This window comes from Lentimicrobium saccharophilum (assembly GCF_001192835.1).
Taxonomy (GTDB): Bacteria; Bacteroidota; Bacteroidia; order Bacteroidales; family Lentimicrobiaceae; genus Lentimicrobium; species Lentimicrobium saccharophilum.
Genome location: NZ_DF968182.1, coordinates 655719 through 713389 on the forward strand (window position 1 = coordinate 655719; position 57671 = coordinate 713389).

At 43.6% G+C, this 57671-nt stretch carries 53 protein-coding genes (2 of these 53 cut by a window edge); 42 read left to right on the forward strand and 11 right to left on the reverse strand.

The window, feature by feature from the left end:
- The 3 genes from TBC1_RS02275 to TBC1_RS02285 form a co-directional block, all read left to right on the forward strand.
- Positions 1 to 865, forward strand: the 3' portion of a protein-coding gene (locus TBC1_RS02275) for a YfcC family protein (RefSeq protein ID WP_062037906.1). It extends 737 nt beyond the left edge of the window; 865 of the gene's 1602 nt are visible here — the last part of the coding sequence; its start codon lies beyond the left edge, outside the window; its stop codon occupies positions 863 to 865.
- 534 nt (positions 866 to 1399) lie between these two features.
- A complete protein-coding gene (locus TBC1_RS02280; RefSeq protein WP_172668807.1) occupies positions 1400 to 1954 on the forward strand; it encodes a GyrI-like domain-containing protein in 555 nt (184 codons plus the stop codon).
- A gap of 84 nt (positions 1955 to 2038) precedes the next feature.
- The gene (locus TBC1_RS02285; RefSeq protein WP_062037912.1) at positions 2039 to 2308 is read left to right on the forward strand and encodes a hypothetical protein; all 270 of its coding nucleotides are present in this window, start codon (positions 2039 to 2041) and stop codon (positions 2306 to 2308) included.
- A gap of 59 nt (positions 2309 to 2367) precedes the next feature.
- Here the strand turns inward: TBC1_RS02285 and TBC1_RS02290 are convergent, their stop codons facing one another.
- Positions 2368 to 2967 (reverse strand): hypothetical protein, encoded by a 600-nt coding sequence (locus TBC1_RS02290; protein WP_062037915.1) that lies wholly within the window; start codon positions 2965 to 2967, stop codon positions 2368 to 2370.
- A gap of 2082 nt (positions 2968 to 5049) precedes the next feature.
- On the opposite strand from TBC1_RS02290, the gene TBC1_RS02300 reads away from it, so the two are divergent.
- From TBC1_RS02300 to TBC1_RS02460, 34 genes are all read left to right on the forward strand, one after another.
- Positions 5050 to 5889: a virulence RhuM family protein gene (locus TBC1_RS02300; RefSeq protein ID WP_062037921.1), complete on the forward strand. Its 840-nt coding sequence runs from the start codon at positions 5050 to 5052 to the stop codon at positions 5887 to 5889.
- Between the two features lie 489 nt (positions 5890 to 6378).
- Positions 6379 to 6873 carry a winged helix-turn-helix transcriptional regulator gene (locus TBC1_RS02310; protein WP_062037926.1) on the forward strand — a complete coding sequence of 165 codons (495 nt, stop codon included), beginning with the start codon at positions 6379 to 6381 and terminating at the stop codon, positions 6871 to 6873.
- Positions 6874 to 7002: 129 nt separating this feature from the next.
- Positions 7003 to 8220, forward strand: coding sequence for an ATP-binding protein (locus TBC1_RS02315; protein WP_062037929.1), 1218 nt, complete (start codon positions 7003 to 7005; stop codon positions 8218 to 8220).
- Positions 8221 to 8749: 529 nt separating this feature from the next.
- The gene (rfbA, locus tag TBC1_RS02320) at positions 8750 to 9616 is read left to right on the forward strand and encodes a glucose-1-phosphate thymidylyltransferase RfbA (RefSeq protein ID WP_062037932.1); all 867 of its coding nucleotides are present in this window, start codon (positions 8750 to 8752) and stop codon (positions 9614 to 9616) included.
- 252 nt (positions 9617 to 9868) lie between these two features.
- Positions 9869 to 10648 (forward strand): glucose-1-phosphate cytidylyltransferase, encoded by a 780-nt coding sequence (gene rfbF, locus TBC1_RS02325; RefSeq protein ID WP_062037935.1) that lies wholly within the window; start codon positions 9869 to 9871, stop codon positions 10646 to 10648.
- The gene (gene rfbG / locus TBC1_RS02330; RefSeq protein WP_062037938.1) at positions 10639 to 11718 is read left to right on the forward strand and encodes a CDP-glucose 4,6-dehydratase; all 1080 of its coding nucleotides are present in this window, start codon (positions 10639 to 10641) and stop codon (positions 11716 to 11718) included. The genes rfbF and rfbG overlap by 10 nt, the downstream gene beginning before the upstream one ends.
- Entirely contained in the window at positions 11694 to 12257 is a 564-nt protein-coding gene (gene rfbC, locus TBC1_RS02335) for a dTDP-4-dehydrorhamnose 3,5-epimerase (protein WP_062037941.1), read from the forward strand. Before rfbG ends, rfbC begins: the two co-directional genes overlap by 25 nt.
- 92 nt (positions 12258 to 12349) lie before the next feature.
- A complete protein-coding gene (locus TBC1_RS02340) occupies positions 12350 to 12811 on the forward strand; it encodes a four helix bundle protein (RefSeq protein ID WP_172668808.1) in 462 nt (153 codons plus the stop codon).
- 214 nt (positions 12812 to 13025) lie between these two features.
- On the forward strand, positions 13026 to 14156 hold the full coding sequence (locus tag TBC1_RS02345; RefSeq protein WP_062037947.1) for a DegT/DnrJ/EryC1/StrS family aminotransferase: 1131 nt from the start codon (positions 13026 to 13028) through the stop codon (positions 14154 to 14156).
- A 26-nt stretch (positions 14157 to 14182) separates the two neighbouring features.
- Positions 14183 to 15127: a GNAT family N-acetyltransferase gene (locus tag TBC1_RS02350; RefSeq protein ID WP_062037950.1), complete on the forward strand. Its 945-nt coding sequence runs from the start codon at positions 14183 to 14185 to the stop codon at positions 15125 to 15127.
- A 5-nt stretch (positions 15128 to 15132) separates the two neighbouring features.
- A complete protein-coding gene (locus tag TBC1_RS02355; RefSeq protein WP_062037953.1) occupies positions 15133 to 15750 on the forward strand; it encodes an acyltransferase in 618 nt (205 codons plus the stop codon).
- 230 nt (positions 15751 to 15980) lie between these two features.
- Positions 15981 to 17498, forward strand: coding sequence for a lipopolysaccharide biosynthesis protein (locus TBC1_RS02360; protein WP_062037956.1), 1518 nt, complete (start codon positions 15981 to 15983; stop codon positions 17496 to 17498).
- 25 nt (positions 17499 to 17523) lie between these two features.
- The gene (locus TBC1_RS02365) at positions 17524 to 18471 is read left to right on the forward strand and encodes a hypothetical protein (RefSeq protein WP_062037959.1); all 948 of its coding nucleotides are present in this window, start codon (positions 17524 to 17526) and stop codon (positions 18469 to 18471) included.
- A 60-nt stretch (positions 18472 to 18531) separates the two neighbouring features.
- Entirely contained in the window at positions 18532 to 19494 is a 963-nt protein-coding gene (locus TBC1_RS02370) for a glycosyltransferase family 2 protein (RefSeq protein WP_062037962.1), read from the forward strand.
- On the forward strand, positions 19494 to 20672 hold the full coding sequence (locus TBC1_RS02375) for a glycosyltransferase family 4 protein (protein ID WP_062037964.1): 1179 nt from the start codon (positions 19494 to 19496) through the stop codon (positions 20670 to 20672). Before TBC1_RS02370 ends, TBC1_RS02375 begins: the two co-directional genes overlap by 1 nt.
- Positions 20673 to 20745: 73 nt before the next feature.
- A complete protein-coding gene (locus TBC1_RS02380; RefSeq protein ID WP_137305379.1) occupies positions 20746 to 21960 on the forward strand; it encodes a hypothetical protein in 1215 nt (404 codons plus the stop codon).
- 11 nt (positions 21961 to 21971) lie between these two features.
- Positions 21972 to 23183 carry a glycosyltransferase family 4 protein gene (locus tag TBC1_RS02385; protein WP_062037969.1) on the forward strand — a complete coding sequence of 404 codons (1212 nt, stop codon included), beginning with the start codon at positions 21972 to 21974 and terminating at the stop codon, positions 23181 to 23183.
- 1 nt (position 23184) lies between these two features.
- Positions 23185 to 24909 (forward strand): hypothetical protein, encoded by a 1725-nt coding sequence (locus tag TBC1_RS02390; protein ID WP_062037972.1) that lies wholly within the window; start codon positions 23185 to 23187, stop codon positions 24907 to 24909.
- A gap of 83 nt (positions 24910 to 24992) precedes the next feature.
- Complete coding sequence (locus TBC1_RS02395; protein WP_062037975.1) at positions 24993 to 26114, forward strand: sugar-transfer associated ATP-grasp domain-containing protein; 1122 nt, start codon at positions 24993 to 24995, stop codon at positions 26112 to 26114.
- Between the two features lie 38 nt (positions 26115 to 26152).
- The gene (locus TBC1_RS02400) at positions 26153 to 27184 is read left to right on the forward strand and encodes an ATP-grasp domain-containing protein (RefSeq protein ID WP_062037977.1); all 1032 of its coding nucleotides are present in this window, start codon (positions 26153 to 26155) and stop codon (positions 27182 to 27184) included.
- A gap of 2 nt (positions 27185 to 27186) precedes the next feature.
- Entirely contained in the window at positions 27187 to 28164 is a 978-nt protein-coding gene (locus TBC1_RS02405; protein ID WP_062037980.1) for a glycosyltransferase family 4 protein, read from the forward strand.
- Positions 28161 to 29156: a lipid II:glycine glycyltransferase FemX gene (locus TBC1_RS02410; protein WP_062037983.1), complete on the forward strand. Its 996-nt coding sequence runs from the start codon at positions 28161 to 28163 to the stop codon at positions 29154 to 29156. Before TBC1_RS02405 ends, TBC1_RS02410 begins: the two co-directional genes overlap by 4 nt.
- A 2-nt stretch (positions 29157 to 29158) precedes the next feature.
- Positions 29159 to 30241: a DUF354 domain-containing protein gene (locus TBC1_RS02415; protein ID WP_062037986.1), complete on the forward strand. Its 1083-nt coding sequence runs from the start codon at positions 29159 to 29161 to the stop codon at positions 30239 to 30241.
- A gap of 205 nt (positions 30242 to 30446) precedes the next feature.
- Positions 30447 to 30821: a four helix bundle protein gene (locus TBC1_RS02420; protein ID WP_062037989.1), complete on the forward strand. Its 375-nt coding sequence runs from the start codon at positions 30447 to 30449 to the stop codon at positions 30819 to 30821.
- A 1035-nt stretch (positions 30822 to 31856) separates the two neighbouring features.
- Positions 31857 to 32030, forward strand: coding sequence for a hypothetical protein (locus TBC1_RS17915; RefSeq protein WP_154669507.1), 174 nt, complete (start codon positions 31857 to 31859; stop codon positions 32028 to 32030).
- Positions 32006 to 32623, forward strand: coding sequence for a hypothetical protein (locus TBC1_RS02425; protein WP_062037992.1), 618 nt, complete (start codon positions 32006 to 32008; stop codon positions 32621 to 32623). The genes TBC1_RS17915 and TBC1_RS02425 overlap by 25 nt, the downstream gene beginning before the upstream one ends.
- Positions 32624 to 32727: 104 nt before the next feature.
- On the forward strand, positions 32728 to 33588 hold the full coding sequence (locus TBC1_RS02430; protein WP_062037995.1) for a hypothetical protein: 861 nt from the start codon (positions 32728 to 32730) through the stop codon (positions 33586 to 33588).
- 163 nt (positions 33589 to 33751) lie between these two features.
- Positions 33752 to 33901: a hypothetical protein gene (locus TBC1_RS17920; RefSeq protein WP_154669508.1), complete on the forward strand. Its 150-nt coding sequence runs from the start codon at positions 33752 to 33754 to the stop codon at positions 33899 to 33901.
- An 83-nt stretch (positions 33902 to 33984) separates the two neighbouring features.
- Complete coding sequence (locus TBC1_RS02435; RefSeq protein WP_062037998.1) at positions 33985 to 34542, forward strand: hypothetical protein; 558 nt, start codon at positions 33985 to 33987, stop codon at positions 34540 to 34542.
- On the forward strand, positions 34529 to 34897 hold the full coding sequence (locus TBC1_RS02440) for a hypothetical protein (RefSeq protein WP_062038001.1): 369 nt from the start codon (positions 34529 to 34531) through the stop codon (positions 34895 to 34897). Before TBC1_RS02435 ends, TBC1_RS02440 begins: the two co-directional genes overlap by 14 nt.
- 4 nt (positions 34898 to 34901) lie before the next feature.
- On the forward strand, positions 34902 to 35315 hold the full coding sequence (locus TBC1_RS02445) for a protein-export chaperone SecB (protein WP_062038004.1): 414 nt from the start codon (positions 34902 to 34904) through the stop codon (positions 35313 to 35315).
- Between the two features lie 231 nt (positions 35316 to 35546).
- Positions 35547 to 36047, forward strand: coding sequence for a hypothetical protein (locus TBC1_RS02450; RefSeq protein ID WP_137305382.1), 501 nt, complete (start codon positions 35547 to 35549; stop codon positions 36045 to 36047).
- 59 nt (positions 36048 to 36106) lie between these two features.
- Positions 36107 to 37192, forward strand: a complete 1086-nt coding sequence (locus TBC1_RS02455) for a polysaccharide deacetylase family protein (protein ID WP_062038010.1) — start codon at positions 36107 to 36109, stop codon at positions 37190 to 37192.
- 463 nt (positions 37193 to 37655) lie between these two features.
- A complete protein-coding gene (locus TBC1_RS02460) occupies positions 37656 to 38909 on the forward strand; it encodes an ATP-binding protein (RefSeq protein WP_062038013.1) in 1254 nt (417 codons plus the stop codon).
- A 1201-nt stretch (positions 38910 to 40110) separates the two neighbouring features.
- Here the strand turns inward: TBC1_RS02460 and TBC1_RS02470 are convergent.
- From TBC1_RS02470 to ispG, 5 genes are all read right to left on the reverse strand, one after another.
- A complete protein-coding gene (locus TBC1_RS02470) occupies positions 40111 to 41799 on the reverse strand; it encodes a hypothetical protein (RefSeq protein WP_062038019.1) in 1689 nt (562 codons plus the stop codon).
- A gap of 564 nt (positions 41800 to 42363) precedes the next feature.
- Positions 42364 to 42942, reverse strand: coding sequence for a hypothetical protein (locus tag TBC1_RS02475; protein WP_137305384.1), 579 nt, complete (start codon positions 42940 to 42942; stop codon positions 42364 to 42366).
- A gap of 548 nt (positions 42943 to 43490) precedes the next feature.
- The gene (locus tag TBC1_RS02480) at positions 43491 to 45005 is read right to left on the reverse strand and encodes a sugar transferase (RefSeq protein WP_062038025.1); all 1515 of its coding nucleotides are present in this window, start codon (positions 45003 to 45005) and stop codon (positions 43491 to 43493) included.
- 400 nt (positions 45006 to 45405) lie between these two features.
- Complete coding sequence (locus TBC1_RS02485; protein ID WP_062038028.1) at positions 45406 to 46452, reverse strand: lipid II:glycine glycyltransferase FemX; 1047 nt, start codon at positions 46450 to 46452, stop codon at positions 45406 to 45408.
- Positions 46453 to 47240: 788 nt separating this feature from the next.
- The gene (gene ispG, locus TBC1_RS02495; RefSeq protein WP_062038034.1) at positions 47241 to 48968 is read right to left on the reverse strand and encodes a (E)-4-hydroxy-3-methylbut-2-enyl-diphosphate synthase; all 1728 of its coding nucleotides are present in this window, start codon (positions 48966 to 48968) and stop codon (positions 47241 to 47243) included.
- Between the two features lie 1016 nt (positions 48969 to 49984).
- Between ispG and TBC1_RS02500 the strand changes: the two genes are divergently transcribed.
- The gene (locus TBC1_RS02500) at positions 49985 to 50812 is read left to right on the forward strand and encodes an MBL fold metallo-hydrolase (protein WP_062038036.1); all 828 of its coding nucleotides are present in this window, start codon (positions 49985 to 49987) and stop codon (positions 50810 to 50812) included.
- Between the two features lie 25 nt (positions 50813 to 50837).
- Here the strand turns inward: TBC1_RS02500 and TBC1_RS02505 are convergent, their stop codons facing one another.
- On the reverse strand, positions 50838 to 52022 hold the full coding sequence (locus TBC1_RS02505; protein WP_062038039.1) for a THUMP domain-containing class I SAM-dependent RNA methyltransferase: 1185 nt from the start codon (positions 52020 to 52022) through the stop codon (positions 50838 to 50840).
- Here TBC1_RS02505 and TBC1_RS18215 point away from each other — a divergent pair.
- Positions 52021 to 52152, forward strand: coding sequence for a hypothetical protein (locus TBC1_RS18215; RefSeq protein WP_262490397.1), 132 nt, complete (start codon positions 52021 to 52023; stop codon positions 52150 to 52152). The genes TBC1_RS02505 and TBC1_RS18215 overlap by 2 nt on opposite strands.
- A gap of 88 nt (positions 52153 to 52240) precedes the next feature.
- Here TBC1_RS18215 and TBC1_RS02510 read toward each other — a convergent pair whose 3' ends face one another.
- From TBC1_RS02510 to TBC1_RS02525, 3 genes are all read right to left on the reverse strand, one after another.
- Positions 52241 to 52633 (reverse strand): thioesterase family protein, encoded by a 393-nt coding sequence (locus TBC1_RS02510; protein ID WP_062038042.1) that lies wholly within the window; start codon positions 52631 to 52633, stop codon positions 52241 to 52243.
- Positions 52634 to 52706: 73 nt separating this feature from the next.
- Complete coding sequence (locus TBC1_RS02515; RefSeq protein ID WP_062038045.1) at positions 52707 to 53114, reverse strand: OsmC family protein; 408 nt, start codon at positions 53112 to 53114, stop codon at positions 52707 to 52709.
- A gap of 201 nt (positions 53115 to 53315) precedes the next feature.
- Entirely contained in the window at positions 53316 to 53645 is a 330-nt protein-coding gene (locus TBC1_RS02525; protein WP_062038051.1) for a hypothetical protein, read from the reverse strand.
- A 146-nt stretch (positions 53646 to 53791) separates the two neighbouring features.
- Between TBC1_RS02525 and TBC1_RS02530 the strand changes: the two genes are divergently transcribed.
- From TBC1_RS02530 to TBC1_RS02540, 3 genes are all read left to right on the forward strand, one after another.
- A complete protein-coding gene (locus tag TBC1_RS02530) occupies positions 53792 to 55120 on the forward strand; it encodes a sensor histidine kinase (protein ID WP_062038054.1) in 1329 nt (442 codons plus the stop codon).
- Positions 55089 to 55787: a response regulator transcription factor gene (locus TBC1_RS02535; protein ID WP_062038057.1), complete on the forward strand. Its 699-nt coding sequence runs from the start codon at positions 55089 to 55091 to the stop codon at positions 55785 to 55787. Before TBC1_RS02530 ends, TBC1_RS02535 begins: the two co-directional genes overlap by 32 nt.
- Before the next feature lie 1043 nt (positions 55788 to 56830).
- Complete coding sequence (locus tag TBC1_RS02540; RefSeq protein ID WP_062038060.1) at positions 56831 to 57160, forward strand: nucleotide pyrophosphohydrolase; 330 nt, start codon at positions 56831 to 56833, stop codon at positions 57158 to 57160.
- Between the two features lie 98 nt (positions 57161 to 57258).
- Here TBC1_RS02540 and TBC1_RS02545 read toward each other — a convergent pair whose 3' ends face one another.
- Positions 57259 to 57671, reverse strand: the 3' portion of a protein-coding gene (locus tag TBC1_RS02545) for a CHAD domain-containing protein (protein ID WP_062038063.1). Its footprint extends 415 nt past the window's final position; only the last 413 of its 828 coding nucleotides appear in the window; its start codon lies beyond the right edge, outside the window; its stop codon occupies positions 57259 to 57261.

Below are 57671 nucleotides of genomic sequence, written 5' to 3' on the forward strand. Positions count from 1 at the left end.
ATACTGGAGAAACCGTCAGGAGGAGTCCACAGAAGCCATAAAGTTCGAAACCCCGAAGGCGGCCTGGGTCAGCTGGATCATACTTACCGCGGTGTTTGCCTATTGTGCTTTTGCCTTGTCCACCACCCGTCTCACTGTAGGCAATGCTTCAGTAGTCTGGCCTGTTTTTCCTGTGCTGGCCGTGGCATTTGCCATTGGCGGCTACTTCTCCCTGCGTAAATCGGTGCACTTCTTTATCCTCAATATGCTCTCGTTTACCATCCTGATGCTGATCGTGGGGGTAATGGGCTACGGCTGGTACGTTATGGAAATTGCCACCCTGTTTATGGCGCTGGGTATTTTTTCAGGCATTTCAATGGATTATTCCCCCAACACCATCACCCGGCTGTTTCTCGAAGGGGTGAAGGACATCACCGGCGCCGCGCTGGTGGTCGGGCTGGCGGGAGGCATCATCATCATCCTCAACAACGGACAAATTATCGACACCTTGCTTCACAATGTCTCCGGCGCCATGGCAGATATGGGCAAGGTGGCCACCGTAGGAAGCATGTATCTGATGCAGACGGCCATCAATATCTTTATCCCCTCCGGCTCGGCCAAGGCCGCCCTTACCATGCCCATCATGTCGCAGTTTTCCGATCTGATCGGGCTTTCGCGACAAGCAACCGTGATGGCTTTTCAGTTTGGCGATGGTTTTACCAATATGATCACCCCTACCTCCGGCGTGCTGATCGGCGCCCTTGGCGTGGCAAAGATCCCTTTCAACAAATGGGTGAAATGGGTTACCCCCCTGATGATCATCCTGGTTATCCTGGGTTTCCTCCTGCTGATCCCGACGGTGACGATGCAGCTGAACGGATTCTGAAGGAGGGACGAGGGACGGCCTCCACACTGAGAAGGAAAACTCTCCAGTGCGTGACAAGGGGACAAGGAGACAAGGCGACATGGGGACCAGGAATCACCTAACAGGTTTTCTTCTAACCTGTCAGGTGTAATAAAGCCGATTAAACTTTGCTAAGTCTGATTTTATGCACGGACGGGACGTCAGCGCCAACGGTTGAAAATGAAAAGAAGATGTATAAAATCATCTTTGCGTCATTGCAGCCTGCTCCGCCATGGCGGAAGCTTTATGCGTGGCTCTTTCCGTTGATATAGGGTTAGGTTTATGGGTATTTTCAATCCCGCTTGAACACATTCCTTTCAAAACCGTTCTTTTGTTGACCTTTAGCAAAACGGATTTCAGCTGAACAGGCTGTACGTTTACGGACAAGGGGTGTTCGTTCCTGATATCCTTTGCCGCAGGTCATTATTGTTTAGTTCAGAATATCAATCTATTACAGATCATGGCACATTATTGGAATGAAATATTCCGTAACAGATGTGCATCAATCCGTTTCACATGAAAAGAAAAATCGGCGTGTCAATCATCATCTTCGTGCTGACGATCCCCACCCTGCTTGTGCTGGCCCTGGCCTGGTCGGGCTTTTTCAGCAATTCCGAAATCCATGAGAAAACCATGGGCCCTTTTATACTGGTTTATGAAGAACATACCGGTCCGTATAAAGGTACCGCCAAAGTGATGGACCGTATTTACGAGCGGCTCAAGGAGGAAGATAACATCGAAACCTTCAGGGGTTTCGGGATTTATTATGATGATCCCAAAACAACCCCTGAGGCGGAGTTGCGCAGCATCGCCGGATGCATCCTCGAACCGGCGGATACCGCCCGAATCAAAACCCTGCAAGGGAAATACACCCTGATGGAAATCCCTGAAAAGCTTTATGTCACCTCCGAAATCCCATTTCGCAGCCAGCTTTCGGTATTTGCCGGCATTGTTAAAGTGTACCCGGCCCTGAAAAAATACATGAAGGACAAGGGTTATGCACAGGTGCCGGCAATGGAAATCTACGACAGCAACAAAACGATTATCTATCTTTTCGAAGTGGTAAAGTAAGGCAGGACGCGGCACTTCGGGCATCAGGACAGAACCCGGCAATGACTGAAACCCAATGACTCAAACACTATAAATCCAGCTGATATGAGAGAAGTGGTAATCCTGATTCCCGACACTGAGCCGGAACAGAACGTGGAGATTGAAGTCCGGATCAACGGCCGGAAGAAAACCCTGCAATACCGCGTGGAACTTGTTAACTGGGAGGGGACGGCCCCTTCGGCGCAGGAACGCTTCACCGTGCTCAAGCACCGCATCGATGCGTATGATAAGGACTGGGAACTGGTGGAAATCGGTGCGCCCGACCGCGAAAATATCCCCCTCGTCTTCCGGAAAAAAAAGGCGGTGCAGGATTAGCACAAATACCGGTTCTGCCGGGTATATTGGCAAAATAAGATCAACAACGCCTTGTCATATTAGTCCGCGTTGATGATCCTGGTTTTTTCCGTATGGGAAAGGAGGTAGCTGAGGTCTTTCAGGTCGGCACTGAAGGCCAGCCAGTCGATAATCTCCAGCGACAGTTCATCGCTCAGGCTTTCTGCCTTGAAACTATGAAGCACATGGATGCCCCCGCGGTAATGCTCATGCAAGCCGTTGTCGCGCCGCTTGCGGCTGCGCTTCTCCTTGAACTCAATGCCGATCATGCCCGGTTTATCGGAAACACTGATAAAAACAGCCCTTACCAGCCTCATTTGCACAGGAAACAAAGGCGGCAGCAACCCAAACAACTTCCGGGGCTCAAGCTTGCGGCTGCTTGAGAAGATGTTCAGTTGGTTGTCGAGTTTCGAAGACCTTGGTCGTGCGTCGATCATGCCGAAGAGCCGGCGGCGTTCCCCCGGCAGGTTATTGGCCCGGTTGATCAGGGTGTAAAGCCCGGAAATAAATTCATCATACTTCGTCTTCACCCCGGTGTAGTTTTCCTGCACCCTCAGCATCTTCTGCCTTATCCGTTCATCTTTATCAGATATTTTCCTGCCCGCAGCGTTGCGCTCGGCCTCTTCCAGCCAGTGTGACATATTTCCTGTATTTGAGATGCTCAAATATAGTTTTATTCCTTTAGTTGTGCAAACGTGTTTTGGAGGAGGGACGAGGGACGCTTGGAGGAGGGACGAGGGACGGCTTCCTCACGGAAAAGGAAAACTCTCCAGAGAGTGACAAGGGGACAAGGAGACGGGGGGACAAGGAGGGAAGAATTTACCTTCGGTGAACTCCGCTTCGCTCTGGTTCGGATTTCGGATTTTGCTTGTCTCGTGAGACGGCGAGAGTCGGATAACGAGAGATTTTGGATTTGTTTCGGATCAGGTCTTTCACTAAAATCATTGAATAATTGTGGATACAGGACCGGCCTTCCAAAAATGGCGTTAAGAAAACAGGCAGCGCGAAATAAAGAAGAAACGCTTGTGATGATGGTTGGTGATGCACGGGTGATTTTTGTACATCGGTATTCAGCAGAGGGATGAAGTAACAACCTTCGTTTCTTCCAGCCAAAACGCTCGCCTGTTTTCAGCCATTTTTGGGAAGCCTTGACTTTTTGCTACTTTTTGGTCAAGCAAAAAGTAGAAGAAGAAAAGAAGTGTAATCCGTCAATATTAAGCTCTTAACTGATTGATCGTGAAAGCCTGGCATTTGCCTGATATTTTAATAGTTCTCCCAGCTGAAACAGCTTAATTTTTGCCATTAAATCGTTCAGGCCACGGGGCCTCGGAGAACTGGGGACAAGGGGACGTGGGACGCTTGAAGGAGGGGCGAGGGACGGACTCCTCACGGAAAAGGAAAACTCTCCAGAGAGTGACAAGGAGACAAGGAGATGGGGAGACAAGGAGACCAGGATTCTCCTAACAGGTTTTCTTCTAACCTGTCAGGTATAATAAAGACGTTTAAACCTTGCTAAGTCTGATTTTATGCACGGACGGGACGTCCGCGCCAGCGTGGCTGTAAAACCGTTGCTTATTCGGGGAGGTTTCAGTTTTAAGACCGGCCGGCGGAGGCCTGCAGCCGTTAAATGTTTCTTTTTTACTGATGATGTATAATATTGATAATGTCTAAAGAGCTGTAAAATAAAGAGATATAAATATTTTTGTCCGGGGATAGAGATTTTTTTCAGGCTGAAGTACCGCGATTTGTGCTATATTTGCCCGCTGTCTTTTCGTAGGATTATCACCGGAAGCAGGAAACGGCCGGTTGATTTATTTTAAAAAATGCAGCATTTCAACCGGTTACTTTTAACGGAAATGATAATTAATGAGTAATTTTGTTACTCGAAAATTGTCCGTTAACCCCTTTACAGATCCTGTGCCAATGGGACTGACGGGGCGGAGCTGTAAATGGAAGTAAGATTTGCGGGTCTTTTAAGGACGATTATTTAAAGTATATAAGCCTTACAATTAATTGAACGACAAGGAGACAAGGGGAGCGGGGGACAAGGTGAGTGTCGCCACCAAAACACTGAAACACAAAAAACCACAGAATATTTTTGGAATCCTATACCCGCTTTAGCGGAATTGAATTTTTGAATCTTTGAATCTTTGAATTTTTGAATATCGGCTGGTCTCGGCTGATCTCGGCTGGTCTCGGCTTCGCTCGACCACCCCCGCTCGACCACCCCCGCTTGACCACCGCCGCTCAACCACCGAAATTAATCTTTGAATTTTTGAATCCTTTGAATCTTTTCGCCACGAATGCACGAATGTTTTGTCGCCACCAAAACACAGAAACACAAAAAGCCACAGAATATTTTTGGAATCCTTCTCCCGCGCAAGCGGAATTGAACTTTTGAATCCAATTTGTCGGATGGTCTCGTTCCGATAGCTATCGGAATCGCTCGACCACCGATATTAATCTTTGAATCTTTTGAATCTTTGAATCTTTGAATCTTTTGAATCTTTAAACCGACCTAAGAGCCTGTCCCGAACTCTTTTTCGGGAGAGCTCAGCGAAGCTAATCCTTGAATCCTTTGAATCATTCCGCTGCTGAAATCGTAATATATCAGGAATCAGAAAGCCCGGGTCAGGTGTCAAGGAAAACCTGATATCTCAGTTTGAAGGAAAATATAAAGTAAAAAGTATAGACTTTCACTCCAGCCCGGAAATTAAGAAAAGATGGAGAAAGCGGAAATTATAATTTATAAGGAATCAGATTCAGACTTCCAGATTGAAGTGAGACTCGAAGATGAAACAGTCTGGCTAAACAGGCAACAATTGTCTGATTTATTTAACAGGGATATCAAAACTATTGGCAAGCACATCAACAATGCGCTTCGCGAAGAGCTTAAATCCATTCCTGTTGTCGCAAAATTTGCGACAACTGCTTCAGATGGCAAAACTTATCAGGTTGAGCATTATAACCTGGATATGATTCTGTCTGTCGGATACAGGGTTAAATCTCAGCGGGGTATACTGTTCAGGCGGTGGGCTAATACAGTATTAAAAGAATACCTTCTGAAAGGTCATGTTTACGATCATCGGTTTGAAAAAATTGAAAAAAAACTCTTTGAACATGATCAAAAATTTGACCTGATCATCAATACCGGTTTAAAACCAAACGAAGGCATCTTCTTCGACGGTCAGATCTTTGATGCCTGGCACTTTGTTTCCGGGTTGATCAAAGAGGCAAAGCAAAGTATCGTTTTAATCGACAACTATGTTGACGAATCAGTATTGCTGCTGATGGCAAAACGGAAGGCCGGTGTTTCAGCCAGTATCTTTACAGGCACGATTACAAAACAACTTGAAGCAGATATACAAAAGCATAAAGCACAATACCCGCCGATTCAGGTGAAATCATTCACCCGCTCGCACGACCGCTTTCTGATTATCGACCAAAAAGACGTTTACCATATAGGTGCCTCCCTGAAAGACCTGGGAAAACGTTGGTTCGCGTTCTCAAAAATTGACCTTGATCCAAAAGAAATGCTTGGGCGATTAGAAGATAAAAAATGAATCAGATTTTTGAATCTTTTAGCCACTAATGCACGAAGATTTTGTCGCCACCAAAACACGGAAGCACAAAAAACCACAAAAAATTTTTGGAATCCTATACCCGCTTAAGCGGAATTGAATTCTTGAATTTTTGAATCTTTTGAATCTTTGAATCTTTTGGCCACGAATGCACGAATGTTTTGTCGCCACCAAAACACGGAAGCACAAAAAACCACAGAATATTTTTTGAATCCTTTACCCGTCTTGGCGGAATTGAATTTTTGAATTTTTGAATCTTTAAATCTTTTGGCCACGAATGCACGAATATTTTGTCGCCACCAAAACACGGAAGCACAAAAAACCACAGAATATTTTTTGAATCCTTTACCCGTCTTGGCGGAATTGAATTTTTGAATTTTTGAATTTTTGAATCTTTGAATCTTTGAATCTTTGAGTTTTCCGAAATCTTCGTAACGAAACTTTCGTAAAGATAATCCGTATAATCCGGGTATGAACCCCTTTGTAATATCAGCCTATAAAGCACCTGAATTCTTTTGCGACCGGGAAAAAGAAACCCGGGCAATCATCAATGCTGTTACCAATGGAGTGAATATCGTGCTTTATTCCCTGCGGAGGATAGGTAAAACGGGGCTGATCAGGCAGGGTTTTCGCGATGCAGGTAAGCCTGATCCGCTTTTCGAAGAATTGGGAGGGGGTTTAATGATTACCTTAACGAAAGGAGTAAGTAGCAATGCATCCGGAAAGGTCGTAGAAAAGGTCGTAGAAAAGGTCGTAGAAAAGGTCGTAGAAAAACTCTCTTCAAATCAACGGTCAATTTTAAACCTGATTGGTGCAGATCAGCATATTACAGCCGCAGAGATGGCAAAAGCCATTGGAATTTCACAGAGAAAAACACAGGAAAACATCGCCAGATTAAAAGAAATGGGTCTCCTCAAACGCATCGGACCCGCAAAAGGAGGGCACTGGGAAGTATTAAATCCCTGAAACGATCCTGATCCCGATAGCTATCGGGACTATCGGGAGAGCTCAGCGAAGCTAATCTTTGAATTTCTTCTGGTTGTACCCCGTAAAAGTGTAAAATATTCGTTTTATTTGTGGTTAAGACCCTAAAAAATGATTAGAAGAGAAAACTACTTCAACCTGCTTGCTGATTATATCGATAAGCCGTTTGTCAAGATCATTACAGGTCTGAGGCGAAGCGGGAAATCGGTGTTGCTGGGTCTGTTGAAGGAAGAGCTTATCCGGAGGGGGGCAGATGAAAGCAACATCATTCTGATCAATTTTGAAAGTTTTGAATTCTCTGATGTTGATAATGCGCAAAAGCTGTATCAGTTTGTAAAAGCTAAAATCAGCAATAAGGGACGAACTTATATCCTGCTCGATGAGATTCAGGAAGTTGAATCCTGGGAAAAAGCCATCAATGCATTCCGGGTAGATTTTGACGCCGATATTTATATTACCGGCTCCAATTCCCGCCTGCTTTCCTCCGAGCTCGCCACCTATCTTGCCGGCAGGTATATCGAAATTCCCGTTTATACGCTTTCGTTCAGCGAATACCTGCAGTTCAGACACGTATATGCCGGTATCCGGGAACCGGATATTTATAAGGAGTTTATTTCTTTCTTACGGAAGGGTGGGTTCCCTGCCTTGCATGCAGGTGAATATACCGATGAAATGGCTTACAAGGCCGTTTATGATATTTATTCATCGGCCATACTGCGCGATACCGTGCTGCGGCATGGAATCCGCGAGGTGGAGTTGCTTGAGCGGGTGGTGAAATTTGTATTTGATAATATCGGGAATAGTTTTTCGGCAAAAAGCGTGGCCGACTACTTTAAAAGCCAGAACCGGCGCATTGACCTGAATACGGTTTATAACTACCTGAACGCGCTTGAAGGGGCATTTATTATTTACAGGATTCCGCGTTACGACCTGAGAGGGAAAGAGATACTGAAAACCAACGAGAAATACTTTGTGGGCGACCAGTCCTTGCTCTATGCGGTAATGGGATATAAAGACAGGCTGATTTCGGGTGTACTCGAAAACATCGTAATGCTCGAACTTAAACGCAGGGGTTATCGCGTTTTTATAGGGAAACTGGATAAAAAGGAGATTGATTTCGTTGCTGAAAAGGCGGAAAAGAAAATATATATTCAGGTAGCCTGGAGAATGATCGACCAGCGTACCATCGACCGGGAATTTTCACCCCTGCGCGCGATAAAGGATAACCATCCGAAATTCGTATTAAGTATGGAAGAAAACTGGCACGATAACATCGAAGGCATACAACATAAACACCTGGCTGAATTTCTGCTGATGAAGGATATTTGAATCCTTCTCCCGCGTAAGCGGCCTGGAATCTTTGATTTTTTTTCGCCACGAATGCACGAATTTAAAAGCCACGAATGCACGAATTTAATTGCCACCAAAGCACTGAAACACTGAAACCCACAGATTTTTTTGAATCTTTGAATTTTTGAATCTTTGAATCTTTGAATTCTTTAAGCCACGAATGCACGAATACTTTTTTTTGAATCCTTGAATCTTTGAACCGACCGAAGAGCCTGTCCCGAACTCTTTTTCGGGAGAGCTCAGCGAAGCTAATTTTTGAATCTTTTGCTATCCCGATAGCTATCGGGACACCAAAACACAGAAAACCACAGGATATTTTTTGAATCCTATACCCGTCTTGACGGAATTGAATTTTTGAATCTTTGAATTTTTGAATCTTTTGAATCTTTGAATTCTTTAAGCCACGAATGCACGAATGTTCTTTTTTTTGAATCCTATACCCGCTTCAGAGAAATTGAATCCTTGAATTTTTGAATCTTTGAATCTTTGAATCTTTGAATAAAACCTTATGAAAGGCATCATCCTCGCCGGCGGCGCCGGAACACGGCTGCACCCGATTACCCGGGTGGTTTCGAAGCAGTTGCTGCCCATCTACGATAAGCCGATGATCTTTTATCCGCTTTCGGTGCTGATGCTGGCAGGTATACGCGAAATCCTGATTATCTCCACCCCCCACGACCTGCCGCAGTTTGAAAAACTGTTTGGCGACGGCAGGCAGCTGGGATTAACGTTCAGCTACAAGGTGCAGCCCTCGCCCGACGGACTGGCGCAGGCCTTTATCCTGGGAGAGGAATTTATCGGCAACGACGATGTTTGCCTGGTACTGGGCGACAATATCTTTTATGGCGCCGGTTTGCAGAAGTTGCTGGTAAACAGCGTGGAAACCGTTCAGAACGACAACAAGGCCGTTGTCTTCGGTTATTATGTGGATGACCCTGAGCGTTACGGCGTGGCCGAAATTGACCGGGAAGGCAATGTGCTGAGCATTGAGGAGAAACCCAAACAGCCCAAAAGCAATTATGCCGTGGTGGGACTTTATTTCTACCCCAATGCCGTGGTGGAGATTGCCAAAAATGTAAAACCCTCGCAGCGGGGCGAACTGGAGATTACCTCGGTAAACGAAGCCTTTCTGCAGCAGCAGCAACTGAAACTGCAGGTGCTCAGCCGCGGCTTTGCCTGGCTGGATACCGGCACCCACGAGGCCCTGAGCGAAGCCACCGAATTTGTAAAGGCCCTGGAAAAACGCACCAGCCTGAAGATTGCCTGTGTAGAAGAGATCGCTTATAAAATGGGCTTTATTGACCTGGCCGGGTTGCAGGAAAGTATTGTGTCGCAGGGGAAAAGCTCCTATGCGGAATACCTCAGAAAGCTTTAGGATGATGAAAGCGGAAATTAACCAACTGCCCAGATTTGAAGAACTCTCTGGCGATTGCTTTATTTTTGAAAATCAGGTTCTGGGGATTTTCAACTTTTGATTTAAGTTCATGAGATTATTTGCCCTTAATTTGCCTAAAGTGCTTATAATAAGCATTATAGATATAGTATTTCCTTAATTTTTCTATTTTTGACCGATGACGAAATGATATTTAAGAAACTGTTAAGTGATTAACAACAAAAATATTAGAACATGAAAGTAATTATCCTTTGTGGCGGTATGGGAACCCGCCTGCGTGAAGAGACCGAATACAAGCCAAAACCAATGGTTGAAATAGGTGGCAGACCTATACTCTGGCATATTATGAAGCATTATGCCCATTATGGGTTCAATGAATTTATTCTTGCCCTTGGTTACAAAGGCGATGTAATCCGTGATTATTTCCTGAATTATTACAAGTATAACCGAGATTTTACCGTTGATCTTTCAAATGGTAGTGTTGCTATTGAGAATGAAGGATCAAAGAATAACTGGAAAGTCACACTGGTGGAAACCGGTGATGAATCCATGACGGGATACCGTACAAAACTGGCAGGAAAGTATGTGCATGAGGACCGTTTTATGCTTACTTATGGTGATGCGGTTGCCACCGTTGATATTAAGGCGCTGGTTGATTTCCATATACGCAAGAATACCATTGGAACGGTAACCGGCGTTTATCCGCCCAGCAGGTTTGGCGATCTTGTCATTGAGGGTGATCAGGTTACACATTTCAAACAACAGCTAAAAGACGTTGAAAATCAGAGTCCTATAAATGGCGGCTATTTTGTATTTAAACGGGAATTCCTTGATCTTATACCAGATGATCCGGGGATTGATCTTGAAAAATTGCCGATTGATAGCATCGTAAATAAGAATCAATTGTCCGTTTTTCAACATAAAGGCTTCTGGCACTCAATGGATACTTTCCGCGACAATCAGCAACTGAATAAAATGTGGAAAGAAAACCCGGTTTGGAAAATATGGAAATAGATCATTGGCCCAATATCTATAAGGGGAAAAAGGTACTGATTACCGGTCATACCGGTTTCAAGGGCGCCTGGTTAAGCATCTGGCTTCATTTGTTGGGTGCGGATGTTGTTGGAATTGCATTGGAACCACGAAGCGAAAAGGACGTGTTCGTACTTTCAGGCATTGGTAAACGGATCCGAGACTACAGAGTTGATATCCGTGATCTTGAAAAAGTATATGAGGTGGTTGAAAATGAGAAACCAGAAATGCTCTTTCATCTGGCTGCACAGCCCATTGTACTGGAAAGCTACACCAGACCGGTATATACTTTTGAAACTAACGTATTAGGTACTGTTAACCTGCTGGAGGTAATGCGCAGGTCAAAAAGTCTAAGAACCGGAGTTTTTATTACTACAGATAAATGCTATGAGAATCGTGAACAGGATTATGCTTACAAGGAAACCGATCCCATGGGTGGACATGATCCATACAGCGCCAGCAAAGGAGCCGCTGAACTTGTGATAAGTTCATACCGTAATTCCTTTTTTACAACACCTGAAAAAAAGGTGGCTTCGGCCAGGGCTGGAAATGTGATCGGGGGTGGAGACTGGACCCCTTACCGCCTTATGGTTGATATTGTAAAAGCAATTGAGCAGGAGAAGGCGATAGAAGTGAGAAATCCTGACGCAACAAGGCCATGGCAGCATGTACTGGAGCCCCTCGGTGGTTATTTGCTTCTGGGAGCGATGCTTGAAGAAGGTAAAGAATTTGATGAAGCCTGGAATTTCGGACCACATGCTCAAAATACAATAACTGTAAAAGAACTCCTTGAACTAACGATTAGGGAATTCGGAAAAGGCCAATGGATTGACCGTTCATCAGGAGAAAAATTACACGAAGCAAAATTACTGGCACTTGATATCACAAAGGCAAAACTCAGGCTTGGTTGGAATCCTGTATTAAACATCAGGGATACCATCCGGTTAGCGGCAGCATGGTATATGAATTACCAGACGGCTGATGTTTTTGAGATGTGTAAACAGCAGATAACAGATTATACTGAAAGATGGAAATCAGTAAAAGAAAGTTAGAAGGAGTTTTTGAGATCAACCTGAATCCTTTGCGTGATCAAAGGGGGTTTTTTATGCGTGCTTATGACCTTGATTTTTTCGAGTCTAATGGGTTACACCGTCAATGGGTTCAGGAAAATCATTCAAGAACAGACATCAAGGGAACTATAAGGGGGTTGCATTTTCAACTACCACCTTTCAGTGAAACAAAGCTTGTCAGGTGTATACAAGGTGCGATACTTGATGTTTTTGTAGACCTTAGAAAAAATTCAACGACATTCGGCCAATGGGATGCACTGGAACTCAGTGAAGACAATGCCAGAATGGTTTTTATTCCCAGGGGATTTGCCCATGGTTTTTGCACCCTTACGCAGCACAGTCAGGTATTGTATAAGGTGGACAATTTTTATTCCAGGGAAAACGAAAGGGGATTGCTTTGGAGTGACCCTGAAATTGGAATTGAATGGCCGGTGAAAGATCCGTTTTTATCGGAAAAGGATAGACGCAATATGACTTTTGGAGAGTTTTTAAATGAGATTGGGGGATTGAGAATTGATTGATTGGGGGGGTGGATGATTGGATGAATGATTGGATAAATGATTGATTGGATGGATGATTGAATGAATGATTGAATGAATGAATGATTGGATGGATGGAAGAGGATATATTAAATAGAAACAAAAATATAAACAGGGGCTTCAGGAAGCTTGAGGTATGGAATGAAGCCATTGATTTATATGCTTTTGTAAAATTGAATATTCTTATTTCTTCGAAAATTTCATTTAGAGTGAAAGATCAGATAGAAGGTTCTGTTTTTTCAGTTCATTCTAATATTGCGGAAGGATACGGCCGAAGATATCTGAAAGAAAATATCCAATTTAACAGTATTGCGCTTGCCTCGCTTGCTGAAAACTATTCTCAGATATACGCCCTGCGCAAAGTGCAACTGATAAACGAAGAACTCTTTGATGAGTATGATAAGAAACATTATTCACTTGAAAACAAGCTTATTAACTATAACAAATCTCAGGTCAAACAACTTAAAGAAAAATCAGACTGGCATAATGATTATATTGTCAGGGAGATTATTGAAACTTACGGAATTGAGGATTGAATGGATGAATGAATGGATGATAGAATGAATGGATGAATGATTGAATGGATGATCCTAGTCAGTTTAGCAGTCAGTCATACAATCAATCAACCAATCAGCCAGATAGCCAACTACTTAAATAGCTTGTCAACCAAGCAACCAATCAGTTTAGCATTCAATCAACCAATCAACCAATCAACCAATCAGTAAATCAACGAGCTAAAAATAATTGAGAATGAATATAAGACTTTTTAAACCATCGCTCGGTACAGAGGAACTTGAAGCTGTAAAAGATGCTTTTGAACGTTCATGGGTAGGTCTTGGACCTAAAGTCAATGAATTTGAAGAAAAATGGGCCGAATTTGTTGGCGCTAAACTAGCCATCGGGGTTAATTCTGCAACTGCAGCTTTACATTTGGCATTGGCTGCTTTCAGGTTTCCCGAGGGTAAAAAAGTGCTGGTACCTTCTCTTACATTTTCTGCAACAGCCTCCGCCATTTTGTACAACAGGTTGATCCCTGTCTTTGTAGATTCTGATCCGGTTACGCTGGGAATGGATCTGGAAGATATGAAACGTAAGTACACAGAAGATGTTGTGGCTGTAATACCGGTGCATTATGCGGGGCATCCTGTTCCTATGGAAAAGCTGATGCCCTGGGCCGGGGAGTACGGACTAAAAGTAGTGGAAGATTGCGCCCATACTTCCGGGGCATTGTATAAGGGAAAAGCATTGGGTACCTGGGGCGACATCGGTTGCTATTCTTTTGAAGAAAAGAAGCTGATGACAACCGGCGATGGAGGGATGATGGTGACCAACGATCCGGAGTTATTCAAGGATGTAAAGGCCATGCGCTGGGTGGGAATAGACAAGGACAACTGGAAAACCGCCCAGGCTTATGTGGATGCAAACCACGATGCCTTGCACTGGTTTTATGAACTGAATGTGCTGGGTTACAAATACAACATGAATGACCTGGCAGCTTCCATCGGACTTCAGCAGCTTAAAAAGCTCCCGGCTATGAATGCCAGACGATCTCAGATTATTCAACAATATCTGGATGGTTTAAAAGATGTTGAAAGCGTTAAGCCTTTATTGCCTTATGAACCAGATAACTACGTTTATCAGATGTTTGGCATAAGGGCTGAAAAGCGAGATGAGCTGATGATTTACCTTAAATCCAAAGGGATTGCTACAGGATGCCACTATACACCGCTTTCGATACAACCTCTTTTCAGGCAATGGGGTTTTAACTGTCCGTTTATCGAAGAAGAGGCGAACAAGTTTATTACATTGCCGCTTCATGCTGAGTTAACTGATGACGAGATATCGTATATAATTGGCATTATCAGGTCTTATAAGTATTAATAGCATTTATCCGGAAAAGGTTGATCATGATAAGGTTGAAGGACTATTCATTGATTAAAATTAATCCTGATCAACGGGATCAGATAGAAAGTCTAATTAACCTAAATAATGGATCGGTATTTCATGAACCAATATTGAACGAAATTGCTTCAAAGTATCACAAAACTGATTTTTATTATCTTGTTAATGATCCTGATATTATAAAAATAGCATGTCCTGTACATGTGACAAAATACGATTTTGGGCGGAAACTCTACCAGCTTAAGCCACCGGGTGACATTCCATATGCCGGATTTGTGGGCGAGTTAACAGAACTTGATCAATACCTAAAAATAGGGCTAAATGATGCATTGATATATGCTGGCTTTCCAACTCAAAATCTTACAGAACTTTCAGAGGAAGAATCAGGTTTAACTTCAATGGTAGATTTATCACTAAGTGAAAATGATATTTTCATGAAAGTAATCAATGCGAAAAGAAGGAATATGATCAGGAAAGCAGTTAAGTCTGGCATAGAAGTAAAGGCTTTTTTAGATAAGGATGGCTTAGAAATATTCTGGCCAATTCTATTAAGTTTACATATAAAGCTTGGCTATCAGAAATTGCAAAAAGATTATTATGAGAGCCTTTTCAATCAGTATTCAAAAAAAGGAAAATCAGTCATTTTAATTGCTTACAAAGGAGAAAAAGCCGTTTCCGGCCTGTTATTGTTAGGTAATAATAATTACATGCATTATTACAAAGGGGCCTCGGTTACAGGTACGTTAAATGAAGGTCAGGGTGAACTATTACAATGGGAGGCTATCAAGTGGGCTAAGGGGAAATCAAAGTTTTATGACCTTTGTAATTTGAATAGAGAATCATTGCCTGAGATTTATCGTTTTAAAACTGGTATATCTGATCAACTATTTTTCTATAGGAAGTTTAAGATGAAATCATTGGGTTTTAAAATTTTAAACAGGCTTTCCTGAAAAGTATGAAAAAGCTAATCAAAAATGCAATCCTGAGACTAAAACACAGGAATTGTAAAATTCACTACACGGCAAAAGTTTCTTTAAAAGCGGTAATTGAAAGTGATTGTAGTATTGGTGCTGATGCAGTGATTGCATCAAATGTTAAACTCGGGAAAGGTGTAAAAATTGGAAGCAGGGTTCAACTCAAGAACATATCGATAGGTAATAATTCCATGATTGAAAGCGGTGTCATGGTTGTTGGTCCAGGTGCAGGAAAAATTGTTATTGGAAAGGAGTGCTATATTGGTATCAATAATATATTTGATACCAGTGATTCGATTTCCATCGGCGATTATGTCCATATTGCCGGGCCCTCGACTGCTCTTTGGTGTCATACTAGTGTGAAAATGTGTTTAGAAAGTATTCCCCTTAATGATGAACACAGAAAAAATTACAGACCTACAGCTCCAATAGTAATCGGTGATAATGTATATATCGGATGTAACTGTACTCTTTATCCTGGTATTGTAATAAATACAAAGTCAGTAGTTGCGCCCAATTCAGCTGTTACTAGAAATATTGAAGCGAACACAATGGTTGGTGGAGTTCCTGCAAGGATAATCAGAGCTTTAAATGAGTAATCTAAGTTAAGCATAATTAATCTATCGGATTCTACGCCTGCTATCATTGAAGAAGAAACCAATCTATTCATGATTTCAACAGTGTTGAACGGGATAATAATTAGTAAATGTTCTTTTGTTGCTGTATACGCTGTAAATAAAAATGTGCCTGAATGGGATGTTATAAGTGGAATTCCTCAATATTTTTAAAAAGCAAAAATCAGAATAACTAGTAAAGACATTTACCCGGTATGAACGATAATAAGAAAATAGCAGCTAACACTATTATATTGTATGTTAGATTATTAATTGTAACAGCAATTGGGTTGTATACAACCCGCATTGTTCTAGACGCTCTGGGAGTTGAAGATTACGGTCTTTATTCCGTTGTTGGCGGCGTTGTTACTATGATGAATTTTATTGGTGTAACAATGGTTGCAACATCTTACCGGTTTATTGCCGTCGAGATGGGTAAAGGCGCTCATGGAAATGTCAATGGGATTTTTAACTCTGTTTTTATAATTCATGCTGCATTAAGCCTATTGCTATTGATACTTGGAGAAACGATAGGAGTATGGTATATCAAAACTTATTTAAATGTGGCTGTGGAGAAAATCCCTGATGCTTTGTTCGTGCTTCATTTATCGATAATTGCAACCATGTTATCCGTGTTAACGGTACCTTATCAGGGTTTGATTACTGCAGTAGAGAAATTCTTATATATGTCTGTAATTGACATAGCAAAAACTTTCATCAAACTTGGGCTGGTTTTTATGCTAATGGTATATGGTGGCAATAAACTTAGAGCATATTCAGTATTGATGTTGTCATTAAATGCATTTGTACTTATTTCATATTTTGTGTTTAGTTGGAGAAATTTTAAAAGTGCTGTACTGTTCAGTTTTAACAGTAAAATTAATGATTATAAACAGATTTTCAATTTTGCATGGTGGATATTGTTTGGTGCAATTGCGAGCATAGGATCCCGGCAAGGTGCTGCAATCATTATTAACCTTTTTTTTGGCACTATTTTAAACGCAGCATTTGGTGTCGCTTCACAGGTTCATAATATGGTTATGAATTTTGTGAAAAATTTAAATCAGGCGGCGGTGCCTCAAATAATGAAAAGCTACAGTTCCGGGAGTCAGGAAAGATCTATTGGTTTGGTTTATACGGTTTCCCGATTGACCTTTTTAATTATGCTGATTCCTTCCGTAATTATTTTTACCTCAATAGATTATATTTTGGAATTGTGGTTGAAAACTGTGCCTGCATACACCAAGGAGTTTATTGTTCTGATGATGATAAACGGTTTAATCAATTGTTTTGGAGCAGGTATAGATGCCGCAATTCAGGCTACCGGGAATATAAGGAAAACACATCTGTGGTATGCATTTATAACCTTAGCAACTTTGCCTTTTACTTATCTGAGTTTTAAATATGGCCTGCCGCCCTATTATTTTACCATTTGGGCAATCGTTGCTACTTTGGTTAATCTTGTCGTACAGTTGAAGATAGTAGCTTCTTTAACACAGTTTAATATCTCACGATATCTAAAATCTACTGTAATGCCTTCGGCCTATGTTTCTTTTCTTATTGTTCCATTTTTTCTCATTTATCAATTAATACCAAAAGATGGAGTTTATATTTTAATCTTCACTTTTATAGTAACAGTATATAGTTTGATAATAATTGTGTTTATTGGATTGAACCTTTCTGAACGATTGATTCTTGAGAAAAGAATGAAAGGCATGTTTAAACGAGCTTAAACTGTAAAAACTTAACAAATTGAGAATGAATATACCAGTACTTTTTATCCCATTTGCCAGGCCTGTTTATGCCAGACAAACTTTTGAAGCAATTAAAAAAGCTAAGCCAGTTAAGTTATATATCTATATTGATAAAGCCCGGAAAGACCACCCGGATGAAATTATTGGAAACAATGAAGTAGCGGGTTTAATTAATGATGTTGACTGGGAATGTGATCTTAAAACTTTTGTCAGAGAGGAAAATGTTGGAGTTTACAAATCAATACTAACCGCAATCGATTGGGTTTTTGAGAATGAGGAACAAGCTATTGTCTTTGAAGAAGATTGTAAGCCTTCTGTTGCATTTTTTGATTTTTGTGAGCAGCTTTTAAATCTTTATAAGGATAATCAACAAGTATGGGTAATAAGTGGCAATAATTTTATTGAAGGATTTAATCCCAACAACTATGATTATTTTTTCTCTCCCTTTGCTTATCAATGGGGTTGGGCAACCTGGCGGGATCGTTGGTTAAGAGTTAAGCGTGATGGTTTTAATGTGAATAAAATAATCGAATATGATTTATACAGGCAGCTTTATGGTATGAGATCTGCCGCAGCACAAGCTTATAAATGGCTTGGGAAGCAGCAGGATAAAGATGGTTATTACAGGCCGGTTTCATGGGATTTTATGTTTCAAATGAGTATGAGAATAAACGGGGGCTTTGGGATTGTACCCAAAATGAATCTTGTTGCTAATATTGGTGTTGTTGGTACGCATAGCAGCAAAACGAATAAGATCACACACAATCGGCCATTGCCTGATCTTGATAAATATTTAATTATAAAACATCCACCTTTTGTTGTTTCTGATTTTAAGTTTACCAGGAAATTTTATTTGGAAGTTGAAAGGGAAAAGGATACTTTTTACATCAAAAAGATTTATCGATTTTTAAAGCGTAGAATGACGAGTTTATTTAAAAAGAATCACGATTAATAAATATACTTGAAAAAAAGGATCAAAACCGATTAAAATAAGCCTTTAATTTCCTCCATTATGAACAATTCTAATCTGGTTGCGTGTATAACCATAAACTATAATCATGCAAAAGACACAATTAATTGTGTTAATTCATTGTTGGAGTCAGATTATTCGAATTTTATTATTTTTTTAATAGACAATGGATCCCACATTGATGATTATCGAATATTAAGTGAATTCACTTCTAATGCAATTATAATCAGGTTGTTACGGATTGAAAAAAATGTTGGGTATGTAGGAGGCGTAAATTATGGCTTGACTGAAGCGGCAAAAATAAATCCGGACTACTACCTGATAATGAATAATGATACAGTAATAGATAAACATGCTATTAAAGCACTGGTTGATACTTCCATAGACTTTAGCAATAATTGTATTGTCTCCGGGAAGGTTTATAATATGGACAACCCATCATCTTTACAATATATCGGACAATGGGAGCGTAATGCAAACAAACTCGATTTTCCACCTTATATAAAAAATTCAAAGGAGATTGATAACGGGCAATATGAACAGAAAATGGAAGTTGCCATGTTGGATGATATATATTGGCTTATACCAGCTATTGTATTAAATAAAATTGGACTTTATTCTGATTACTTCTATTTATATGGGGAACAAAATGATTATGCTTTAAGGGCAAAAAAGAACGGTGTTAAATTAATCTATACACCTTTGGCTAAATTATGGCATCACCATCATTTGACAACAGGTGGTAATAAACAAAAAGAACTTGCAATAAGTTATTGGAGAATGTATTCAAGTCTTACGATTTTATACCTGCATTTTAGCAGAAAAGCGTTTTACACATTTTATTTTAAACAATTTTTCAGATCGTTGGTAAAATCAATCTTATTTATGGGTGATAGAGAGAAACGTGAGAATTCGAAATATAAATTATTGGCATGCTGGTATTTTTCAAAATGGATGTTTAATAAAAAGCCTAACCTTGGTTTTAATCCATACGCTAAGAACTGATGATCAAAATTTTATTTATTCATCATGCTGTTGGTTGGGGTGGCGCTCCCATTAATATGATTAATATTATCAATGGTCTTGACAAGTCCCGGTTTTCTGTACATGTGCTTTTATTGAAGGATTCGGTAGTTTCTAAAAAGTTGAATGAAAGCAAGATTCCATACACTATCGCCAGATCTGTATTTTATAAGAAGTTTTATAAATATCTTGGTCATAGTGAAGCTGGATATATCAGGTGGTATCAAATATTAAAGTTTTTTAAATTAGCTATAACGTGGTTATTATCAAATAGGGTATATGCAAGAAAGGAACTTGATCAATTTGAACCTGATATAATTCATTTAAATTCTTCAGTATTAACTGATTGGTTGAAACCATCTTCTAAAAAAGGCAAAGTAATTATTCATGTACAGGAGCCCTTCAGGAGAGGAAGACTTGACTTCCTTTACTATTTGCTGCGATATCAGATGAAACAATATGCTGATCATATAATTGCAATTAGTAAAGACAATGCTGAAAGAATTGATATACCTCAAAAGACAACTGTAGTGTATAATTTTACCAAAATTCCTAATAGTTTGTTGTCGACTGGTATTGATTCTAAGCGGTTAAGGAAGGTACTATATCTTGGCGGTGCTGCTAGTATTAAAGGTTTCTATACGCTTGTTAATGCCTTGGGCTTTGTTGAAGATAGAATATTAATTTTATTTGCTGGACATTATCCACCCAATACTGCAAAAAGTGGGTTCAGAAAACATTTGCCATGGAATAAAAAACTACAAAAGGCTCTAATAACTATGAGAAATAGTTCAAATGCGATAGAAGTTGGATTAATTGAGGATACCGAATCAATAATAAAAGACTGTGATGTTTTGGTTTCACCATTTAGAATTGAACATTTTTCAAGACCAATTATTGAAGCGTTTGCATGCAGGAAGGTCGTTATTGGTACTGATGTGAAAGGTATGGATGAGATTATAGATCATAACATTAACGGATTGATTATTAAAAAAAATAATCCAAGGGAATTAGCGGATGCAATAAATTTTCTAAGTAAAAACCATGAAATAGCCAGTACATTTGGGGAAAAGGGTTATATTAAAGCTACAATGCATTTTTCAGAAAAAAATACAAAACAAATTGAGAGAATATATGAGAAACTTTGTAAAAAGAAATAGGGATATTGATTAGAATTCATATATGAAAACCATCTCGAGGAAAAGTTATTTTCGGTTTTTAATTATTATGTTAATGGTAACTACTTATTTACCTGTAGTTACTAACAATTTACCTCCAATTATAAGAAGTCACCACCTTTGGGCTGGAATTTGGGGAGTGTCCATATTAATATTAGCCCGTCCTATTTTCAATAACAGAATATTATTGTATGTTCTTATTTATTATTTATTATTGGTTCTTGTTATGATGAACTCAGTCTGGAGTAATATGGATAAATGGAATAGAGCCCAGGGCATTAATGAATTATATATGTTGACTATGGCATTGACAATGTATGCATATTTTGAATACTCGCGGGACTTTGTAGGTTTTGCGAAGATATTGAGGTGGGTTTTAACTTTTATTTTTTTTACGGCAATTCTATCAATTTATTCATCAATAGTTGATCCGATGTATGCAAGAAAAATAGTTAGTGGAGCTATTGATCAAGCAGAAGATGTGCTGAAATATGGTGGTGGTTCATATGGATTCGCCGGAGCCATAATGATGATATTACCTTTGGTAATTTATTATTATCGGAATAATTATAAAAGTAATTATTCTAAGCCAATTATTTTACTCTTTGGCATTTTGCTTTATTATGCTTTACTCCGGATTCAATTGTTTGCAAATATTTTATTGTCAACGATAATCATTGTGATTGCATTAATTGGAGAGAGAAACATAAGAAAGAATATTATCTTTTTTGGATTACTAACTGTTCTAACAGTAGCATTGGTTCCTTATATGCCTCAATTCTTGTTTTATGTCAGCAATTTTTTTGAAACGGATTCAGAGGTTTACTTTAAAATTAATGATCTTGCTGTATTTATAAAATACGGAGCCGATTATGGGGATACTGCAACAAGCCTTCGATCTGCAAGGTATCCAATGTTGTTTGAAGGATTTTTGACCAATCCATTACTTGGAATATTCAATTCCGATAGTACTTTAAATATTGAAGGTGGAGGTCATTTATACTGGATGAATAAACTGACAGTTTATGGATTATTGGGGTTTATCCCGTTTGCACTTGCTTTTTACTTTTTCGTTAAAAATGCTTTGAAAATAATGGATACGGAATTTTCCTTTTATTTTTTGCTTTCAATAGGGTCCGGGGTAGTTTTAGGGTTTATGAAATCACTGGCAGGCCGTGAATTCTGGTATATGTTTTTCTTTATATTGCCTGGCCTTTACTGGCTACCATTGCTGAAAAAGGAATCTAAGAATAAGGTAGATCAACGTTAACACTTTTTTGAGTGAAACCCGAACCAACAAAACTTAACCTGGTTCTGATTCTTACGGGCGGTTATGGCTTCCCGACCGGCGATGCCTATACCAACCGCATTCTGGCTTTTGCGAAAGGTTTTGTTAAAAATGGATGCAGGGTATCCCTGTTAATTATTTATCCCGGAAGAAAAAATCAGGTATCCAAATCCGGTTCAATGGAAGGATTTGATTATTATTTCTGCACAAGTCCTATCTGGCCGGATGGTAAACTGAGAAAAATAGCAACAGGAATTAAAGGGATCTTCAATTCCTTAATTATGCTTCAAAAACTAAACAGGGAGAGCATAATTGATGCAATTATAACTTTTTCACAAAAATTTTCGCAGAATTTCCCAGTTTATCTGTTTACCAGATTGAAGGGAATATTGTTTTTCCGTGAAAATAACGAGTATCCGCGTATTGTTTTAAGCCGAGGACATGATAAACTAAGCTCTGTTGAAAGACTCTATTTCTCCTTTGTAAACAGGTTTTTTGATGGTTATATATACATCAGCACTTCATTGGTCGCTTTCAACAAGCCTTTTATAGGCAAAAATATGCCTGTGATGATTGTTCCGATTATTGTAGATGATGATCGCTTTATTTTTGATCAGTTTCCTCCGCAAAAAGAAATAACCTTTTGTGGTAATCTTTATGGTGAAAAGGATGGCGTCACATTATTAATTCAATCTTTTGCATTGATTCACAAGGATTTTCCAGCATATATTCTGAAACTTATAGGGCATACATCAAATCCGGTTGAGTTTGAAAAGCTTTCTCAGTTAGTATATGAGCTTGAGGTTTCTGAAAAAGTTGTATTTACAGGTTTTGTTCATAGAGATCATGTACCTGAACTTTTAGATCAATCGGCTTTACTTGTGCTTGCCAGGCCTGATAATATTCAGGCTAAAGGTGGATTTCCGACCAAGTTGGGCGAGTATCTTGCTACTGGCAGGCCGGTGTTGGTAACCTCAGTAGGGGATATTCCGAACTACATTCATGATGGTGTTAATGGATTTTTGGCTAGACCTGGTTCGGTTGAAGATTTTGCTGGCAAAATACGAATGATCTTGCAAGATTATGAGAATGCTGCAGATGTTGGGAAAGAAGGTAAGAAATTATCATTAACTTCATTTAATAATAAGTTTCAGGCTGAACGTATCCTCGGTTTTATTGAAATGGTAAAAAATAATAAGAATTAAAATGGGGGCCTTTTTTATTAATCATATTAATTCCAAAGTTTCAGTTGCTGCTCTTGACAAAATTTATAAAGAAAAGGGATTCCTTGATCCGTTTGTGGTCAGCATGGGCGATTATCAATTGCGGCTCTACAAGAAGAAGTTGCTTGATGTGCAAAATTTTATTCAGCGTGAATCAATCAGTTTATATGCTTGCGGATCAATAGTTTATAATAAGTATAATTATGAAAAAAGCCTAAAAGCTCTCTTATCAGACTACTCAGCCGGAAAAATAGATCCCTCAGCCCTTTCAGGAAATTATGTATTAATTTTTCATGATAGGAAAATAAATAAAATTGAGTTCTTCGTAGATCCTGCTTTTATAAAAAATGTTTATTTTGATAAGGTAAACAGGGTGATTAGCAGTGATTTCCTGGCGATTATCGATGCAGTGGATAATACATTTACACTGAATAGAACAGCTGTTATTGAAAATATTACTACCGGTCATTTGATAAGCCCCGATACCTATGTTAATGAAATTCAAAAACTTGACAAAGTTAATGTAAAGGAACTGGCAGTTGATTTTACAGGCATAATATTCAACGTAATAAAACCTGATATTGTCAGTAATCTCACTTCACGTAACGATGCAATAGATCATGCCATCCTGACTTTGAATAGTTATTTTCTTAATGTTGCTTCGCTCAGTAATGAATTTGGAGCTCATATTGGTTTGACAGGTGGTTTTGATAGCCGTTTACTTCTTATGCTCGGGAAAAAGCATATTAGCAGACTAGTTACCAATTCCTTCTGGCGGCCGGATTCCAAAGAATATTTGCATGCAAAGGAACTTGCGATGGTGTCAGGGAAAAAGTTCTTCTCATATGAGGAAAAGCCTTTTCTAAAACCGGAATGGAATAAAATGTTGGATACATCCTTTTACTTCTACGATGGTCAGATTCGTTCACAGAACAGGTGGGATGAAATCTTTAGCCTGCCTGAATATACATCCGGGATAGCACAAGAGCATTATGTTGGTTTTCATGGTTGCGGTGGTGAACAGTATCGCAATGCTGACCGGTTTTTAAGGCCAAAGTCGTTGCGATCCTATATACAATACCAGTGGATGTTCAAACAATGCAAAGATCCATTTCTGGAATCGAAATTAAAATGGGAGATTTACAGTAATATTGAAATAAAGATAAACAGATTAATGGGGTTCAACATTTCAAAAATTGATTTGTTACTCCTGAAACGAATTCAGAATGAAATATGGAATCCGGCCAATAGAACTACCCGGTTGAATTTACTGAATCAACAACAGTTTTATTTTGCGCCATTTGCCGAATATGAAGTTTCTCATTCAGCTTATTATTATACACCTTTTCTTGGGAATTCATTGTCTTTTCAAATTGATATGATGCGAAGACTTGATAATGAATTAGCAAAGGTTCAGACAAATTATGGTTTTAATCTGATTGAAGGTGAGCCGATTAAATTTTATTTTATTCCTTTTATAGTAAATTTATTGCCGGATCAGTGGTTTCACTCAATTTATTTCAGGCTTAAAAAAGCGCAAATTTTATCTGGCAATGAGTCGCAAAAAAAATTAAATGAAAATTCATTTTTCAGGGAATTGTCAAATAAAATTGATCTCACAAGTATTCTTAATAATATTAATCTGGGTTCAGGTTTAATCTCAATGAATCATTTGTTAAAGCAACTAAACGGGAAGGTGAATTTATGAATGGGCTGATAAAAAAAATTATTGTCTTAATTTATTCATTAAAATAATCATTTGTTAAAGCAACTAAACGGGAAGGTGAATTTATGAATGGGCTGATAAAAAAAATTATTGTCTTAATTTATTCATTAAAATTAAGGATTGTACTGAATAAAAAAATATTAAAAATTTTCAATTCCTTACCTTCAATAATAGACATAAGCAGCGAAAAAATACAATATCACAAAAAACTATGGAAAGATCTTAATAACAGGACTAATATTAAATGGTACAAAGTCTTTGCATCAATCAATGGGATTGATGATCCCAGATATATTACTGAATATGATTATCATTTCAATGTTGAACTTAGGCTGAATCACAAGGGATTCAGTGAAGCATACAGCGATAAGAATAGTTATCACCGGAATTTTATGAATGAACTCTTACCTCAAATATATCTTCGGAATATAAATGGAGTCTTTTATACTGAAAAATATGAATATACTGGTTTTGAAGATGCTATGTTATTAATACCTGATTGCATTGAAAAATGTATAACGAAGAAATCCACGGAATCGGGTGGTGGAAGAGGAATTGAATTATTTACCAGAAATAATGCTGAATGGGTGAGTCGTGATGGGGAAAAACTTTCGGTAAGCTATCTTGATAAGCAATACGGAAGCAACTATATAATTCAGGAGTACATAGATCAACATCCTTATTTTAGCCAGTTTAATCAAAGCTCTTTAAATACAGTGCGTTTGTTCACTTACCGTTCGGTAGTCAGCAATGAAGTTATACCTTTACATGCGGTACTCCGAATCGGTAAACCGGGCTCACTGGTTGATAACCAGGCATCTGGAGGAATTGCATGCGGTGTAAAGGAGAATGGTAAACTTAATAGTTTTGCAATCAATAAGAAAGGTGAAAAGTTCGATCATTTCAATACTATTGTTTTTTCAAATGCCGATCCGGTATTTAAATTTGATGAGATTGTTAAAATTTGTTTACCTCTTGCTAATCAATTTTATTATCATCGTTTGCTTGGATTTGATTTTTGTGTAGATCATCGTGGCAATATAAGGCTGATTGAAGTGAACAACAAGAATAATGAAACCAACTTCTTTCAGATGAATAATGGCCCATTATTTGGCGAATATACAGATGAAATAATCTCTTATTGTAAGAATAGAAAGAGAAACTTTAATTTTGATTTTGACATTTGATTAAGTCTTTTAAAAGATATATTCAAACAAGCTAAGGTATGATAAATCAAATCTTTATCCTGACAGATTATAAGGGATTCTTTGGCTCCAAGCAGAAAGCTAAGTTTTATCGTGGTGGTATGGATCTTGATAAATTGTCTGCTTGTTTTTCAAAGTACGGAATACAGGTGACAATATCTTCATTTACAAGATTAGAAGTAAAAAATGTGGACAAGGAAAGTACCCTTATTCTATATACTTCCAGCGAAGATAAACATGGTTTTTACAAGGATTTTATTGAAGACATAATATTTCATTTAGATCAGGTTGGTTACAATCTTCTGCCTTCCTATGCCTGCCTGAAGGCCCACAACAATAAGGTCGCGATGGAACTGTTACGTGAGCGTTCGACAATGGAATCAATAAAAACTATCCATTCAGCGGTATTTGGTACATTGGATGAATTGATTGCACAGGCTGATAATTTTATTTTTCCTGTTGTAATTAAGCCCGCTTCCGGGGCCATGAGCCGGGGGGTATCTAAGGCGGAAAACCCTAAGGAACTAGTGAACATTGCTAAAAAGATTTCAAGATCTTTTAATTTAAAGCATAACCTGAAAGAGTTGTTAAGAAATATCAAATATCGCAAAAGTTATGTAAGAGAATCATTTTATCGGTCTAAATTTATAGTGCAAAATATGATTAAAAATTTGGGAAATGATTGGAAGGTCTTAGTTTATGGCCCCCAGATTTATGTTCTTCAGCGGAATAATCGTAAAAATGACTTCAGGGCAAGTGGAAGCGGGGACTTTCTTTTTACAAAAGAACTTCCTGATGGAATGCTGGATTTTGCCCAATCGGTTCGGAATTATTTTAATGTGCCGCATATATCGTTGGATATTGGTTTTGATGGCAAGCGATTTCACCTGATTGAATTTCAGTTTATTAATTTTGGCACTACTACGATTGAAAAATCTCCTTTTTATTTTGAGAAGTTCGAAGGGAAGTGGATAGTAAAAGAAGGTTATTCAGATCTTGAGAAGGTTTATGTTACAAGTTTAATGAGTTACTTATCAGTTCATGTGAAATAAGTATGAGGGTCCTTTTTGTTTCAAGCGGTAATTCCAGGGACTTTAGCATAGCTCCGTTCATTAAAGCACAGGGAGATTCTCTGGAGAGGTTAGGCATTGATGTGTTATATTTTCCATTGATTGGGAAAGGGCTTTTAGGTTATGTAAGGAGCGCCTATAAACTCAATAAATTTGTTAGAAAAAATGCAGTTGATATTGTTCATGCGCATTATACATTATCGGGCTGGACTTCTGTCCTGGCACACCCTAAAAAGCCTATAATCCTTTCATTAATGGGTAGTGATGCTTATGGTGAATATATTGGTCATAACAAAGTAAGGAAAAGCAGTTATTATTTAGTGATTTTAACCTGGCTTATTCAACCTTTTGTAAAAGCAATTATCTGCAAATCTAAAAATATTGAAAAGTATGTTTACCTGAAGAATAAATCTAAAATTATTCCCAATGGGATTTTACTTGAAAAAGTGATTGTTAATGACAAGGGTTTCAGAGATGAATTAGGCCTTGATCCAACGAAGAAGTATATTCTTTTTCTGGGTAATCTTAATGATATTAGAAAGAATTTTAAATTGGTTAAGGATTCATGTGAGTTGTTAAATATAGAAAATGTTGAAATTATTACGCCTTATCCGGTGGCACATGACATTGCAATAAAGTATTTAAATTCAGTAGATGTGTTGGTTGTTCCTTCTTTTATGGAAGGTTCACCGAATGTAGTTAAAGAAGCAATGGCTTGCAATTGCCCGGTTGTTGCCACCGATGTTGGAGATATAAAGTGGTTATTTGGGAATGAACCCGGGTATTTTATTTCAGATTTTTCAGCTGCAGATACAGCTTCTAAAATTACAAATGCATTAGATTTTGCTGATAAATATCGTAAAACAAATGGAAGAGCGCGGCTGATAAAACTTGGCCTTGATTCTGAAACCATTGCTCATAGAATTATTCAAGTTTATCAAGAAGTCAGGGGGAATGGATGATTTTTCTTAAAAATGATAAGATTGATCTTCAGAAATGGTACGCATTATTCAATATTTCTGAATTTGCAACTCCATTTCAAATGCCCGAATTCTATCAATTCTGTCAAGACTCAACAGGTTATAATGCCCAGGCTTTTGCTATGGAGAATGAGGGTATATATAAAGCCCTGGTAGTCGTAACAATTCAGAAGGAGGAAGGCATTAAGTCATATTTTTCCAAGCGGGGTATTGTATTTGGAGGCCCTTTACTTGAGAATATTACTACTGAAGAATTGATTTTTTTTCTTAATGAAGTATCTTCCCACCTGAATAGAAAAGTGATTTATATTGAAATGAGGAATTTCTTTGATTATTCAGCTTTCACCGATGCATTTAAAAGTACTGGTTGGCTATATGAGCCATATCTTAATTTCAGGCTATCTCTTGAAACGTTATCAAAAGAAAGTCTCATGGGCCTTTTCACATCAGGAAGAAGACGTGAAATAAAACAATCAATGGCAGAAGGTGCAACCTACGGAAGGTCTAATGATGCAACTGAAATAAGTCAGGTTTATGAGATTCTTAAAAAGCTTTACGATCAAAGGGTGAAGCTCCCACTTCCTGCCTTGGAGTATTTTATTGGTTTGCTAAATCACCGGTTAATTCAAGTTTTTGTCGTTAAGCATGCAGGTCGGATTATTGGAGGATCGTTTTGTCCTGTTTTAGCGGGTAAAGCGATATACACGTATTATTATTGTGGAATAAGAGATTACCATAAAAAAATCTTTCCAACCCATTTGGCCGTATATGCGGCCATGGATTACGCCATTGAAAACCAAATCCCTTTCATTGATTTTATGGGAGCCGGCAAGGCAGGAATTGAATATGGAGTCCGCGAATACAAAGCTCAGTTTGGCGGTGAAATGGTCGAATTTGGTAGATGGAAGAAGATACTAAATCCAACTCTCTATAACCTAGGGGTTTGGGGGCTTGGAATTCTCAAAAGAATCTGACAATGAACGTTTTGATTGACATAGGACATCCCGCCCATGTTCACCTTTTCAGACATTTTGCTGAAGAAATGCAGCAAAATGGTCATCGGATATTGTTTACCTGCAGGGAAAAAGAGTTTGAGATTTATTTACTTAATAAATATGGATTTCAGTATAAATCTTTTGGTAAAAAGTATAAATCAGGGTTCGGTAAACTCTGGGGTTTGCTTAAGTTTGATATTAAGGAATACTTGGCAGGATTAAAATTCAAGCCCGATATATTTCTGAGCCACGGTTCCATGTATGCAGCCCATGCCGCTTTTTTACTAGGTAAACCACATATCTCATTTGAAGATACATTTAATTTTGAGCAAATACGACTTTATAAGCCTTTCACCACTGCGATTCTGACGGCAGATTACGATCATCCTTTAAAGTCGTCAAAAGTTATTAAATATGCCGGTTATCACGAACTGGCTTATCTGCACCCCGGTCGTTTTACTCCGGATATTCATGTTTTAGAGGAACTTGGAGTAAAAGAAAATGAAAAGTATGTAATCTTACGTTTCGTATCCTGGAATGCCAGTCATGACTATGGCCATAAAGGTATTTCTATTGGTAACAAACTTAAAGCGGTGGAGGAATTTTCAAAATACGCCCGTGTGTTTATTTCATCAGAATCAGAACTGCCCGCCGATCTGAAGAAATATAAATTTAAAATTGCACCCCACAGAATGCATGATGCAATTGCTTTTGCCGATATGCTTTTCGGAGAAAGCTCAACCATGTCGGAAGAGGCTGCAATGCTTGGGGTGCCTTCAGTATATCTATTTAATAATTCTACTTTTTATACGCAGCATCTGGAGAAAGAGTATTCACTGATGTTCAACTTTTCTGAATCTGAACAAGATCAACAGAAAGCCATAGAAAAAGGGATTGAGTTGTTGCAAATGCCTGGTTTGAAGGAAGAATGGAAGAAACGCAGGGATAGAATGCTTGCAGAAAAAATCGATGTCACCGCCTTTCTGGTCTGGTTTATCGAAAACTACCCTGAGAGCAAGCGGATTATGCAGGAGAATCCGGAGTATCAGTATAGGTTTAAGTAGTGAGTTGTGAGTAGTGAGTTATGAGTAGTGAGTAGTGAGTTGTGAGTGGTGAGTAGTGAGTGGTGAGTGGTGAGTAGTGAGTGGTGAGAAGAGAGTAGAGAGTAGAGAGTAGTGAGTGGTGAGTGGTGAGTGGTGAGTAATGAGTAGTGAGTTGTGAGTGGTGAGAATCGACTTTATTTATTAAAATACACAAAATCAATACGATATGGCAGTTATTAAAAGTTTCAGGGATTTGATAGTATATCAAAAGGCCTTCAGGCTGGCAATGGAAATTTTTGAGATTTCAAAAACATTTCCTAAAGAAGAGAAATATTCATTAACAGACCAGATACGCAGATCTTCCAGGTCGGTTACTACAAATATAGCCGAAGGTTGGGCAAAGAAGATCTATCCAAAACATTTTGTCAGTAAGCTTACGGATTCATTAGGGGAAGAATATGAAACGGAAGTCTGGCTTGCTTTTTCGGTCGAATGCAAATACATTGAACCTGAAAAATATGAGTATTTCATGCATGAATACGAAGAAGTGCGAAAAATGTTGATTTCTATGATCAATACACCTGAGAAATTTTGCAAGTGAGAAGTGAGTTATGAGTAGTGAGAAGTGAGTTATGAGTAGTGAGAAGTGAGTTATGAGTTATGAGAAGTGAGTTATGAGTTATGAGAAGTGAGTTATGAGTTATGAGAAGTGAGTTATGAGAAGTGAGTTATGAGTAGTGAGTTATGAGTAGTGAGTTATGAGTAGTGAGTTATGAGTAGTGAGTTATGAGTAGTGAGTTATGAGTTATGAGAAGTGAGTTATGAGTTATGAGAAGTGAGTTATGAGTTATGAGAAGTGTGTTATGAGTTATGAGAAGTGAGTTATGAATATTGCGCAGCGGGTTGCGAGTATTGGGTTATGTGTTGTCGGTATGGCGCAGTGAGTTATGAATATTGAGAAGTGTGTTATGAATATTGCACTGTGAGTTGTGAATATTGGATTATGAGTTGTCGGTATTGCGCAGCGGGTTGCGAGTATAGGTTTTGAGTCGGGAGTAATGAGTAGTGAGTAGTGAGTTATGAGTAATGAGTAATGCTTATTTCATGTTTTATGATAATGAAATTGAATTATGAAATGACCGATTAATCTGTAAAGAAGGAAACTCACAACTCACCGCTCAGAATTCCGATGATTAAACTGAATCATGAAATAAACGATTCATCTGAAAAGAACGAAACTCACGACTCACAACTCACCGCTCAGAATTGCGATGATGAAACTGAATCATGAAATGACCGATTAATCTGTAAAGAAGGAAACTCACGACTCACAACTCACCGCTAAGAATTCCGATGATGAAACTGAATTATGAAATGAACGATTCATCTGAATAGAATGAAACTCACGACTCACGACTCACAACTCATCACTTGAAAAATATGCTGCTTTTTGTTACCTTTGTGAAACCTAAACTCCAACACAGGGGATAATGATAAAAGCCAATTTTCGAAAAACTTTCAGGTAATTTCTGATAGGGTATAATGGGAATTAGCCGCCTGGTGATTTCATGATTATTTTTTTTAGTTGAACTTTTTTGTGAATAATTGCTTAAATTTGTAACAGACCTGGAAAGTCATGAGCAATAGAGAAATTAAGAAATTTGATGCCGTTATAAAGGCGTATGGTAAGAAAATAGCCGGCAATAAAAAAGCCTCGGAAAAGCTGTTAAAGGATATTGGAGTAATTACCGAGAAGGGTAATGTGCGCAAACCTTACAAGGAATTATGTACAGTATCAGACAAGGACTGATTCTGGGTTTTCATGGTTGCGACAGGCAGGTTGCTGAAGATGTGATCAACAGCAGGTCAGATTTACGTCAAAGCATAAATTCGTATGACTGGCTGGGTCACGGTGTTTATTTCTGGGAAAACAGCGTATCCAGGGCTATGGAATTTGCTGAATTTCTAAAAGAGAGCCCCGGAAGGTCCAGGCATCCGATTAAAGACCCTGCTGTAATCGGAGCAGTCATTCACCCCGGCTTTTGTTTCGATTTGGTTGATTATCAAAACCTGTGTCTTTTAAAGTCTGGTTTTGAAGTTTTCAAATCTGCCTGGGAGACTTCCGGTAAAATACTTCCGGCAAACAGGAACACGGGTAGTGGCGATGATCTCTTATTACGGGATCTGGATTGTGCTGTAATAGAAGTAATTCATCAGATCAGAAAAGAATCGGATGAGCCGCAGTTTGATTCTGTGAGGGGGGTGTTTTGGGAAGGGGATTACCTTTATCCCAATGCCGGTTTTAAGCAAAAGAATCATGTCCAGCTTTGCGTGAGAAATCCAAATTGCATCAAAGGGTATTTTCTTCCACGCTCGCTAAATAGTTCCTTCTCAAAAGTTTAATTGTGATGCTTTAATTGGAAAGCATAGAATTCTGAGTTTTTATAATGTTCAGTTTTTTGCAATTACGGTTTTTGGTTTTACCTGTGCCTGACTAAATTTGAAAAATGGACTTCACATTAAGAATCTACAAAGAAATGCTTACCGCCCTGCAAACGCAGGGTTTTTCATTTCAAACTTTCGCGGACTACAGCGAGGATAAGGTTAAGGCTAAGGTTGAGGTTAAGGTTAAGGGAGATGCTGCTCAACCTCAGCCTGAACCTCAACCTTTGATTCTTCTGCGTCACGATGTGGACCTGCTGCCGGGCAACAGTCTGGCCACGGCCAAGCTGGAGCACGCGCTGGGCATCAAAGGGTCATATTACTTCAGGGCGGTGCCGGAGAGCTGGGCCGAGCGGATTATCCGGGAAATTGCCGGGCTGGGCCATGAGATCGGGTATCATTACGAGTCCCTCACCACCTGCAACGGCGATATGGAAAAGGCTTACCATGATTTTACCGCCAACCTGGAGAAACTGCGCCGCCTGGCGCCGGTAAGCACCATCTGCATGCACGGCAGTCCCCGCTCGCCCTGGGACAGCAAAGACCTCTGGAAGCACTATGATTACCGTTCCCTGGGCATTACCGGGGAGCCTTATTTCGACACAGACTTCAGCGAGTTCTTCTACCTCACCGACACCGGTCGCCGCTGGGATGGCTGGAAGTTCAGCGTGCGCGATAAAATCCCCGTGCACCAGGACCGCTGGATAGCACAGGGGCTGGTTTTTCAGCATACCGGCGATATTATCAACGCCGCCCGTACAGGCACCCTGCCCCCCCGCGTGATGATCACCGTGCATCCCCAGCGCTGGAACGACGCCTTTCTGCCCTGGGCGAAGGAGCTGCTGTGGCAGAATGTGAAGAATCAGGGGAAGTTGGTGTTGTTGGCAATGAGAAGTAAGAAGAAGGAAGTAAGAAGTGAGAAGTAGGAAGTAAGAAGTGAGAAGTAGGAAGTTAAAAGTGAGTAGTGAGGAAGAGAGGGATTCGCCTGACTGTAGTACCACCCGGTCAGGGGAGTAGGATCCTCCTGACAGGTTTACTTCTGATCTGTCAGGTGTGTAAACGACGATTAATCCACAGATACGCGGGGGCATGCTTACGCGTGAGCAGGCCATGGCCCTGATAGAGGAAGACAACCGGCCCCGTTATGAAACCCTGCGCTGGTATCTGGAGATTATCGGCTTGGATTTTGCCAAAGTGATCAGGACAGTCAATGCCATTCCGAAACTTTATCAGGTATAAGGTAACCGTATCATTGAATATTTATGGCATCAGCCCATTTGGCTTGTCACAAGTAATTAAATATCAATTATATATAATGGTATATGGAAACGACGGGGCATCATACCTGTAGCAAAAGAAATGGTAGATCATATATTCTGGATCATGCGCCTTTTTTTGCCGGATTTAACGAAAAGACACATCGCTTGCAGTTTTTGGGTGCGGGTTATTATTTTTGGGACGACAACATTGAAATGGCCACCAAATGGGGTGAAGATCATTATAATAACGAATACTGCATTCTGGAATGCAAATTGAATATGCCGGGCGGCATTTTTCTAGATCTGGTGGGCAACAGAAGCCACATGCGCTATTTCCGGAATGTAGCTGTAAAATATGCTGAATCAGGGTATGCCCGTGAAAAATGGTCCCTGGGTTCATTTATAGAACATCTGAAAATGCTTGAAAAGGACAGGCCGGGGATATTTCCTTTTAAAGTGATACGGGCAGTAGATCTGTTGCCGCGCGATGAACATTCAAAATGGTACTTTGTTTCAGGTAAAAGGAACTATACCTTGTTAGATCCGCGCATAGTTATTTGTATTACAGAGAAGAATGCGCTAATTTTGCAATCGAAAAAAATTGTTTATGAGTCTCTGTAAAGAGATTCGGGAGGCTGCCATGGATGTCTTTGAAAAATCACTTCAACTGCTGGATGATTACTTTGTCAATACCGACCCTTCGGTAGTGGAGGAGCAATTGGCAAAGATCGACAGCCTGCATGTGGATGGCCCCGCCCCGGATGAGTATTTTGCTGAATTCACACTCGGATATCCCTGCGAAGCATGGTTTCAAACCAATGAAACGGTGTTTCAAACATTGAATTATGAAGTTAAAGACCTGAGTTTTTTATCTGAGTCTTTTAACCTTCTCAACAAGCCGATTTGCAAACAGCAATTTAATAGCAATCTGGCCGAGGAATTCGGGCAGCAGGATAACATTTACAAGGCCGCCTGATATTATGGATAACCCTGTGCAGCAAAGCGCCATTCGTCTTGTTGATTTTCTGGTAACATCGGTCGTTATGGATGTCGAGAACCCATTCGCCGTTGTAAAGGAACAGAGCATGGATGTGAACGTTGGTGTCAGCATCGGATTTAATGATGATGACCCGGCACATTATACCATCAATTTCGAGGTCTCGGTTTCTGCCAGGAATAATAACATCAAAATTTCAGTCAAATCGGTAGCTTTGTTTGAAGCAAGTTCGCCTATAGATGAAGAATTCAGGCAATCGGCTTTTGTACAGACCAATTCTCCGGCAATCGCTTTTCCTTTTTTAAGAAGCTTTATCAATACACTTACCGCAAACGCGGGGATACCTCCGGTTGTCCTTCCGGCGTTTAATTTTTCCGGTAAAGCCGGCAAGCAGTAAAAGGCTTTTTACTTAACTCAGTTATTTCCGATTTTTTCTGAAGAATTCCGGCACAAATATCCTGAAAGGCATTTTGCATCAGGCTGAAATGATTATCGCCAGCCTGCCTGGTCAACTGAATATGTTCACAAAACTTTTGTTATATATCCGGTGAAAGCATTTCGCAAGGTTTTTTTATTCCTCCTTCTCTTATTCTTTGGTTTTAACTGTTTGGTTGCTCAGGAAGCTGAAATGGCAGGGGCTGATCATGGTGGCTCAGCATGGTTTGTTAATGCCGGCATCGGGGTTCAGATGTCAGGAATAAAGGATGAAGATTTTGTCAGTCACAACATTGCACCGCTGATAAATATCACTGCAGGAAAGTGGTTTTCAAAGGAACTTGCCCTTCAGGCCGGTTACAAAGGGCCTTATTATAATGCTATTGCGGATGATAAAAAGCACCACTATTATTTTTTGTATGGTGAGGCGCTGATGAACATAAACAGCCTGTTTCCGGATTATGATCCTGCTGCCTTCTGGCACTTGCTTTTACATGCGGGCGCGGGTTATTATTACAGTCAGGATTACAAGCGGCCGAACATTTGCGCGAACCTCGGTTTGTCGAACTACCTGCTGTTGACAAACCGGTTGAAAGGTTTTATGGATTTCTCTGCCATTGTGGGTTGGGATATCTATCAGGGTGACGAGGATATTCTTCCTGGTGTAACGATGGGAATTTCTTATTCCTTTTAATGGTTATCCATATATTTTTAAGACTTTTGCGGGTGCATCGCTGTTCAGATTAAGCACCCATGGATTTTAACCTGAAAATCTACCAGGAACTCCTGAAGGCCCTGCAATCGCAGGGTTTTTTGTTTTACACTGTTTCGGCATACGCTGAAACAAGCAAGGAATTTGCGCAGGCTTCAGGAGAAAACATAAATCCGAAATCCGCTCCCGATGGCCATCGGGACCGCAATTTTACACTGAGCGAAGCCGAAGTGCCGAAATTAATCCTTCTTCGTCACGATGTAGAGGCCAGGTACGGAAACGCGCTTAAGCTGGCACAGTTGCAGCACGGGCTGGGCATCAAAGGCACCTATTATTTCAGGATTTATCCGCATAAAGACAATGAGGCGGTAATCCGTAAAATTGTCGCCCTGGGCCATGAAATCGGTTACCATTACGATGATCTCACCGAGTGCAGGGGTGATTACGAGAAGGCCATCCGGCGCTTTCAGAAAAACCTGGAATACCTGAGGCAGTTTGGTCCGGTAACCACCGCCGCCATGGAAGGCGCGCCCCTTTCCGGTTACGACAACCGCGATCTCTGGGCTGTGCGTCCCTTGGTCACTGAGCGAAGTCGAAGTGCGTCCCCCGCCCCTTCTTCAGCGTCCCCCGTCCCCCCTACCCCGCCCCTTCACCAGCGTCCCTCGTCCCTCGCCCCCCGTTCCTTCTATCCTCGAAGTGCGTCCCCCGCCCCTTCTTCAGCGTCCCCCGTCCCCCGTCCCTCGCCCCTTCATCAGCGTCCCTCGTCCCTCGCCCCTCGTCCCTTCTATCACTACCGTGACTTCGGCATCCTCACCGAGCCTTACTTTGATTTCGACTTCAATGAGCTTTTCTACCTCACCGATACCGGTCGCCGCTGGGATGGCTGGAAGTTCAGCGTGCGCGACAAAATCCCTTTGCATCAGGACCGCTGGATTCAGCAGGGGCTGGTTTTCCGCGGTACCGGGGAGATTATCAAAGCTGCCCGTGCCGGCGCCCTGCCCGCCCGTATCATGATCACCGTGCATCCCCAGCGCTGGAACGACGCCTTTCTGCCCTGGGCGAAGGAGCTGCTGTGGCAGAATGTGAAGAATCAGGGGAAGTTGGTGTTGGTTTTGTTGAGAAGATGAAGCAGGAAGCAGGAAGTAAGAAGTAAGAAGTAAGAAGTAAGAAGTAAGAAGTAAGAAGTAAGAAGTAAGAAGTAAGAAGTAAGAAGTAAGAAGTAAGAAGTAAGAAGTAGGAAGTAGGAAACAGGATGTAAGATGTATTAGCGGTGATGGTCGGGCGGTGGTGGTCGGGCGTTACGGCCGGTACATCCGCCCCAACCGCTACCAAAATCCACCTAACAGGTTTTCTTCCAACCTGTTAGGTGTAATAAAGACGTTTAGACCTTGATAAGTAAAGCTCTATCCTGGAAAGAATTACGTATTATCACCGGATGCGGAAGCCCGATCGCCGGATTGTCTGATTTATGCACAATGAAATATCTGATAAATGCACAATATTTAATCTAAAATATGCACAATATATTGTCTGAAAAGTGCACAATAGAAAATAAATTAATACTTTTGCATTCATAATACTTACCCGGATATGAAATATGTAAAAAGAATCATAGAAGCGGATTTGCTTGAAAAATTGTCTGCTTCAGGTGCTGTGCTTATTAAAGGGCCGAAATCCTGCGGAAAAACAGCCACAGCCAGGCAGTTTGTCAAAAGCCAGGTGGAAATGGACAGGGACAAACAGGTACCTTACATCATGGCAACAGATCCGCAGCTCCTGTTGAGGGGCGATACCCCAAGATTGATTGATGAATGGCAGGAATATCCTGAAATATGGAATTATGTCAGGCATGAGGTGGACGACCGTAATACAAAAGGGCAGTTCATCCTGACAGGTTCCGCCAATCCGGGTGACGATATCAGGCTGCACAGTGGCGCCGGGCGTTTTACGGTGGTTCAGATGGACACAATGACCTGGCAGGAGTTGGGTTATTCAACCGGAACGGTGAAGATGTCAGGTTTGCTTACAGGGCACGTTCCCGATTTCAATGATAACGGCGTTTCGCTTGATTTCATAACAGACAGGCTGCTGACCGGGGGATGGCCTGCTTTACTGAACGAAAACACCGGGAATGCCGTCAGAATGAACAGCGGATATATTGATCTGCTTTGTGAAGTGGATATAAGCAGGGTTGCAGGAGTTAAACGCGACCCGTTAAAGGTCCGGAGCCTGTTGCGCTCCTTGGCGAGGAATACGGCAACACTTGTTGACAACAGAACGCTGGAGCTTGATATAAAAGCCTCTGACAGAAATGAGTTGTCGCGCAATACAATAACCGGATACCTCGGCGTTTTGTCGCGCCTTATGATATTGTACGAACAGCCCGCCTTCAATCCGCATATCCGTTCATCGGCATCATTGCGAAAATCTCCCAAAAGGCATTTATGTGACACCTCTCTGGCCGCTGCAGCCCTGGGCTTAGACAAAGAATCACTGATGAAAGACCTGGAATATGCAGGTTTTTTGTTCGAGTCGCTGGCAACGCATGAGTTGAATGTATATGCCAAAGCCAATGATGCAACCGTTTTTCATTACAATGATTCTTATGGTTTGGAAATTGACGCTATTGTGCAGAAACGCAATGGCGACTATGCCGCTTTTGAAATAAAGCTCGGTGTGGGATTTATAGATGAAGCCGCTGATAATCTTAAAAAATTTGCGGAGAACATACACACTGCCAGAATGGATCTGCCGAAATCGCTCAACATTATTACCGGTACCGGAATGAGCCATCGCCGGCCCGATGGTATAAATGTGATTTCATTGGCTTCTTTAGGGATTTAAAAAGGGGATGTTGATTTTACAGGAAGTGAAGTAAGAAGTATTTAGTAGGAAGTAGGTAGAAAGAATTAAGAAGTAGGAAGTAGGAAGTAGGAGGTAGGAGGTAGGAGGTAGTAGGATGTATTAGCGGTGATGGTCGGGCGTTGGTGGTCGGTCGGTACGGACGGTACATCCGCCCCAACCGCTACCAAAATTCACCTAACAGGTTTTCTTTCAACCTGTTAGGTGTAATAGAGTCGTTTAAACCTTGATAAGTTAAGCTCTAAGTAGGGACGGGACGTCTGCACCAACCTGAGATTCTGGATTTATTTCGACGTAGCCACAGATTACGCTGAACAGGGGGAATCTCTCGCAGATCACCGCAGAAAAGTAACGCAGATCTTCGCAGATCCACAGGAGGCAAAATCAGCGTAAATCTGCGGGCTAAATCAGTGTATATCTGCGTGAAACAACGGCTGTCCTGCATCCGCAATCCGGGAAAAGAATTTCCCGCAGATCACCGCAGAAAAGTAACGCAGATCTTCGCAGATCCACAGGAAGCATAATCAGCGTAAATCTGCGGGAGGAATCAGCGTAAATCTGCGTGAAACAACGGCTGTCCTGCATCAGCAATCCGGGGGAAAGAATTTCTCGCAGATCACCGCAGATAAGTAACGCGGATCTTCGCAGATCCACAGGAAGCATAATCAGCGTAAATCTGCGGGCTAAATCAGCGTATATCTGCGTGAAACAACGGCTGTCCTGCATCCGCAATCCGGGGGAAAGAATTTCTCGCAGATCACCGCAGATAAGTAACGTAGATCTTCGCAGATCCACAGGAAGTATAATCAGCGTAAATCTGCGGGCTAAATCAGCGTATATCTGCGTGAAACAACGGCTATCCTGCATCCGCAATCCGGATTGTATCGACGTAGTCACAGACTACACCAAACGTGAGATTTTTGAATCCTTGAACCGATCCCGATAATTATCGGGAGAGCTCAGCGAAGCTAATCTTTTGAATCCAATTTATCGGATGGTCTCGACTCCGCTCGACCACCGATATTAATTTTTGAATTTTTGATAAAAAATAAACACCCGAGCACCCGAACCCCGCAAATGCGGGACTCCCCCGTCGAAGTAACGGGGCAAGCTGCTTCGTTACGCACATGAGCACCTGAGTACCTGAACACCTGAACACATGAACACCTGAACACCTGAACACCTAAAGCCCCATCTGCATCCCGATCTCCAGGGTGGTTTGTTTTCCGTGGAAAAGCGCCGGGGTGTAGCGGTTGAGGTAGTGCTGGGCGGGAAGTTCGTCGGTATCGTAGCCCCGGATATCGGAGAGGGTCAGTCCGGCGAAGGCTGAAATATTGTTCCACAGCATATAGCGCAGGTCAAAGCCGATGCTTGTATTGCGCCAGGTAACGCTTTCCATAAAAGGATATTCATCCACGGGGATGGAGCCATCAAGGTCGTAGCGGTAGTCGTTGCCATGTTCTGCCATAAACCATGAAACGGAGGCCATCATCCCGGCCATGGGGCGGTAGCTGAGGCTGAGGTATGTTTCACGGGAGTTGTCGCGCAGGTAATGGCCCAGGTTATAGCGGTTGGTTTCGAAGGTGAGGGTTTCCACGCGGTGGCGGTAGGTGATGGGGTTGGTAAAGGTATGTTCTCCCCTGAGGGTGAGGTTGCTGAGCGGCCATCCCGAAAGGGAGAGCCCCGCTTTGAAACCGGTGAAGTTGGTGCGGTCGGGGTCGCCCACGCGCGAGATGCTGAACTCGTCCACAAACAGGGAGGCATAGAGGTGCAGGTGCCGGATCTGCCGGCTGCTGATGTTGAAAAACATCTGGGAGTTTTGGTTGTCGATGCCGTGGCTGAGGGTATGGTCTACCGACTTGAAGAACATAAAGGGGATCAGGTAGGCCGGTTGCACGCGGCTGTCGCTGTACACCACCGAGTTGCCTGCCGAAAGACTGAGTCCTTTCAGTGGCCTGAAGGTGAACATATTGGCGGCGATGTATTTGTCGCGGTACACGGCGCGGTAGCGGCCGGGTTCGGAGTAGTAGCTGCGGGCGCTGTCGATCACTTCCGACACCAGCCACCCATGGAAGTAGGTAAACGAAAACCATTTGACCGGGTCGAGCCGGAGTTTGAGCATGGCGTAGGAGGGGGTTCTGCCCGAGAGGATATTGGCGCCGTGGGCGTGGTCGCCCCATTCGTTCTGATCTTTGCTGAAGCTGAGGCTGCCCCATTTCCAGGCCCAGGCGATGCCGGCGCGCATCTCGCTGTAGTCGCCGCCCGCGCGGCCCTGCACGCCGATTTTGTAATTGCCGCCCTCGCCCAGGGTAAAATAGCCCGGCCGGTCGAGCACCTCGTTGGTTTGGTAGTTGTCGCGCAGGCTGGCCCAGATGGACCATTGTCTGCCGATATAGGCATGGGCTTCGAGTCCGCCGTGGGTATGGCGCACATTGCCGTTGGCATTGGTAAAGTAGCAGATGCCGTACACCGGTTTCAGGCTGACCCTGAAGAGGGAGTCGCGCCAGGTAAACTCCGGGGGCAGCAGGGATAGCTGTGCCGGTTTTCCTTTCTTCACCAGGTTCAGTCCGGATCGGGGAGCAGTGCCTGTTTCCAGGGAATAATCCTTCAGCGCCAGCCTGATTTCTTTTAACAGGGCAGGGGAGAGGCGGGTGGAATCCTTCAGCGCATCTGTAAGCCGGCCGGCGATAAACTGCCGGGAGTAGGGCTTCACCGCGCTGTTCAGTTCAATGCTGCCCAGGGTGGCAAGTTCGTCGAGCAGTTGGTAAATATGTCTTCCCGAAATATGCTGGGGCACTTCCTGTGCCTTTCCCGCGAAGGGACTGATCAGCAGGTTTGCAGCCAGCAGCAATGTTAAAACCGGTTTTCTCATTAAGCAAAGGTAAAGGAATTAGGATTTCGGATTGCGGATTTTGCTTGTCTCGTGAGACGGCGAGAGCCGGATAACGAGAGATTTCGGATTTGATTCGACCTGGTCGCAGACTACGCCGAACTTGGGATCGCCCCAACCGCTACCAAAATCCACCTAACAGGTTTTTTTTAACCTGTTAGGTGTAATAGAGCCGTTTAAACCTAGATAGGATAAACTTCAGGCACCGACGGGATGCTCGTACCAACCGGTATCCGCGCCAACCGGACCCAAAATCCACCTAACAGGTTTTTTTTAACCTGTTAGGTGTAATAAAGCCGTTTAAACCTTGATAGGTTAAGCTTTAAGCACGGACGGCACTTCCCTGCAAACCGGTTGTTCCGGCCTGGTCACAGACTATGCCGCACAGGGGGAATCTCTCGCAGATCACCGCGGAAAAGTAACGCGGATCTTCGCAGATCCACAGGAAGCATAATCAGCGTAAATCTGCGGGAGAAATCAGCGTAACTCTGCGTGAAACAACGGCTGTCCTGCATCAGCAATCCGGGGGAAAGAATTTCTCGCAGATCACCGCAGATAAGTAACGCGGATCTTCGCAGATCCACAGGAAGCATAATCAGCGTAAATCTGCGTGAAACAACGGCTGTCCTGCATCAGCAATCCGGGGGAAAGAATTTCTCGCAGATCACCGCAGATAAGTAACGCGGATCTTCGCAGATCCACAGGAAGCATAATCAGCGTAAATCTGCGGGAGAAATCAGCGTAACTCTGCGTGAAACAACGGCTGTCCTGCATCAGCAATCCGGGGGAAAGAATTTCTCGCAGATCACCGCAGATAAGTAACGCGGATCTTCGCAGATCCACAGGAAGCATAATCAGCGTAAATCTGCGGGAGAAATCAGCGTAACTCTGCGTGAAACAACGGCTGTCCTGCATCAGCAATCCGGGGGAAAGAATTTCTCGCAGATCACCGCAGATAAGTAACGCGGATCTTCGCAGATCCACAGGAAGCATAATCAGCGTAAATCTGCGGGAGAAATCAGCGTAACTCTGCGTGAAACAACGGCTGTCCTGCATCAGCAATCCGGGGGAAAGAATTTCTCGCAGATCACCGCAGATAAGTAACGCGGATCTTCGCAGATCCACAGGAAGCATAATCAGCGTAAATNCGGCTAACTTGCATCAGCAATCCGGGAAAAAGAATCTCTCGCAGATCACCGCAGAAAAGTAACGCAGATCTTCGCAGATCCACAGGAAGCATAATCAGCGTAAATCTGCGTGAAACAACGGCTGTCCTGCATCAGCAATCCGGGGGAAAGAATTTCTCGCAGATCACCGCAGATAAGTAACGCGGATCTTCGCAGATCCACAGGAAGTATAACCAGCGTAAATCTGCGGGAGAAATCAGCGTAACTCTGCGTGAAACAACGGCTGTCCTGCATCCGCAATCCGGATTGTATCGACGTAGTCACAGACTACACCGAACAGGGGACTTCGCTTCGCTACGCACCCGGCATTGAGAAATTTTTAATTTCTAAACAGATAGATAATTAGGTAGATAAACGATACTTCGCATTGAAATCTCCGGGTTTCAATTGCATATTTACATATTAATACATTTACACATTGCGAAGCACCTGAACACCTGAACACCTGAACACCCGAACACCTGAACACCCGAACACCCGAACACCTTAATTGCTCCTTGCCCTTTTGAAAATAATGTTATAAAAAGCCCTGAAGAAGTAACGTACATCCGTCAGGAAGGGACTTTTACGGTAAGCTTCAAGGTATCTGCGTTCGGAGGCTTCGATCTCTTCGAAGGTTTTGGGCATATCGGCGTAGAAGGGCGGTACCAGCCCGGGTTTGCAGCGGGTGCGCATTTCCTGCATTTCGGGGGAGTAAAGGTTGAAATAGTGCTGGCTGAGCGGGCGCACCCCCACAATTTTCATTTCGCCCTTCAATACATTGATCAGCATGGGCAGTTCATCAAGCCATATTTTTCGCAATATCCTGCCAAGGGTGGTTACGCGGTAATCGTCTTTGATTTTTCCACCTTCGTCAAGGTTGTTATTGTTGTATATATAGTCCTGCAGGTATTCGCTGTAGGGGTGCATGGTCCTGAACTTGTACACTTTGATCATTTTACCGTTTTTACCTACACGGTTCAGGTAGATAAAGGGGCCGTAGGTGGCATTTTCATTGAAAGCCGGTTGTTTCACCTTACGGGCGATCACATAGAGTTTACCCCCGAGTTTTTGTTCCTGTTCAATGCTGAAGCCGCAGGAGCAGATGCGGCCCAGGATTTCGGCACGGCTCATCACCCTGTTGTGCCCGTGGGTGAGAAAGAAATAGAGCTTCTTGCCCACCGGCAGTTTGGGCAGCACCCGCTTGATTAAAAAATCGATGGCGTAATAACCGTAATTCAACAGGGGTGGATACTTTTTCAGGATGCGTTCCTTGCGCTGGTTTTTGGTTTCGGCGCATACCGCCACCAGCCCTTTTTCAGGAAGGCGGCTGTTAATGGCTTCCAGGAATTTGTTGACAAACCTGACATCATTCAGGCGGTGGAGATTGACTATTTTCTGATAAACTTTCTCTGGCTGGTTTACAATATTGAACCGGGTGGTCGTATTCAGAATCAGGGTTTTACCAGGCTCCGCATCAATGAACTGAGCAATAAAAAAGAGGGCCTCTTCTCCGACCTCCTCAAGTACTTCATCATTGATCTCAAGTATCTGTTTCCTTCTGCTGCTCCGGATAACTTCTGAGGGGGAAGCCGCGTCATCCGCCGGCTCATTCGCTGTGGTTTCTTTACTGTCGGGAATAAACAAAGAAGACCTGAACGATAACCTGATAACGAGTACCAGCATCTCGGCGCTCAGCAGGCCGAAAATATTGAAAAGCACCAGCAGTCGAGAGAGATAACCCAGTTGTAAGGTATAAATCAGCAACAGGGCAATGCCTGAACTGTACATCCAGCTTCTTGAATAAAGCACCAGTAATTTTTGCGTGCTGTAAGTTTCATTGGTTTCATACTTCCTGAAAACCAGTGAAATAAACAGGTGAAGGCCATAAAAAAACAACGCCAGGTCTCCGTAAATCCGGATGGTTGACAGACTGACGTTTGAATGGATTGCCAGCGATGCAATAAAAACGATGCTGCATATGGCAATATCGGTCAATAACTGTCTGTAAAGCCTTTTCATCTTACTTGTGTTTATAACTCCCGGCTTTACTGAAATATCCGATTATGTGATTAAATTTCAGCGAACTATAATCCCTCCCTGTTTGCAAAGATACAGGTTGTTTGGGAAATATTCCTAAAATACTTTTTAAAAGAAATGCATTTAAAGTTGCTTTTTCCACAAAGGACAATCAGCGCAGCGGGGTAGCTTTTTGTAAAATTTTTTAACACTTTTCTTATGCTGGAGGTTGCCCGGGTGAATTATACGAGGATTTGGCGCTGCAGGAATTGCGGGTGAGCCGTTTATTGGCATTACAATCCAAATGAACGGTAACGTTTGTGTATTGATTTCCATATAATCAGGCATAGCCTGGCTTCCGGCGCCCGGGGTATGCTCTGTATGATGGGAAATTGCTGATAATTTAAACCTTTTTCAGCCTGCGCATCAGGTTATAGGCAATTTCCACCAACCGGTAGCTGAGCGGGTGGTTGATGCGTAACCAGCGGCCATGGTTAACCCAGTTTCCGCCGAAGCGTGCTTTGAAATCGCGCACCCCGTATGGTTTATAAGGCACTCCCATACCCATGAAGTCGAAAGTATGACATCCGGCTTCAATGCCTGCTTCCATGGCTGCCCAGGTAAGGGCAACGCTGGGGTAAATCCCGAGTGGCCGGTATGCCTTGTCGAGGCCGCAAACATACCATTCAAAGATGCTTCCGCCCGGGGTAAGCGGTGCGACGATCCCTCCGGCAAGCCTGCCCTGATACTCAGCGATCAGCATGCGGCCGCAGGACCGGATCTGGCTGAGCAGGAAAAATTGTCTGAATAATTCCGGCGGTGGCAGCGGTTTACGAACCTTGTCGCGATACAGTTCCTGTAGCATCGCGTAAAAATGATCAATTTCTTCAATGCTCTGCGCAGGCCTGACTATCAGTCCGTTGGCACGGCTGAGCCTTACCTGTCTTCGCCTCGACGGACTCAGCGCCTGAAATGCCCTTGCGGGATCTTCTATTGGCTTCAGCAGGTTGAGTCTGTCGGTAAACCGGTAGCCAAAGGATGCGAAAATCTTTTCAAAAGGCGTGTGATCGGAGAAATTCCGGAATTGGATATAAAGACAACGGTTTTTCAGGTGGCTGTTCAGGATGTTGAGGAGTGTCGCTACCGCTGCTGACTTTTCATTTTCACTCAGTCCAATGGCAAATACGGGGCCACCATATACAAGAGTGCGGGTGGTCAGCCGCCGGAAAGCCCTGCCGTGTTCGTGCAGTATAACGTAGGAGAGCACGGCAGACCATGACTGTCCGTCTTCCAGGGCCACCGCCAGTCCGTGCCGGTATAACCCGCTGCTGATAACAAGTTTAGCAAATGCAGGGTGCTGAAAGAAATGGACCGGCGCGTTATCGGTACACCATTTTTCCCATGTTTCGAGGATATTGTTGTCAGGTTGTTCGGTAATCCAGGCTTTCATGCAGGTGAATGAGGGGGCAAGTTAGAAAAAATCAGCCAAACAATCACAGGTGGACCGGACGAATTCATGTGGGCGTTTTGCCTGGTTCAGGAAGGATGCCGGATTTATCTCAAGTGAATTCTTAAACATCATTATTTGGAAACTCTGTACCAGAAGGGAGGGAGAGAAGGGGAGACAAGGAGACAAGGAGACAAGGAGACAAGGAGACAAGGAGACAAGGGTACAAGGTGTAAGGGAGAGGGGAGGGGAAGTAAGAGGTAAGAGGTAAGAAGTATGAAGTATGAAGTAAGAAGTAGGTAGTAGGAAGTAGGTAGTGTCAAGTAGTGGTGGTCGAGCGAAGCCGGGACCACCATGAGTTTGGGGAGAGGGAGTGAAGGGGAGACAAGGAGACAAGGAGACAAGGGTACAAGGTGTAAGGGAGAGGGGGGGGAAGTAAGAAGTAAGAAGTAAGAAGTAAGAAGCAGGAAGTGTTAAGCAGTGGTGGGCGGGCACTTTCGTGCCAACCGGTTCCAGAATCCACCTAACAGGTTTTCTTCCAACCTGTTAGGTGTAATAAAGACGTTTAAACCTTGATAGGATAAGCTTCGACCACAGACAGGACGTCCGCGCCAACCTGAGATTCCGGATTTGTTTCAACCTGGTCACAGACTACGCCGGGGTTTTCATTCTCAAGTTTACACAACTTGTCCCGCAGCAGGCGGGATTTTCAAATCAGCACATTGCAACGTACCTGAACACCCGAACACCCGAACACCCGAACACCAGAACACCCGAACACCCGAACACCCCTAAACTTCCTTCCAGTCTCCGCCTTCCTTTATCAATGCTATCAGTGCTTCTACCGCTTCTTTTTCAGGGATTCCACGTTTTACGGGCGTTTTGCCTTTATAGAGGGTGACCTTTCCTTTGCCGGAGCCTACATACCCGTAGTCGGCATCGGCCATTTCTCCGGGGCCGTTCACGATGCAGCCCATCACCCCGATTTTCAGGCCTTTCAGGTGGGCAGTGCGGGCTTTGATCTGTTGCAGTGTCTCCTCAATATGGAACAGGGTGCGGCCGCAGGAGGGACAGGCGATATATTCGGTGCGTGAGATACGCCGGCGGGTGGCCTGCAGCAATCCGAAACCGGCGGTGGTCAGGGTTTCGGTGCTGAGCCCTTTTGCTTCGAGGCAGAGGCCGTCCCCGGCGCCGTCGATCAGCAGGTTGCCGGGGTTCAGGCTGATTTCGGCAATCAGATCTTCCGGGGATGTTGCAACGACAGGACTTTTCAGGATCAGGGGATTTTCCAGGCTTCTGTGCTGCAAGGTATTTGCCAGGCGGCGCAGTTGTGTGGTCCCGGCTTCGGCCAGCAGGACGATGGTCTTGTCATTTGCCAGTGTCTCCGTCAGCGCGGGCATATGGGCATTCAGGTACGCTTCGTCCGCATGGATCATCAGCGGTTGAGGGCTGCCGGTGAGGGGGCGTCCGGCCTGCACCACGCGGTGCGGCAGCGGGGTGAAATCTCCTTTTTCCCCGGCCAGCAGCAGCTGATCTCCCTGTTTCAGCAACACGGCCACGGGGTTTTTACCGCCCAGCGGACCTGAAGTGACCGTTTCGCGGATTCCGCTTATTTCTCCATTTACGGAGAGGTCGGGACGTATCTGTCTGGCGATGGTGCCGTCAGGGAGGTTTTGGTGAAACCGGCTTACGATGGCCCGGGCGACGGGCAGTTCGGCTTCGGGGGCTTCGGTCAGCGAGACCCTGATGGTGTCGCCTATACCCCTGGCCAGCAGGGCACCGATGCCGGATACCGATTTCAGCCGGCCGTCTTCCCCGTCGCCGGCCTCGGTTACGCCCAGGTGCAACGGGTAGTTCAGCCCTTCCAGGGTCAGCTGTTCGGCCAGTTGCCGGCAGGCCTCCACCATCACGCGCACATTGCTCGATTTGAGGGAAAGTACCAGGTTGTGGAATCCCTGCTGATGACAGATACGGGTGAATTCCAGGGCCGACTGCACCATGCCTTCAGCGGTGTCGCCGTAACGGCTGAGGATGCGCTGCGACAGGGAGCCGTGGTTCACCCCTATACGGATGGCTGTGCCGTAGTTGCGGCAGATGCCGAGCAGGGGCGTCAGCTTCACAGCGATGTGCTCCAGTTCCTGTTGGTATTCCTGCTCTCTCCAGTGGGTTTTTCCGGGTGAGGGCCGGTCGGTATAATTACCGGGATTGATGCGCACTTTCTCTACGAGGCGGGCGGCAATTTCGGCTGCTTCCGGATTAAAATGGATATCGGCAATCAGGGGGACTTCAAACCCTCTTTTTTTTAATTCCGCTTTGATCACCCCCAGGTTGGTCGCTTCTTTCAGCCCCGGCGCCGTGATGCGTACCAGCTCGCTTCCGGCTTCGATCATGCGGATGGCCTGTTCAACCGTAGCCCGGGTGTCGAGGGTGTTTGTGTTGGTCATGCTTTGAAGGCGGATGGGATGGCTGCCGCCCAGCGGCAGACACCCGATATTGACAACACGGGATTGGTAAATCATGCGGATATATATTGGTACTGCAAAATTACAAGAATCGCGGAGAAATGGACAGGAAGGAAGGTTTTGGATTTTGCTTGTCTCGTGAGACGGCGAGAGCCGGAGAACGAGAGATTTTGGATTTCGGAATTTAGATTTTAGATTTCGGATTGAATATCCATCACCGGTAAAATGCTAAAGTCAGCCACGAATGCACGAATATTTCGAATGAGTGTATACATCTTTAACCGAAAGCCGATTTCGAAAAACGCAGTATAGTTTTTCTGCCTCTGCTGAGCTTTCGCCCCAACCGTCACCAAAATCCACCTAACAGGTTTTCTTCCAACCTGTTAGGTGTAATAGAGCCGTTTAGACCTTGATAGGATAAGCTTCAACCACCGACGGGACGCTTGTACCAACCGGTATCCGCCCCAACCGCTACCAAAATCCACCTAACAGGTTTTCTTCCAACCTGTTAGGTGTAATAAGGCCGTTTAGACCTTGATAGGATAAGCTTCTACCACTGACGGGACGCTTGTACCAACCGGTATCCGCCCCAACCGGAACCAAAATCCACCTAACAGGTTTTCTTCCAACCTGTTAGGTGTAATAAAGCCGTTTAAACCTTGATAAGTTACGCTTCAAGCACCGACGGGACGCTCGTACCAGCCGGTATCCGCCCCAACCGGAACCAAGATCCACCTAACAGGTTTTCTTCCAACCTGTTAGGTGTAATAAAGCCGTTTAAACCTTGATAGGATAAGCTTCAAGCACCGATGGGATGTCCGCACCAACCTGAGATTTCGGATTTATTTCGACCTAGTCACAGACTACGCCGGACAAAGATTTCATTTGCATATTTACACATTAATACATTTACACATTGGACCGTACCCGAATCCCGCAGCTGCGGGACTTCGCTTCGCTTCGCACCCGAATACTTGAACACTTGAACACCCGAACACTTGAACACTTGAACACATTTCTTCTCCGGCATTCACAAACAAAGCTTAATTTTGCAGGCAGCAAAACCGCGATCCTTGAGCCTCAACACCCTTTTCCCCGTTCAGCTTCAGCTCTGCAGCCTTTCTAGCGGCAGCAGCGGTAATTGCTATTTTATCGGCAGCAGCAGCGAGGGAATCCTGGTGGACGCGGGCATCAGTGCACGGAGGATCAGAAAGACGCTTGAGGAGATCGGGCTCTCCATGTCGCAGATCCGCGGGGTGCTCATCACCCACGATCATATTGACCATATCCAGGCGCTGACTTTACTGACTAAGAAATACAGGCTGCCGGTCTATTGTACCGAAGGTACCTGGAAGGGCATCTTACGCAACCGGACCACCTTTGACCTGGATCAGGAGATGTTCCGTCCTTTGAAGGCCGGTGTGCCTTTTTCACTTGCCGGTTTTACCGTTGAAGCATTTCCTGTTTCGCACGATGCCCTGGATGCTGTTGGTTATCATATAGCCAATTCCTCGCGCAGCATTGCCCTGGCAACCGATCTGGGCGTAATCGGAGAAGCTGCCGCTGCCTGCCTTCGACGGGCCAATGTGCTTGTTATCGAGTCGAATTATGACGAGGAGATGCTTCTGAAAGGCCGGTATCCGCAGCAACTGAAACAAAGGGTTCATGGGGTAATGGGGCACCTCTGCAATACCCATGCCTCCGGATTTATCTCCGACCATTATCATCCCGGTATTTCGCACATCCTGTTGTGCCACCTGAGTGCCGAGAACAACACTCCTGACAAGGCGCTTCAGACCCTGCGGCAAACGCTTGACCGGAAGGGTGTCAGCCTAAGTCCGGCTACGGTGGTGAGGGCGCTCCCCAGGGGCAGCAGGTCGGAATTGTTTGTGATTGAGTAGGGGAGACCGATTCCCGGGGATTAAACTAATCAGAATCTTTCTGTTGCTTTGAAGCCTTCTTGCTGCCGTCGTAAAGGTCAAATCCGGCGTAGCGGCACTCCAGCGGCCCGTTGAAAAGGATGTGTTTTTTCATGGGCCTGAGGCCGATCATCTTCAGCGCCCGCATATCGGAGCTGATCACCCACGCCTGATAGCCCGTAAACCGGCGCTTCAGGGTATTGCCCAGGTCCTGGTAAAGGGCGGTGATGTCTTCCACCCTGATCCTTTCTCCGTAGGGCGGGTTGGTAATCATCACCCCGGGGGCCGGGGGCGGGATTACCTCCTGAAAGGGAATGGTCTCCAGACTTACATCTTTATGCAGCCGGGCCTGTTTGAGGTTGGCCATGGCTGAACGCAGATTTTTTTCAGAGATATCCGATCCCTTGATTATGCAGTTGATGTCGCGCTGCTGATCCATGGCTTCGTCGAGGATGTCATCCCACAAAGCCTTGTCGAAATCTTTCCAGTTCATAAACCCGAAAGATTCGCGGAAATGTCCGGCTGGCAGGTTCATGGCAATCATGGCCGCTTCGGTAAGCAGGGTGCCCGATCCGCACATGGGATCTATAAAATTGCTTTGCCCGTCCCAACCGCTCAGCAGTATCATCCCGGCGGCAAGCACCTCGCTCAGCGGGGCTTCGGCATTCGACACATGGTAGCCCCTTTTGTGCAGCGATGATCCCGAGCTGTCGAACGAAACCGTAACCTCGTTGCTGTTCATGTGCAGGTTTATCCGGAAATCCGGATTTTCAATATCCACCGAAGGCCGTTGTCCTGTTTTCTCGCGGAAGCGGTCGGCAATGGCGTCTTTGACACGCTGCGAGACGAAATGTGAATGGGTAAATACGGAAGATATAATCGTGCTGTCGATGGCAAAGGTGTCGGAAACGGAAAAATAATCCTCCCAGCGGATGGCTTTGATGCGGGTGTAAAGGTCCTGTTCGGTAAGGATGCTGAACCGGCTGACAGGCAGCAGAATCCTGAGCGCGGTGCGGCAGTGGTAGTTGGCCGCGTAAAGCAGGCGCTTGTCCCCTTCGAATGCCACCGCACGGTACAGTATCTCAGTTTTAGAGGCTCCCAGATCATTCAGCTCCGTGGCGAGCACTTCTTCAAGACCGGCAGGGCATTTGGCCAGCAGGGAAATCTGAGGAGAAATAAAAGCTGCGCTCATGCCTTACAGGTTTGGTTTCAGGCGGCAAAGTTACGAAATGTCGGCAAGGATGCATGGTATTTATGCAGAACCTGAACGGGAAGCGCTGGAAACCGGATGGTCTTTTTGTAATCTGATGTGCCGGTATTAACTTTGTGACTTTACTTAGTGCAGATTACCACCAAAGCAACAAATGACCAAAATATATTTAAAGCTTATTCTGGAATCAGGCAAAACTATCAGGCCGGGTTGTTCAGCTTATTCATAAATGCTTCGGCATCAACGATGTAGCGCCGGTGGGTGCCTTCGCCGATCACCCCCTTTTCGTCGCGCGCAATTACCCTGAACAGCAGTTTTTTACCATCGGCTTCCAGCAGCTCTGATTCGCAGTAGACCTTCATGCCTACGGGGGTGGCTTTGGTGTGGGTGATGCTGACGGCGGTACCCAGGGTGATGGCGCCCGCAGGCAGCAACGGTTGTACGCTCAGCTGGGCGGTTTTCTCCATCAGCGCGATCATGGCAGGGGTGGCAAATACCGCTATCAATCCCGAACCAAAACTGGATGCCGTGTCGGCATCCGTTACCGTGATTACCTGCCGGCCGGCGATGCCGGGTTTCAGATTAAATTCCATATCCGGGGTTTATCAGTTTTGGGTTTGTTTTTTCATTCCGTTACGAGGATGCAACTGTCAGAAGCATCAATATTTAAAAATTGAAGATCACCGTCTGTTTCAGGTCCGGATGAAGGCTTTGGGCCACCGGACATGCTTTGGCACACTGCCTGATCATCTGTTTCTCTTTTTCGGAGTAATTATTTTTCGGGAAGTCGAGTTCCACAATCACTTCGCCGACCCTGCGCGGGTCGCTGGCCATGATTTTGGTAACCTTGGCCCTGGTGCCGTCGATGCTGAAGCCTGAGCGCTGCGCCAGCATCCCCATAATGGTAATCATGCAGGTGCCCAGGGCGGTAGCCAACAGGTCGGTGGGCGAAAAGGCCGATCCTTTTCCGTTGTTGTCAACCGGGGCATCGGTTACGATGGTGCGGCCCGAGCGGACATGGGTCGCCTCCAGTTGAAGATCGCCGGTATAAATAAGGGTTGAAGCAGGTTCCATTCCGTTTTTTCTGCAAATATAAGGTCAAAAAAGCAGGGCGTTTGTTAAAAACGGCCCTGTCTTTTTGCCACAATCCCGATAGCCGTCTTTTTGGTAGCATTTTCGCAAAGTCAGTTACAGGATCCCGGCACTTCAAAAAGCGGAAAAACAAAAAACCCTGCCGTGAGGCAGGGCTTGATAAAAGGAGAAACCGGGACTAATTTACTTTGATTCAGAGGCAGGCACTGCCTGGGCGGTAGTGGCCTTCTTGCTTCCGCAATCGCTGCTCTGTGCCTTGGCGCTCTTGTCACATGGTTTGCTGCAGTCTCCCTTAGAGGCGGTCTTTACTGCCTTGTCGCCGCATGAGCTCTTCGAGGCTTCGGTTGCACAGCCTGATTTGTTTGCTTTCTTGGTTCCGTCAACTTTCGGGTCTTTGTCGCCTGCGTAGTTCTCGGTGTAAACACTGATTTCACCAGCTTTTACAACACTGCTGATTCCCGAAAAGGCAAACAGGAAAGCGAATACGGATAATGCAATTATTGCTTTTTTCATGGCTTTTATGTTTTGGTTTGATGCAAACTTAAAGGTTTGCGGGGGTCCGGCTTGTTAACGATCCGTTAATTACTGTTAATGGTATGTTAAAAACCTGTGGCACAAGGCTGCGAATACACTAAATTTGCATTATTATTATTTTCCGGATGCAAAAAAAAACCGTTGCCCTGCTGATTGTGATTACTTCCCTGGCCCTGGCCGGGATCATTGTAATACAGATTTACTGGGTGAAAAATGCGTTGCATCTGCAGGAAGAGCAGTTCGATAATAAGGTTCAGGTTACCCTCAAGAGTGTGGTGAACCGGATGTTCGATGCGCGCGACAGCCTTGCTCCTGATCCTTCAGTGTGTGATGAGCATTGTGATCACCGCACCTATCAGGTTCTTTCAGCCATCAATCCGCTGAGGCTTGACTCTCTCCTGCAGGAAGAGTTCGGGGGGATGGAAATTTCGCGGGAGTATTACTGGGGCGTCTACAACCCGGCCTGCGGCAGCCTCTTTGCCGGAGAAGCCGGTCCTTATCACGATAAACTGATAAATACCAACCACTTCGTTTCACTTTCGTGCCTCTATCAGCGCGAGCAACTGATGCTTGGGGTCTATTTCCCCTCGGAGCGCGGGGTGCTATGGCTCAGGATATTCCCTTACCTGCTGCTGGCTTTTATTTTGCTTGCCATTGTCATCTTTGCCTTTTCATTTACCATCTTTTCTTTTCTGAGGCAGAAAAAGTTGTCGGAAATGAAAAGTGATTTCGTCAATAACATGACCCACGAGTTCAAAACGCCGATTGCTACCATATCGCTGGCAAGTGAGATGCTGCTGAACAACGGGGTGAATGAATCTGTTGCCCGGACCCGGCGTTATGCAAAGATTATACATGATGAAAACCAGCGGTTGAAGCAGCAGGTGGAGCAGGTGCTGCAGATTGCCGTGCTGGATAAAGGTCAATACCGTTTGAAAATCAAAACTTTTGTTGCGGATGACGCCGTAAAAGCCTGCGTAAAGAGCTTTGAACTCACCGTGCGCGACAAGGGCGGAATGATTACTTATAAACCGGAAGCTGCCGGATGTGCCATCAAAGCTGATTATCACCACTTTACAAATATGGTGAACAACCTGCTCGACAATGCGGCGAAGTATTCCCGCGAATATCCCGAGATCATGGTATCTACCGGTATTTCAGGAAATATGTTTTTTGTCGGGGTGCAGGATAAAGGCATTGGCATCAGTCACGAAAACATGAAGCATATTTTCAGAAACCTTTACCGGGTGCCCACAGGAAACGTGCATGATGTCAAAGGATTCGGCCTGGGCCTGTTTTATGTGAAAACAATGGCCGAAGCCCACGGAGGATATGTGAAAGTAAGCAGTGAACTGAACAAAGGAAGTACTTTTGTGATTTATATACCTATAGATCCGAAACTCGAAATTAGCAGAAATTCCCATGAGTCAGAAAGCGAAGATATTGCTGGTTGAGGATGATCCCGGACTAAGCATGGTGTTGCAGGATTACCTGGAACTGCTGGGCTATGAAACCATTTTGGCCACCGATGGTGAACAGGGTCTGAATAAATTCAGGGATTCGGCGTTTGATTTGTGTATTCTGGATGTGATGCTTCCCAAAAAAGATGGTTTTACCCTTGCAACGGAAATCCGGAGCCTGAATGAACGTTCACCGATTATTTTTCTGACCGCCAGGGGGCATAGCGATGACCGGGTAACGGGCTTCAAAGCGGGTTGCGACGATTACATCACCAAACCGTTCAGCAGCGAAGAGCTTGCCCTGCGCATCGAAGCCATCCTGAAGCGCTGCATGAACCAGACCATGCGTTCGCGCTCCGAAGTTTTTGAACTGGGTTCCTGCCGTTTCGATGCTTCCAACCTTTTGTTGCACTGCAATGGCACCGAGCAGAAACTGACACCCAAAGAAGCCGCGTTGCTCAGGCTGCTCTGCCTCAACAGGAATAACCTCCTGCCCCGCGACCAGGCCCTCACCGAAATCTGGGGCGATGCCGATTATTTTATCGGCCGCAGCATGGATGTTTTTATCGCCCGCCTGCGCAAGTACCTCCGTCATGAGCCGGCGGTCTCCATCACCAATGTGCATGGTACCGGATTTAAGCTGGAAGTGAAAGAAGGGTGAAATTTCGGATTTCAGTCCCGATCGTTATCGGGATTGGATTTTGGATTGAAGAAATCTTTACTGTCAGAAGGCTGAAGAAAGCCACGAATGCACGAATGAATATCATGAGTGCCCGGTGGTCATATGTAAGAGTGCCAGCCGACACCAGGATTCTCCTGACAGGTTTTCTTCTAACCTGTCAGGTGTAATAAAGCCGTTTATACTTTGATAAATCAAACTTATTTCGACGTAGTTACAGGCTACGCCGAACTGTGCTGAAGAAAGCCACGAATGCACGAATGAATATCATGAGTGCCCGGTGGTCATATGCAAGAGTGCCAGCCGACACCAGGATTCTCCTGACAGGTTTTCTTCTAACCTGTCAGGTGTAATAAAGACGTTTATACTTTGATAAATCAAACTTATTTCGACGTAGTTACAGGCTACGCCGAACTGTGCTGAAGAAAGCCACGAATGCACGAATGAATATCATGAGTGCCCGGTGGTCATATGTAAGAGTGCCAGCCGACACCAGGATTCTCCTGACAGGTTTTCTTCTATCCTGTCAGGTGTAATAAAGACGTTTATACTTTGATAAATCAAACTTATTTCGACGTAGTCACAGACTACGCCGAACATTGGATTATAAATTTCTAATTTCTAATTTTTAATTTCTAAACAGTTTGATATTAAAATATAAAGGCGATACTTCGCATTGAAATTCCCGGATTTCATTTGCATATTTACATATTAATACATTAACACATTGGTACACACCTGAACACCCGGCCTTGCGGAATTTCTAATTACTAATTACTAATTTCTAAACAGTTTATTATTTAAATACATAGGCGATACTTCGCATTGAAATTCCCGGATTTCATTTACATATATACATATTGATACATTTACACATTAGAACGCACCTGAATCCCGCAGTTGCGGGACTCCGCTTCACTAAGTACCCGAACACCTGAATACCTGAACACCCGAACACATCTCCGCATTGCACACCAGCGCCCCCTTCCGTATCTTTGTATTACAAACTCTTTAAATATCCAAAAATGACTTTGTACGAAGCACAACAACTGGTTGATCAATGGATAACCACCACCGGCGTGAGGTATTTTAATGAACTTACCAATACTGCCATATTGATGGAGGAGGTGGGAGAGGTGGCCCGCATCATGGCCCGCAGGTACGGTGAACAGTCGGAAAAGGAATCCGACAAGGCGGCCGACCTGGCCGATGAAATGGCCGATGTGCTTTTTGTGCTGATCTGTCTGGCCAACCAGACCGGCGTTGACCTGACGGCAGCCCTGGAGAAAAACCTCGGAAAGAAATCCCGCCGCGATGCTGAGCGCCACCGGAATAATCCCAAACTGAACAAATAAAAACACAGGAGGACCTCCTGGCATTCCTTTACCTGTGAAGCCCTAGATTTATATCAGCTTGTCCGGAAAATTCATTGTTCCCTTCAACCGGACGAAGTTTAAAGTATCCCCAATTGTTTTTCCATCAGGTTTATCACATCCAGGTGCAGGGTATGGCGACGGGTTTTCATGGCTTCATACAGTGCCGGGTATTGCCCGGGCAGTCCGGCGTGGTTTTTCGACGCGTTTTTGATGAATTTCCGCAGCAGTTCCATACCCACCACATGATCGTGCCATTCACCCAGCAGGTCGTTGGCCGTTTCAAGCAGTTTCAGCGTCTGGCTCAGGCGGGGCAGGGCCGGATCGTCCCGGTGAAACACCGACAGCAGGTAATTGCATTGCTTCAGCTTTCTCCTGATTTCATGCAGGTTCTCATCATGTACCTGATCGCTTTTAAGGTTGCCGCATTTTTCAAGCAATTCGTTTACCAGGTTCATAATGGCATCTCCAATGGCCTGCCCTTTTTTCTTCC

Coding starts and splice junctions, on each gene's coding strand:
- TBC1_RS02280 (WP_172668807.1), top strand. CDS start 1,400: ATGAAAAGAAAAATCGGCGTGTCAATCATCATCTTCGTGCTGACGATC.
- TBC1_RS02285 (WP_062037912.1), top strand. CDS start 2,039: ATGAGAGAAGTGGTAATCCTGATTCCCGACACTGAGCCGGAACAGAAC.
- TBC1_RS02290 (WP_062037915.1), bottom strand. CDS start 2,967: ATGTCACACTGGCTGGAAGAGGCCGAGCGCAACGCTGCGGGCAGGAAA.
- TBC1_RS02300 (WP_062037921.1), top strand. CDS start 5,050: ATGGAGAAAGCGGAAATTATAATTTATAAGGAATCAGATTCAGACTTC.
- TBC1_RS02310 (WP_062037926.1), top strand. CDS start 6,379: ATGAACCCCTTTGTAATATCAGCCTATAAAGCACCTGAATTCTTTTGC.
- TBC1_RS02315 (WP_062037929.1), top strand. CDS start 7,003: ATGATTAGAAGAGAAAACTACTTCAACCTGCTTGCTGATTATATCGAT.
- rfbA (WP_062037932.1), top strand. CDS start 8,750: ATGAAAGGCATCATCCTCGCCGGCGGCGCCGGAACACGGCTGCACCCG.
- rfbF (WP_062037935.1), top strand. CDS start 9,869: ATGAAAGTAATTATCCTTTGTGGCGGTATGGGAACCCGCCTGCGTGAA.
- rfbG (WP_062037938.1), top strand. CDS start 10,639: ATGGAAATAGATCATTGGCCCAATATCTATAAGGGGAAAAAGGTACTG.
- rfbC (WP_062037941.1), top strand. CDS start 11,694: ATGGAAATCAGTAAAAGAAAGTTAGAAGGAGTTTTTGAGATCAACCTG.
- TBC1_RS02340 (WP_172668808.1), top strand. CDS start 12,350: ATGGAAGAGGATATATTAAATAGAAACAAAAATATAAACAGGGGCTTC.
- TBC1_RS02345 (WP_062037947.1), top strand. CDS start 13,026: ATGAATATAAGACTTTTTAAACCATCGCTCGGTACAGAGGAACTTGAA.
- TBC1_RS02350 (WP_062037950.1), top strand. CDS start 14,183: ATGATAAGGTTGAAGGACTATTCATTGATTAAAATTAATCCTGATCAA.
- TBC1_RS02355 (WP_062037953.1), top strand. CDS start 15,133: ATGAAAAAGCTAATCAAAAATGCAATCCTGAGACTAAAACACAGGAAT.
- TBC1_RS02360 (WP_062037956.1), top strand. CDS start 15,981: ATGAACGATAATAAGAAAATAGCAGCTAACACTATTATATTGTATGTT.
- TBC1_RS02365 (WP_062037959.1), top strand. CDS start 17,524: ATGAATATACCAGTACTTTTTATCCCATTTGCCAGGCCTGTTTATGCC.
- TBC1_RS02370 (WP_062037962.1), top strand. CDS start 18,532: ATGAACAATTCTAATCTGGTTGCGTGTATAACCATAAACTATAATCAT.
- TBC1_RS02375 (WP_062037964.1), top strand. CDS start 19,494: ATGATCAAAATTTTATTTATTCATCATGCTGTTGGTTGGGGTGGCGCT.
- TBC1_RS02380 (WP_137305379.1), top strand. CDS start 20,746: ATGGTAACTACTTATTTACCTGTAGTTACTAACAATTTACCTCCAATT.
- TBC1_RS02390 (WP_062037972.1), top strand. CDS start 23,185: ATGGGGGCCTTTTTTATTAATCATATTAATTCCAAAGTTTCAGTTGCT.
- TBC1_RS02395 (WP_062037975.1), top strand. CDS start 24,993: ATGAATGGGCTGATAAAAAAAATTATTGTCTTAATTTATTCATTAAAA.
- TBC1_RS02400 (WP_062037977.1), top strand. CDS start 26,153: ATGATAAATCAAATCTTTATCCTGACAGATTATAAGGGATTCTTTGGC.
- TBC1_RS02405 (WP_062037980.1), top strand. CDS start 27,187: ATGAGGGTCCTTTTTGTTTCAAGCGGTAATTCCAGGGACTTTAGCATA.
- TBC1_RS02410 (WP_062037983.1), top strand. CDS start 28,161: ATGATTTTTCTTAAAAATGATAAGATTGATCTTCAGAAATGGTACGCA.
- TBC1_RS02415 (WP_062037986.1), top strand. CDS start 29,159: ATGAACGTTTTGATTGACATAGGACATCCCGCCCATGTTCACCTTTTC.
- TBC1_RS02420 (WP_062037989.1), top strand. CDS start 30,447: ATGGCAGTTATTAAAAGTTTCAGGGATTTGATAGTATATCAAAAGGCC.
- TBC1_RS17915 (WP_154669507.1), top strand. CDS start 31,857: ATGAGCAATAGAGAAATTAAGAAATTTGATGCCGTTATAAAGGCGTAT.
- TBC1_RS02425 (WP_062037992.1), top strand. CDS start 32,006: ATGTACAGTATCAGACAAGGACTGATTCTGGGTTTTCATGGTTGCGAC.
- TBC1_RS02430 (WP_062037995.1), top strand. CDS start 32,728: ATGGACTTCACATTAAGAATCTACAAAGAAATGCTTACCGCCCTGCAA.
- TBC1_RS17920 (WP_154669508.1), top strand. CDS start 33,752: ATGCTTACGCGTGAGCAGGCCATGGCCCTGATAGAGGAAGACAACCGG.
- TBC1_RS02435 (WP_062037998.1), top strand. CDS start 33,985: ATGGAAACGACGGGGCATCATACCTGTAGCAAAAGAAATGGTAGATCA.
- TBC1_RS02440 (WP_062038001.1), top strand. CDS start 34,529: ATGAGTCTCTGTAAAGAGATTCGGGAGGCTGCCATGGATGTCTTTGAA.
- TBC1_RS02445 (WP_062038004.1), top strand. CDS start 34,902: ATGGATAACCCTGTGCAGCAAAGCGCCATTCGTCTTGTTGATTTTCTG.
- TBC1_RS02450 (WP_137305382.1), top strand. CDS start 35,547: ATGGCAGGGGCTGATCATGGTGGCTCAGCATGGTTTGTTAATGCCGGC.
- TBC1_RS02455 (WP_062038010.1), top strand. CDS start 36,107: ATGGATTTTAACCTGAAAATCTACCAGGAACTCCTGAAGGCCCTGCAA.
- TBC1_RS02460 (WP_062038013.1), top strand. CDS start 37,656: ATGAAATATGTAAAAAGAATCATAGAAGCGGATTTGCTTGAAAAATTG.
- TBC1_RS02470 (WP_062038019.1), bottom strand. CDS start 41,799: ATGAGAAAACCGGTTTTAACATTGCTGCTGGCTGCAAACCTGCTGATC.
- TBC1_RS02480 (WP_062038025.1), bottom strand. CDS start 45,005: ATGAAAAGGCTTTACAGACAGTTATTGACCGATATTGCCATATGCAGC.
- TBC1_RS02485 (WP_062038028.1), bottom strand. CDS start 46,452: ATGAAAGCCTGGATTACCGAACAACCTGACAACAATATCCTCGAAACA.
- ispG (WP_062038034.1), bottom strand. CDS start 48,968: ATGATTTACCAATCCCGTGTTGTCAATATCGGGTGTCTGCCGCTGGGC.
- TBC1_RS18215 (WP_262490397.1), top strand. CDS start 52,021: ATGCCTTACAGGTTTGGTTTCAGGCGGCAAAGTTACGAAATGTCGGCA.
- TBC1_RS02505 (WP_062038039.1), bottom strand. CDS start 52,022: ATGAGCGCAGCTTTTATTTCTCCTCAGATTTCCCTGCTGGCCAAATGC.
- TBC1_RS02510 (WP_062038042.1), bottom strand. CDS start 52,633: ATGGAATTTAATCTGAAACCCGGCATCGCCGGCCGGCAGGTAATCACG.
- TBC1_RS02515 (WP_062038045.1), bottom strand. CDS start 53,114: ATGGAACCTGCTTCAACCCTTATTTATACCGGCGATCTTCAACTGGAG.
- TBC1_RS02525 (WP_062038051.1), bottom strand. CDS start 53,645: ATGAAAAAAGCAATAATTGCATTATCCGTATTCGCTTTCCTGTTTGCC.
- TBC1_RS02530 (WP_062038054.1), top strand. CDS start 53,792: ATGCAAAAAAAAACCGTTGCCCTGCTGATTGTGATTACTTCCCTGGCC.
- TBC1_RS02535 (WP_062038057.1), top strand. CDS start 55,089: ATGAGTCAGAAAGCGAAGATATTGCTGGTTGAGGATGATCCCGGACTA.
- TBC1_RS02540 (WP_062038060.1), top strand. CDS start 56,831: ATGACTTTGTACGAAGCACAACAACTGGTTGATCAATGGATAACCACC.